The following is a 54,061-nucleotide window of genomic DNA, read 5'->3' on the forward strand; positions in this document are numbered from 1 at the left end:
TGCGGATTCCGACGGGACCGGCCAGCTATTCCAATAATTAACCGGCCACTGTTCCGAGACTTAACCGGTCGGTGTTGCGGATTCCGACGGGACCGGCCAGCTATTCCAATAATTAACCGGCCACTGTTCCGAGACTTAACCGGTCGGTGTTCCGATCATTATCCGGCCAGGGCGGGGCTGGCTCTGGGTCGTTTTTTTCTGAATGTCGTGGTTGGCCGTTGTGGTCAAGTCAGGGCTGCGGCAGGCGGCTCCTGTTTGCGTTTTCGCAGGCTCTCTCCGGTGAGTTCGATGCGATAGGCGTTGTGGACGAGGCGATCGAGGATGGCGTCGGCGATCGTGGGGTTGCCGATGATTTCGTACCAACGGTCGACCGGGATCTGGCTGGTGATGATGGTGGCGCGGCGCTCATAGCGATCCTCGGTGAGTTCAAGGAGGTCGCGACGCTGGGCGTCGTCGAGTTTCTCTGGGCCCCAGTCATCGATGATGAGGAGCTCGACCCTGGCAAGCGCCTTGAGCAGGCGGGCGTAACGACCCTCCTCACGCGCCTGGGCCAGGGCTGCGAAGAGTCGTGGGGCGCGGTGATAGGCGACGGAGACATCGTCGCGACAGGCTTTCTGACCGAGCGCGCAGGCAAGCCAGCTCTTGCCGACGCCGGCCGGGCCGGTGAGCAGCAGCGAGCGGCGCTCGCGGATCCAGTCCCCTGCGGCGAGCTTGAGGAAGAGGCCGCGGTCGAGGCCGCGCGACGCCCTGAAGTCGACGTCCTCGATGCTGGCATTGTGGCGCAGCGCGGCGGCGCGAGCGCGGTTCTCGAAGCGCTTCTGACGGCGCATCGTGCTCTCGCGTTCGAGCAGGAGGGCGAGCCAGTCGGCATGGTCGAGCGCGCGGCTTTCGGGATGGGCCTGGAGCTCCTGGAAGCCTTTGGCCATGCCGTGCAGGCCGAGCTCGGCGAGCAAGGTCTGTGTGGGATGGATCAACATGATGTCTCCTGGTGTCAGTGGAAGTAGCCGGGGCCGCGCAGATTGGCGTGCTCGACAATGGCGGCGGGTTCGGTGACCGGCTTTGCCGGCGCGGCCGCTTGCCTGGCGGCGATCGCGGCGATCGCGCGRTAGGCGAAAGCGCCGATCGCGAGGGCACGGGCGGCGACGGCTTCGGCCTGGGCCGATGTGAGATCGCGGAACAGCCGCAGCACGCCGAGACAGGTCCTGAAGCCGTGCTCGGGATGCGGGCGGTTGGCCAGGATGGCGATGACCAGGCCTTCCGTGCTCGGGCCCACGGTCGCAGCCCAGCGCCGGAGCCGTTCCGGGCTCCAGTCGGCGTAGCGCCGGTGAGAGCTTGGCATGTGATCGGGGTTGGTGCCGTGCCGGCGGCCGCCATAGCGGCGCTGGTGCGCGGCGACGCGCTGGCCGTGATGAAAGACCTCGATCGTGCGGCTGGTGGCCCTGAGATCGACCTGCTCGCGGATCAGACCATGAGRGACTGAGTAGAAATAACCCTCGTACTCGACATGGTAATCGACGCCGGCGCGGGCCAGGCGCCATTCCGCGAACTCGTAATCCTCGGGCAGCGTCGCCAGGGCCGGCCGTTCGACCGTCTCGAGCAGGTGGCGGCGGGTCACGCCAAGACGGCGGATGACGTGATCGTTGATCCGGTCAACGGCATCGCGGATCGCGGCGTTGGCCTCGGCCAGCGAGAAGAAGGTCTGGTTGCGCAAGCGCCCCAGGATGGCGCTCTGCGCGAAACGAACCCCGTTCTCGACCTTCGCCTTATCCTTCGGACGCCGTGGCCGCGCCGGCAGCACGCCGACGCCGTAATGTGAGGCCATCATGCCGTAGCTGCGGTTGATCTGCGGATCGTAGAACGAAGCCTTGTTGACCCCGGCCTTCAGATTATCCGGCACGACCAGCCGCGGGACGCCGCCGAAAAACCCGAACATCCGGACATGCGAGCCGATCCAGTCCGGCAGGCTCTGGCTCCAGCTCGCCTCGGCAAAGGTGAAGGTCGAGGCGCCGAGGACGCCGACGAAAATCTCGGCCTCCCGGATGACGCCGGTCTGCGCATCGACGATGCCGATCTTCTTGCCGGAATAATCGACGAACACCTTGTCGCCGGCGACGTGCTCCTGGCGCATCGTCGGCGACAGCCGTCGCTGGAAACCCCGGAACAGGTCGCAGAACCGGCTATAGCCATAACCCTGCGGGTGGATCGCGCGGTACTCTTCCCACAGGAGCGACATCGTCACGCCCGGCCGCTTCAGCTCGACGACCAGATCGCCCCAGTTCGGCTCAGCCCGCCGGCGCTGACCGCTCTTCGCGCCGGACCGCGCGAACAGCCTGCCGGCGAGGGCCTCGTCCGTCAGTTCGCCGGGGAGCGGCCAGGTCRATCCAGCTTGCGCCGCGCGCCGGAGATTCTCCTGAACGGTGCTGCGGGCAATGCCCAGAGCCCGACTAATCTCGCGGGCGCTCACCCCGCCATGTGCAAGCCGCAGCATCTGCCGCAGTTCCCTCATCGTCAGCTTCCTCTTCATCGGCATCACCGGCTCCGTCTCGGATGAAACGGAAAGCCTGATGCCCGAGTGCTGACCCAGAGCGCGCATACCCCGGCTGGTGGCCGGTCAATTATCGGAACGGTGACCGGATAATGATCGGAATCCCGGCCGATCAATTATCGGAATGGTGGCCGGTCAAAATCGGAATCCGCACAAGCCTGCTCGAGGATCCAGAATGAGGTCGGCATCGCTGAACACAAGCCCGCCACGCGCATGGACAGATCCTGCCCCTCCTTCTCGAATTCCCAGGCAATAGGCCACCGGAGCCCGTCTGGCGGTAGTTGATGCATTTGTGCGGCGTCAGATCGTGCGGGGAGAGACCGGGGCGGAGTGTTCCGGGGGCAGCAGGAGGCGGCGGCGCTCACAGGTGAAGATGACAGCCTAATCGCGATCGGAGCAACCGCATGCGGTCATTTCAATTGGCTGTCCTTGCTGCCCCGGCGGTTGATGCCGGACATCGCTCTGGGACGGTCGAGGCCTGACTGGCAATCCACGCAGGTACGGGCGCCAGGCATCGCGCGACGCCGCGCCTCCGCGATTTCCTCTCCGCACACCTGGCAATAAATCTCGCCAGGTCCGGTCGGAAGCCGTGACCGCGCAAGCCGGACGGCATCGGTTATCGAGTCGTCGATCTGGTCCTGAACGGCTCCGTCGGGAGCCCAACCACTTGCCATGGAACACCTCTCTTTATTCCCAAATGGTGTTCGTCCACCGCGACGCCAATGGCGACCATCTTGGGACGGCCTTGCATCACCAACGCGCCGCTGCCGCGGGGCGAGCCCCACGGCAGCGGCGCGTGGCGTCAGATGCCGGCCTGGCCGCGCACATACGAATCCGCTGTTTCGTCGAAGCGGGTCCAGCCTTCGCGACGGTACTGGGCGGAAACGACCGTGCCGCCGCGACGAACCGTCTCCGCATAATAATGGGCCTCGTCCTCATCGACACCTGCACTGGTGAACGATCCGACGAGGCCACCCGCCGCTGCTCCCGCGACAGCGCCCGCCGCGGTCGACGCCAGCCAGCCAGCGGCGACGACAGGGCCAATGCCCGGGATTGCTAGAAGGCCCACGCCGGCGAGAAGGCCGGCCGCCCCCCCGATGCCTGCGCCGATGCCAGCCCCCTCGGCGGCGTTGCTGTCCTTGGCGCGCTCATCGCGGCCGATGACACTGATCTCCGACGACGTGATGCCGGCCTGTTCGAGCTTCTCGACCGCCGCAGCGGCCTGATCGTAGGTGTCGTATGAACGAGTGATCGTACGGGTCATGGTTGCCTCCAGAAGTCGGGGTGCGAGAGGTATCGATCAGTTGCGAGTGATGTTGCCGCGATAATCGACCGAAACATTCACTTGAGTGCCGGCGTTCGTCGCCGTGCCCTTCCAGACGCCGTTGTCGTCCTTTTTCAGGCCGGTGACGTTTGTGTAGCCGTTGGCTTCGAGACGGCTCTTGGCCTGGCCTTCAGTGAAGCTGTTGGCGCCCGGCAGCGGGGCGTTCGCGTCGGCCGGAGCGGGAGCCGGTGCGGGGGATGTGGCCGAGGTTTGCGCCATGGCCCCAAAGGAGGTCGTGGTGGCGATCAGGGAAACTATGATGAGCTTTTTCATGGTGGCTCTCCCATGGGAAGCGGCGGTGCCGCAGTGCCCAAGAAAACGGCGCCGCACCGCTTTGGTTCCTTTCCCAATCCCGCCGGCGTGCGGAACCGGAGGGCCAAGAAGGAGCGCCCAATAGCGGAACGTCGGCTCGACTACCGGAGTTGGACAGGATCCAGCGCCGGGGAATGATTCATCGCCACCGCGCCTTCCTCCACCGGCTTCATGGAGATGTCACAGCGCGCTGAGGCCCTTTCAGAAGACGATCGGCGTCGATACCGATCGGAGGCAGCGGCTGCATTTGAGCGAGTGGGGGAATTTCAGGAAAGGCTTGAGGACGAGATTTGGGCGCGTCCGCTTCGTGTGATGGCCTGGGCCGCGGCCACCGGATTGGTTTTGGGGGTTACGGCCGCGAGGTGATCGTGGGCCGCGGCCACTCTTGAGATCCACGTGACCGCGGTCCCGCGCAGAAGTCTTAAATGGCCGTCATGATCATCTGGAACGGGATCAGGGTTCTCGGAGTGCATTCGCCGTGGCGAGCGGCTAGCCAGCGCCGCCCCAACGCAACATCGCCAGGGCCGCGGTGGGCGCTTACTCGATGATCTGGATAATCTTGCGCGAGCTGGGCTCGACCAGCACGGCGCGGTCATTGACCATCGTATAACGATACTGCGTCACACCAACATCCGAAGGGAATGTGTACAGTTCGACCGTTGCCGGAAGCGTGGCGCCGACCGCCACAGTTTCCTGAAACTTCACGGATTTGGGCTTCTCTTTCATGAAGTAGGATTTGATCTTGCCTGATTGTTCCGTGGTGATCGTCGTAGTTGTGGTAGTCTGTGCCAGCACGGCCGCTCGCAAGTGCAGCAGCAAACAACGTGGTGAGAATTAGGTCATGGACGTCCTCCATCATGAGTGTCCTCCCCGGCCGCTTTCAAAACCCCAGAGTATCGTCCTTGTTCCGCGCGGGAATCGTTCGAACACGGAGCTCCGCGAATGCGCATGAGGAACAGATCAGAATGCTCGGAATTACCTTTCCATCCTGCCGCAGCGGTTCCTGCCTGCGGCCCTATAAGGGAGGTCATCCGAACATGCGCACCATCATTTTTGCTCTTGCAGCGACCCTGCTTTCCAGTGCGGCGTTAGCACAGACAGCACCCGTCCCAGCCCCCGCCCAGCCGCCCGTCTTCGTGTCGGTTGACGAGGCGTCCGCTCTCGTCAGCAGCCTGAAGGGTCTCGACGTCAAGAATGCCGGCGATGAGACTGTCGGCGAGATCGAGGATGTGGTCATCGCCGGCAATTCGTTGGCGTCCTACATTCTATCCGTCGGCGGTTTTCTCGGTCTGGGCATTCACTATGTTGCCGTCAGCCCGAGTGCGCTCGCCGTCACCTGGAATCAGACCGACAAGAAATGGAATGCGCGGATCAACGCGACCAAGGAACAGCTCAAGGCGGCGCCGCAGTTCAAGTACGAGGGCCGCTTCGCAAAGTGACCGGACCCGGCCGGCGCGGGAACCTAGCGTGCTGGGGKGTTAAACCAGGACATGACCTGGCCCGCTGCTCCGAATGGTGCGCGGGCCTTATTTGTGTCGGGCCCGTGCCTCCGAATTGCTTCACTCTTCAGATTTGCCGGGGACAGGGTTCCGGATCGGGATCGGGGGCGCTGGAGTGAGCCACCGGCTGTTCAAAATGAGCGTCGCCGCAAAGATCGGAGTGCCATCGGCGTAGCGTATTCTCACGTCGATGCTGAGATCGTCGCTGGACTGGACACGCTCTGAGATGATGTCGCCGAGGCTTGAAAGGGCCGAAAGGCGGGCGGCGGCGTGGTCCTCGAGGTCGATGCCTTCGCCGTCGACGACCAGCTCCGTATTGATCTCGATGTCGAAAAAGTATTGGGCCATGCCGGCTTAACGGCCCCGCCCTCGGCAAAGTTCCAGTTCGCAACGGAGCAGCGCGGCTGAAAGATGTCGTCTTTGCTTCTTTGCGTATCGGCAGGTGTGGAGGGGCCCGTGCGAGCCCCTCCGATTTCCTTCATCGCCGCCCGAACAGCGATCCGAGATCCATTTCCTCGTCGCGGTGCTTGCCGCCAAGTTGGGCTGCCATCCAAGCTGCCGCCGCCCCCAACAAAAGCACTGCTGCGGTCATAAATGCGGTAATCACTGCAGCCTTCCGAGCGCGCTCCGCGGCTTGCTTTGCGGTCTCCTTCGCCTGCTCCAGTTTTGCGAAGGCGTCATCGACCTTCTTCTGAGCCTCGGGCTGAGGGATGTTCATCCGTGCAGCGACGCGCGTCGCAATGTAGTCGCGGTCAACTTGATCGAGCTTTCCCGATCTGATTCCGGTCATGAAGATCCGGGACGCCTCCTCGCGTTCACTGGCAGTCGGCGGCGTGGTGCCGTTTGACCTCATGACAGAGTCCAAGGTCGAACCCAGCGGGTCCGCCTGCTGACTGATAAGAGCGGCGGCTCCGCCAGTTGCGGCAGCCACACCGGTCGCAGTTGTTTTGGCAGCACCCAGCAGCGACGAACTGGCGACCATCGCTACGATCAACGCCCCGGCAGCCCAAACGACCAAGCCATGAGCACCRTCGCGAACATGGCGCTCGTGGTCGCTGGCGTCGGTAACCGGCCGACGCATACGCCCGGCAAGATATCCGCCCGCGCTGCAGGCCGAGACTGTGATCCAGATGGCCCACAGGCCTGCGGCGATGGTCAAGGCTGTCAGGCCCGAAGAGCGCGCGGTGTCCGCGGACACCAGGGACAGGCCAATAGCAGAGCCAAAAGCTGCCATGACCGTAGTGATGGCCGCGGAGAGCACCGCACCGCCAAAGATGGCGCTCCATTCAAGATAGGAGCCGGTGGAGGCACCCCTTAGGGCGGGAGGGGGAACGACGACCACGTTGGGTGTGCTCACGGACATGATGCAGCCTCCTACCGAAGACCAAGGAATGAAAGAATGGCCAACACGACCACGATGAGGCCAACGATGTAGATGACGCCGTTCATGAGACTCTCCCGATGCACCGCCACATATGTGACGTGGGATGAACAGACGGCGGAGCCAAATAGTTCCAGGCGGGACCGACGAGCCCGGGAACACTCCTGCTTGTCGTTGGTTCAAGCTGGACAAACAGGAGGACAGGCCATGGGTCGCGGCATACTTCTTTGGATGTTGGGAATTCCCCTGCCGATAATCATTTTGCTCGCCTTTTTTCGATAACGTGCACGGCGACATTGCTGCTGCATGAAACCCGTGCGAGCAGCCTGACGGGTTTGCCCGGAGCGGAACGGAGAGCCCCAATGACAGCAATCGACCGGCATGACCGCCCGTTTGAGGCTGTTGAGACCACAACGGCGAACGGGGGTCAGAAGCGCTTCAATGAATATTCACCTCGCGTTCGAGGGGGCTCATTTGCCTCAGTATTGTTTATAGTCGTCATCGCGTGGCTTATGCTCATCGCTTACGTCGCTTTGTGTCTCTACAATTGGTTCAGCCATTGAAAGCCTAAGCGTCGATGTCGCTAATTGGGAGCCAAGGTGATTGCGCCCGTTGCTCCAGCGGGTGGTCGGCGGGGTGGTGTCCTCCATTTTCCGCATGGATCAGCGGTGGTCGCTCATCGCGCGTCGGGCCACGGTCGAGGACTGGTCGCTCCGCAGGCGGCACTTCTGGGTCGCATTTTTTTCGGCGCCAACCTGCTGTTCTTCCCGCAGCATTTCCTTGGCCTTGACGTGGACTATCTGGATGCCTTCGCCGGCTGGCATTTCTGGTCGTCGATCGGCTCCTACATCTTCGCTGCGGGCTTGCTGATCTTCTTCTACGGCGTCATCGTCGCCTTCTCGAAGAAGCAGTCCGTGGGGCGAAGGTGCACCGACGCTGGAATGGACCCTGGGACCTGTCCATATTTCACGCACTCTGCAGTCCGCCGCGAAGCAGCCCCATCCGCCGCGTGGAGGTGCACCTGCATGAGGCCTGCTGAACCGGTGCGAACGGGACCGATAGCCAACCTATGATCCCGCCCCCACGGTAGCGTCCTCGGTCGGGGCGACGGAGAAATCCATGTCCGGCAAAAGCTCTTTCACGAAGGGAAGCCGGTTGATTCTGTTGACGATCGCTTCGGCGGCACCAGAAGGCATCATCTCCCTCAAGATCGCCGGCCAGGTCGCGAACGCGCTTTCTACGGTTCTTTTGACTTCGTGRATGACCACGCCCGACGGGACTTCAAGAAGGTCCGCCGCGCGTTCGAAACGGCGGAGCGTGAGCGAATCGGGGTTACTCGTTCTCATGAACGGCAAGGCGAGTTCGGCGTCGCCAAAGACGACGGTGGGCACGACGTCGTAGGTGGGGCTGAGCGCGATTTCACCGCCCTCGGGGTAGAGGAACGACCAATTTTTAAGGTGCGCGTCGCCGTTCCCGATCAGCATGTTACATACGGAACGGCCGATGGCTTCCACGAGCTCCCCTCGACTGTCGGTCGCGAACCGACGGACGATGTTGAGGACTGTTTCTTCGTTTGCCCGCGTATATTTCTGATCTCCGAGAGCCCCGGTAATCTGGGCAAAGTCCTCCATCTGAACGCGGAGGCCGTTGAGCCCTCTGTCGAAGCGGGTCACTGCAAGACAGGTCGACCCGTGTTCCAGGTATTCCTCTGGAAGGCCTTCCACCGCGGAGGAGGGGACGAGGCGAGTCAGAGCCACGCGCCGCCCCGTGGCGGCGACCATTGTCATCGCGGCATGCTCCATCTCCGGCAGGTCGCGGTACTTCTTATGTGGTACTTTGAGGATAACGTCCCCAACCTCCTCACCCAACATCGGGAGCGTCAGGCGGTCGTTTCGAGCTTTCATCGAGAATTTCAGTTGAACGCCGGCAAGCGAAAAACGAAGGGACGGGCCCCTAGGCCAAGGGGAGTCTGTTGCAGGAGATTCGTCGTCTACGAAACTGCCTTTGGTGGCGCGGTGCACGGTGAGAGCGCCGGGCAGGTCCATTCCCAGGCGGGCAAGGACGTCGAAGTGATCAGTGCGGCCATGCCCGAGTTCCTTCTCTACTAGCTCACGCAACGCTCCTTCGGGCAGGAGATTGTCGAAGAAGGGTGGCAGGTAGCCATTCGTGCCGAGCTTGTCCGCTCTCCTGGTCAGCCGCTGCATCGTGGCTTCCTCGGATTGCCCCGTCCATGACAACGATACGAGCGGGCGGACCGGCCCCATGGCGAGATATGCATCGTCGGGGAAGAACGATGTTATGCGCTGGCTCCGATCTCGAACGATTATGCCAATTTTTAGCTCTCGCCGTGCGTCGGGGCGCAGATAGACTTCCAGCGTGTCAACGGGGGGCATGGCCAACATCGTCCTCGGGATCGTCATCACCCTCGATCAAAAGCTCGTCTAATAGGCTCGACGGCGTGGGGGGGACAGACGGTAATGCGGACGCCGGGTTCCCTGCCAAGCCGAGCGCCTCAGCTAAGCGTTCACGGGGTACGAGAACGATTTCCAGACCCAGGGCTTCTCCAAGGTCGACGAGGTTGTCGATGGATGGATTAGCCCTGCCGCTCTCGATTTCACTCAGGCGAGCAGGGTCGCGCCCGACGCGTTTCGAAAGTTCGCGCAGGGTCCACCCACGTTGCTCGCGATACCGTTCAATCTGGTCACCTAACCGGCGACGAGCCTCGTGGCTACGTTGCGACATTTCGCAAATTCCTTCGATTTTTGCGATACAGCGCATGATAGCTAGGAGTCAATGGAAAAATTGCGAAATAACGCAATTAGCGCCATTTTTGCGATATATAGCAACGTATCAGAAGGCTGGCGCGATTGGGGACCGAGGCGATTCACAAGCGTGCCGTCGCGCCATCGAGTGATAATTCGATCCGTAATTAAGACGGAAGATCGGTCGATGGCGCCCGCGTGTTCGCTGCTATTATCCGGTCAAGAGCGGAGCCTTGGCTAACTCGTCTGGAGGGGTCCTTGTCCGGTAATGATGCCGGCGAGGTCTTCAATGGCTCTCGCGAAAAGCTCCACATCGCGCGTCTGATAGACCTTGCCCTGATCCTCCATGGCGGCATGGCCGCGTCCTCATCCGTCGATAGATCCCGCCGCTTTCGGAAACGCCGGCTGCCTGAGCAAACTCGGTTCGACGCTTCCCATATTCGTCACTGGTTAGCCCTGTGCGTCGTTTCCCGTGATGCTGTTTCGAAGCTCGATTGGGTTGGCGATGGTGCGGAGCGTCTTGAAGCCTTCGCCGGTGCCATGGATCGTCACGTTGCCATAGTCGAGCATGCGCCCCAAGATTGATTGATCGATCTGGACGCTTTCGACCTTGTCCATGTTCATCTCGGTGGTCTCCCGCTGGATGAGGCCTTTCTTGTAGATGACCCGTCGGTTGGTGACTGCGATCTCGGTGACCCACGAGTGGAACCATTGCTGAATCAAGAGGACCGCCGCAACGAGTGCGAGGGCGTATCCCGTATACCGCCAGAATCCTGGCATGAACTGCGTAGCGCTGAGCCAGAAAGCGACCGCCGCTAGGAGTGCAACCGCAATACCGGGCCAGTACACTATCCAATGAATGGACGAGATGTGCCGGACCTGTTCATTGGGCTGCAAGACGCGCTGAACGTAGCTCATGAAAATGGGTCTCCTTCAGCAGCATAGGCAACGCCACCCGATATTCCAACCACGGTGGGGACCGTTAGGGCAGGTGCAGAAGATTTTTCGATTAAGCCGCTAGGGCATCATTGCCGGATGGACAACCTATTGAGAGCTCACAACTAGTCTGCTCGTCCCATAGCCCGACGCCGCGAAGCGGGGCAAGGCCGGCCAGGACCCCAGAGTGGCGCTCCCCCGCCTCAGGCGCGCCCGACCAGCGGCGCCTTGCTCGCCATCACGGTGACGAACAGCACATTGGCCTCGATCGGCAGGCTCGCCATGTGCAGAACCGTGGAGGCGACATGCGCCACATCCATCACCGCCTCAACCTCGATCGAGCCGTCGGCCTGCGGCACGCCGGTCGTCATCTTCTGSGCCATCTCGGTCAGTGCATTGCCGATATCGACCTGGCCGACCGCGATGTCGTATTTGCGGCCGTCGAGCGATGCGGTCTTGGTCAGGCCGCTGATCGCGTGCTTGGTYGCGGTATAGGCGGCCGAGTTCGGGCGCGGCACCTGCGCCGAGATCGAGCCGTTGTTGATGATGYGACCSCCGCGCGGGCTCTGGTCCTTCATCAGCTTGAAGGCCTCCTGCGTGCAGAGGAACGGCCCGGTCAGGTTGGTGTCGACCACCGCCTGCCACTGCTCCAGAGAGAGATCCTCGAGCAGGATTCCGCCCGGTGCATTGACGCCGGCATTGTTGAACAGCACGTCGAGGCGGCCAAAAGTCTCCTTCGTCCTGGCAAAGAGGTTCTTCACGGAAGCCTGGTCGGTCACATCGGTCGAGACGGCGAGCGCCTGCGCGGCCGGGGCGCCCGAGAGCTCGATCGTCTCCTCCAGCGCGTCCACCCGACGCCCGGCGAGGACCGTGCGATACCCGTCCTTGAGGAAGGCGATCGCGACGGCGCGGCCGACGCCCGAACCCGCACCGGTGATGATGGCGACCTTGTTGTGCCCAGACATGCGTATCCTCGCGTTTCCCGTGATTTCAACCGTTTCAGGCGGCCGGACCATAACAGCGTATGCAGTATGCGGAACAGGGTTTGGCGCAAGCCCGTCCCCGCCCTTTCGCTTGCCAAGGCCCGCGGCTGACATAGTCTTGTAGCGAGGGAGGATGCATGATGACCAGCCTGAGCCGCCGCCGTTTCATCGCCACCGGAGCGGCAACGCTTGCAACTGCCCCCGCACTGGCCCAGCAGCCGGGCCACGAGCACCATGGCGGCGCCTATGAGCGGCTGAACCAGCCCGGCCGCATCGACCGGCCGGAACTTGCAAAGACGCAGAACGTCTTCGATTCCCCTGCCCCGAAGGCCGCCAACCCCGGCCGCTGGCAGGCGAAGGCGCCGCTGCCGATGCCGCGCTCGGAAATGGCCTGGGCGACGGCGCATGAGGGCAAGATGCACATCGTCGGGGGGTATGCCGAGCAGCGCGTCGACCGCCCCTATCACCATATCTACGAGGCAGCCTCCGACCGCTGGAGCGATGCCGCTCCGTTGCCGCTAGGCGCCAACCATGTCGGCGTCGCCTTCCAGGACGGAAAGCTCTACGCGATCGGCGGCTTCCTGGAGCAGAATCGCAAGCCGCATCCGCGCTGCTTCGTCTATGATCCGGCGAGCGACAGATGGGCCGAGATCAGGTCCCTGCCGCGCCCCGTCGGCTCGGCGGCGATTGTTGGCCTGGGCGGTCAGTTGCATGTCATTGGCGGCGCCATCGGCGAGACGACCGACACCAAGAAGTCGATCGACTGGCACCTGACCTACGATCCCAAGGCCGACAACTGGGAGAACCGCGCGCCGTTGCCGACCGCCCGCGACCACACCGGCACGCTCGCCATCGGCCCCCTGATCCATGTCATCGGCGGCCGCGTCGACTCCTTCCACACCAATTCGAACCTGCACCACGCCTATGACCCGGCGACCGACAAATGGACGCCGCGCAATCCGCTGCCAACAGCGCGCTCCGGCCACGGCGCGGTGCTCTACCGCGGAATGGTCTTCGTCATGGGCGGCGAAGGCACCAACCGCGTCTTCGGCCAGATGGAGGCCTATGACCCCGTTGGCGATGCCTGGGAGCAATACGCTCCAATGCTGACGCCCCGCCACGGGCTCGGCGCTGCACTGGTCGGAGACGCCATCCATGTCGCCGGCGGCGGCCCGATCATGGGCGGCGGCGTCCAGAGCGCCGTGCACGAGGCATTTGTGCTGGGCTGAGCCCCTGGCGGCCAGCGCTCCCGCCTCACATCCGGAAGACGCCGAAGCGGGTCTCCGGCACTTCGGCATTGAGACAGGCGGAGAAGGCCAGCGCCAGCACGCGGCGCGTCTCGGAGGGAAGGATGATGCCATCGTCCCAGAGCCGCGCGGTGGCGTGATAGGGCGAGCCCTCATCCTCGTATTTCGCGCGGATCGGGGCCTTGAAGGCCTCTTCCTCCTCGGCCGACCAGGACTTGCCCTCAGCCTCGATATTGTCGCGGCGGACGGTCGCGAGCACACTCGCCGCCTGCTCGCCGCCCATCACCGAGATACGGGAGTTGGGCCAGGTGAACAGGAAACGCGGTGAATAGGCGCGCCCGCACATGCCGTAATTGCCGGCCCCAAAGGAGCCGCCAACCAGCACGGTGATCTTCGGCACGCGGGCCGAGGCGACTGCCGTGACCAGCTTGGCGCCGTCCTTGGCAATGCCGCGCGTCTCGACATCGCGGCCGACCATGAAGCCGGTGATGTTCTGCAGGAAGAGCAGCGGAATGCGACGCTGGCAGCAGAGCTCGATGAAATGCGCGCCCTTCAGCGCGCTCTCCGAGAACAGGATGCCATTATTGGCGATGATGCCGACCGGCATGCCGTGGATGCGGGCAAAACCGGTGACCAGCGTCGTGCCGTAGAGTCGCTTGAATTCGTCAAATTCGGAGCCGTCGACGAGCCGGGCGATAACCTCGCGGATGTCGTATTGCTTCTTCAGGTCGGTCGGTACCACGGCCTCGAGCTCGGCGGGGTCGTAGAGTGGCTCCTCCGGCTCGGCAATGTCGATATCGGGACGCTTGACGCTGTTCAGGTTGGCAGCGATGCGGCGCGCAATCGCGAGCGCATGGGTGTCGTCGCCGGCATAATGGTCGGCGACGCCGGACAGCCTCGCATGGACATCGGCGCCGCCCAGGTCCTCGGCCGAGACGACCTCGCCGGTCGCCGCCTTCACCAGCGGCGGACCGCCCAGGAAGATCGTGCCCTGCCGGCGCACGATCACCGTCTCGTCCGACATCGCCGGCACATAGGCTCCGCCGGCCGTGCAGGAGCCCATGACGACGGCGATCTGCGGAATCCCCTCCGCCGAGAGCGTCGCCTGATTGTAGAAGATCCGGCCGAAATGCTCGCGATCGGGGAAGACATCGGTCTGGTGCGGCAGGTTGGCACCGCCGGAATCGACGAGGTAGACGCAGGGCAGCCGGTTCTCGCGTGCGATCTCCTGCGCGCGCAGATGCTTCTTCACCGTCATCGGGTAATAGGTGCCACCCTTGATGGTGGCGTCGTTGCAGACGACCATCACCTCGCGGCCGGCAACGCGACCGATCCCGGCGATCATGCCTGCGCCGTGGATCTCCTTGTCATACATCTCGAAGGCGGCCAGCGCCCCGATCTCGAGGAAGGGCGAGCCCGGATCGAGCAGGCGCAGCACCCGCTCCCGCGGCAGCAGTTTTCCACGAGCGGTATGGCGCTCCCGCGACTTGGCATTGCCGCCGAGCGCAGCGGCCGCGCGGTGCCGGGCCAGCTCGGCACGCAGGCCGTCCCAGGCCTCGGCGTTGGCGCGCGTCTCGGCCGAGTTGAGATCGACCTTGCTCTCGATGACCGCCACGGCACGCTCCCTTAAGCGAAGAAGTCCTCGCCGGTTTATGGCGCGCCACGCGAAAAACGCCAACCGGCGCGGATGCGCAGGGGCGCGAGCGCAAATCCGCCCGCTCTCAGCGCGCCACCGCAGGGGCAGCCACGGCGCCGATCGCGCCCCCCGCAACCGCTCCGATCGGCCCGCCGATAAGGGCCCCCGTGCCGGCGCCCGCAGCCGCGCCGGCGATGATCTTGTCGTTGGTGGTGCAGGCACCCAGCACGACCGCGCAGGCGGCCGCGAACATCACTGTCCGGATCATCTTCGTCCCCGTTTCCGATTCATCCCACCGCGGGAGGTTGGCCGGCTTTGGTCAACGGATGGTGAACGAAGGATGAAGAGCCTTAGTCGAGGCTCAGGCGAGAACGGTTGCCCCGAAGATCCTCTCGAACTCGGCACGCAGCATCGAATCGACCTCCGGAAGCGTCACCGGCACCCCGAGATCGACCAGCGAGGTCACGCCCTGGTCACTGACGCCGCAGGGCACGATTCCCCCGAAATGCGACAGCTCCGGCTCGACATTCAGCGAGATGCCGTGGAACGAAACCCAGCGCCGGACGCGGATGCCGATGGCGGCGATCTTGTCCTCGCTATCCGCTCCTTTCTCGGGCCGGCGCACCCAGACGCCGACACGGTCCTCGCGCCGCTCGCCGCGGACATTGAAGCGCTCAAGCGTGCCGAWCAGCCAGGCTTCGAGGGCGGCAACGAATCGCCGGAGGTCGGGATCGCGACGCTTCAGGTCGAGCATGACATAGGCCACCCGCTGGCCGGGACCGTGATAAGTGAACTGCCCGCCCCTGCCGCTCTGATGCACCGGAAAGCGTTCGGGCTCGATCAGATCGGCCTCGCGGGCCGAGGTGCCGGCGGTATAGAGCGGCGGATGCTCGATTAGCCAGACGCGCTCGCGGGCCTTGCCGTCCGCGATCAGCGCCGCGCGCGCGTCCATCTCGGCGACAGCTTCGTCATAGCCGACAAGCCCCCCGGCATGGACCCATTCGACGGGCTCGGAGCCCGGCTGCGGCAGGAATGAAACCGCAAGCGTCTCACGTGTCTTCACGGTGCATTAACTCTGTTTGTTCAACGATCGCTAACCGGCTACCGCCTGTCGCCGGCAGGCTCATGCGCCGAAGCCGGCCGGCAGGCAAGTTTCGTTGGTTGAATTCGCAAGTAGGGTTTCGGAGGCAGGACTTGAAGGCCGATCTCGATCTCGTTTCGGTGGAGCTCACCGTGGTTCTGGGCTCGACTCAGATGCCGATCTACAAATTGCTGCGCATGGGCCGCGGTGCGATCATCGAGCTCAACGCCACCGAGAACGACGAAGTCCAGATTCTCGCCAACAATCACCCGTTCGCCCGCGGCAACGTCGTGGTCAGCGGTTCGCGCATCTCTGTCGAGATCACCGAGCTCCTGAAGCGCCCCACGGTCTTCAGCGCGCAGACCATTGCCGAGGCCGCCTGAAAAGGATTTCAAAGTTTTCCACACAACGAGCTTGTCGCGGCGGATTCGATTTGTTAGACCCGCGCCGCTCCGGAGTTCACCGCCTCACCGCGGTTTTCTCTTAGCCGCTGCGGTCATGGCGGAATTGGTAGACGCACTACCTTGAGGTGGTAGCGGGGAGACCCGTGGAGGTTCGAGTCCTCTTGACCGCACCAAATTCAGGCTGATGCCTTGAAACGGCGACCCTCGCGGGTCGCCGTTTTGGTTTTCGGCCCTGCCGGCCATGAAACGTGAGGTYGCCGCGGCGCGTTGCCAGCACAGTCCACGGCTGACACAAGAGGCCCTTCCCTCGAATCCAAGCCCTTTCCTCAAATCGTGGAGTCGGACCGATGGTCGAAGCCGAAAACGCTCCCGACGAATCCGCCACCCGCAGGATTCGCGACGAGGATGGCGCGATTGATCCCGCGCTGGTCGAACAGGTCTCGCAGGCCGTCCTGCTCTCGGACGTCACGACGTTGCGCGGCATCGTTGCCGACATGCACGAGGCCGATCTCGGCGCATTGCTGGAAGCCCTCGACGCCGACGAACGCCCGCGCCTGATCTCGCTGCTCGGCTCCTATTTCGACTTCACGGCGCTGACCGAAGTCGACGACACCGTTCGCGAGGAAATTCTCGAAGAGCTCTCGGCCGAGACCGTCGCGGAAGGCGTACGCGAACTCGACACTGACGACGCGGTCTACATTCTCGAGGACCTTAACGAGGCGGACAAGCAGGAGGTCCTCGACAAGCTCACGCCCTCCGAGCGCATCGCCCTGCAGCAGGGCCTGGATTATCCCGAGGACACGGCCGGCCGGCGCATGCAGAGCGAGGTCATCGCCGTGCCGCCCTTCTGGACCGTCGGCCAGACCATCGACTTCCTGCGCGACACCGCAGACCTGCCCGACCGATTCTTCGAAATATTCGTGGCCGACCCGGCCCATCATTTCGTCGGCACGGTGCGGCTGGACCGGCTGCTGCGAAATCGGCGCCCCGTGGTGATTTCGCAGCTGCTGGAGGAAGACCGACGGGTCGTCGAGGCKACCGACGAACTCGAGGACGTGGCGCGGCTGTTCCAGCGCTATAATCTGGTTGCCGCACCGGTGATCGATGCGACCGGTCGTCTCGTCGGCGTGCTGACCATCGACGATATCGTCGACGTCATCGAGGAAGCCGCGGACGAGGATGTGAAACAGCTCGGCGGCGTCAATCCCGACGAAGAGCTCTCCGACCCGGTCCGAAAGATCATCTGGAGCCGCTTCAGCTGGCTCTTCGTCAACCTGATGACCTCCTTTCTTGCCGCCGCGGTGATGAGCCTGTTTGAGAATCAGCTCGCAAAAGTCGTGGCGCTGGCGATCCTGGCGCCGATCGTAGCGAGCCAGGGCGGCAACGCCGCCACTCAAACCATGACGGTCGCTGTCCGCGCCCTGGCCACGCAGGAGCTTGGCGCCTGGAACCTGCGGCGCTTCTTCACCCGCGAGCTCGTCGTCGGCCTCGTGAATGGCTTCGGCTTTGCCGTGATCACCGGCGCCATCGCCGCCGCCTGGTTCGGGAGCGCGGGCCTCGGCGCCGTCATCGCGATCGCGATGGTCGTCACCCTGATCTCGGCCGCCATTGCCGGCGTCCTCATTCCACTGGCACTCGACAAACTCGACATCGATCCGGCGATTGCGTCCGGAACCTTCGTCACGACGGTCACCGACGTGGTCGGCTTCTTCGCCTTTCTGGGGATCGCCACACTTCTGCTCGGCCTGGGGTGACGAAAGCAAAAACTTCGGTAACGTAAACCGGGCGTCAAGTTTTCTCCGCAATTCTCCGCGAGATGATCGCCCGTCGCATGTCCCGCCTTCGTTCAGCCCCATTTCTCGCCGTCGCCGTCGCCGCGCTCGCGGTCCTTGGCGGCTGCGTGGCGTTCGAGGGCCGATATCCGCAGAAGGGCGATGCCCGGCCGCATCCCGGCGTCGCGAGCGCCCTGAACTATGCCGTCCAGGGCATCGATATCTCGCGCTGGCAAGGCGAGATCGACTGGGCCGCGGTCAAGGGCGCCGGCACCCGCTTCGTCTACATGAAGGCGACGGAGGGCGGCGACCACATCGACCCCTCCTTTCTGCGCAACTGGGAAGGCGCGCGCCGGGCCGGCGTGCCGCGCGGAGCCTACCACTTCGTCTTCTGGTGCCGCCCCGCCCATGAGCAGGCAGTCTGGTTCAAGCAGCATATCCCGAACGACCCCGGCGCCTTGCCGCCGGTGCTCGATGTCGAGTGGAATGGCCATTCCAAGACCTGCCCGCAGAAGATCGACCGCTCGCTGGCACTGGAGAAGATCCAGCTGATGCTGACCGAGCTCGAGCAGCTCACCGGCAAGAAGCCGATCATCTATACCGACATCACCTTCCATAAGGACGTGTTGGAAGGGCAGTTCAACGAATATCCCTACTGGATCCGCTCGACGGCAGCGAAGCCCGAGACACGCTACGAGAACCGCCCCTGGGCCTTCTGGCAATTCACCACGACCGGCCGCGTGCCGGGCATCAGGGGCGATGTCGACCGCAACGCGTTCTTCGGCGACGAAGAGCAGTTCATCGGCTGGATCAACGGCGAGTTCGACATCGGCCGGAGGCAGTGGACCAAGCGGCGCGCCTCTCCGGCGCAACCCAGCCCCAGCATCGTCAATGATCCGGAATTCGAGCCTCCGGTCAGCCAGGCTCCGCCCGCCCCGGTCATACCCGGCGCGCTGCAGCCGGTGCCGTCCTCGCTGCAGATCGGCGGATAGCGGGCGCGCCGGTTAACCAACCCTGAAATCATCCGCTCGCATCCGAGCGAACGCTTACCGCGCCTTAACCACGACTGCCGCACCACTGTTTGCATGCAGGAGGGGCGGATGCCGGCGCGTATGAAGACCGATTACAAGGGACTGCGGTGCTTTCTTGCAGTTCTCGGCCTTACACTCGGCTGCTCCGGCCCTGCCCTCGCGCTCTATCCCAAGAAGGGCGACGCCTCGCCCCATCACGGCGTCCGCGATGCACGCCGCCAGGCTATCCAGGGCATCGACATTTCGCGCTGGCAGGGCGAGATCGACTGGGCCAAGGTCAAGGATGCCGGCACCCGCTTTGCCTTCATCAAGGCGACCGAGGGCGGCGACCACCTCGACCCCAGTTTCCGCAAGAACTGGGAGGGGGCGAAGAAGGCCGGCGTCGCGCGCGGTGCCTACCATTTCGTCTATTGGTGCCGCCCGGCCAAGGATCAGGTGCGCTGGTTCAAGCGGCATATCCCGAAGGACCCGGATGCCCTGCCGCCTGTGCTCGATGTCGAATGGAACGGCGAGTCGGAGAGCTGCGGCAAGAAGATCCCGCGCGAGAAGGCGCTGGCCAAGATCAGCGAGATGCTGAAGGGCCTGCAGGAACACACTGGCAAGAAGCCGATCATCTATACCGACATCACCTTCCACGAGGATGTGCTGGAAGGCGAGTTCAACGATCATCCCTACTGGCTGCGCTCAACCGCGGCCCCACTGCGCCATCGCTATGAGCGTAGCAAATGGGAATTCTGGCAGTTCACCACCACAGGACGCGTGCCCGGCATAACCGGCGATGTCGACCGCAACGCGTTCTTCGGGTCCGAGCGGGAATTCGCAGCCTGGCGCGAGGGCCGTTTCGACATCGGCGCCCGGAAGTGGCGGGGTGGCGAGCCGAAGGTTGCCGGCAACCGCGCACCTGCGACATCGGCCGGCTCCAAGGCGCCGCAGGCTGCCGGAGGCGCGACGCTCAAGATGCTGCCTCCCGCCCGCGTCCCGGGCAAGGCGACCGCCAACCGTGATCCACAAGTGACCGGCTCTCTCGCCCGCGATTGACTTTGCGGCACCCGCTGCGCTGTCACGAAGCTGTCATGAGACGCGCGCCCTGATCCCGGGCAGCGCAACCTCTCATGAGAAATCGCCCGCCAGGGCGTGGCCGGAATGCTCCATGATCTGCAATCCCGGGCCGGGTTCGTCTGGGTCTACCATTTTGATTCCGACGGCCGTGCGCATCTCCTTCCTCGCCGCGAGATGCCCGACCTTGCCCTCCCCGGGGCCGAGTTCGTCTGGATCCAYCTCGATCTCGTGCATGGCCGCGCCAAGCAATGGGTCGCCGATTGCACCGCTCTGCCCGCCGAGGCGCAGACCCTGTTCCTGACCCAGGACGATCACCAGCGCCTCCATCACAATCGTGACTTCGCCTGGGGCATCACCTTCGACCAGATCCGCGAGGTCGACAGCCCCGCCGACGAGATGGGCATGCTGCACTGGATCATCGCCGACCGGTTTCTGCTGACGGGTCGGAGACAGGCCATGCAGGCAACGCGCCTGACGCGCGACGCCTTGGAGGCCGGCTACCGGGCGAGCTCGCCGGTGATGCTGTTCGAGCGCATCATCGAGTTCGTCATCGAGGATGTGGCCGAAGCGGTGATGCAGCTGACAGAGGACACCGACTCGATCGAGGACCATGTCATCGAAGAGCGCGTCAGCGACGAGGCGCGCCGGTTAGGGTTGATCCGCCGGCGGACGGTGAGGCTGCACCGCCAGCTCAACGGGCTGCACCAGCTCTTCCGTCGCTTCTCCGAGAATGCCTCGACACGGGCTGCGCCGGAGACCGTGAAGAGCGCCGCCAGCCGCCTGCTGCAGCGCGTCGACACCATGCTGACCGACGTCCAGATCGTGCAGCAGCGCGCCCGCCTGCTGCAGGACGAGATTGCCTCGCGCCTGACCGCCCAGACCAACAGCCATCTCTATGTGCTCTCGATCCTGACCGCGACGCTGATGCCGGCGACGCTGATCACCGGCCTGTTCGGCGTCAACACCAAGGGCCTGCCCTTCCTCGAGAACGAATGGGGCTTTGTCTATGTCGTGATCCTGTGCGCCCTGGCAGCGCTCAGCGTGTATCTCCTGCTCAAGCGCCGCGACATGATCCACTGAGCCCGGGCGGGCTCCTGATGCATCACAGCGCGGCGATGCGCGGGTTCACCTCGACGGTGACATGGGACAGCATCGGCAACCCGGCGAGCAGCGCCTTGTAGGCTGCGGGCGGCTTCGGATCAGTGGCCACGACCGAGACGATCGCCGAGCAATGCCCCGGCCCAACCTGCCAGAGATGCAGGTCTGCGACCTCTGCGCCCTCGGCGGTGAGTCGCGCCTCGATCCCGGCGGCGAGAGCCGTGTCGGGCACAGTGTCGAGCAGCACCGCCCCCGAGGCGCGCAGCAATCCGAACGACCAATGCGCGATCACCAGCGCGCCGACGATGCCCATCGCCGGGTCGAGCCAGACCCAGCCATAGAGGCTGCCGCCGAGCAGCGCGACGATGGCAAGCACGGAGGTGAAGGCATCCGCCAGCACATGCAGATAGGCCGCCTGCAGATTATGATCCCGCCCACTCCCGGCGTGGTGATCATGATGGTGATTATGGTCCGAGCCGCCATGCGCATGATGGTGGTGGTCATGATGATGCGCATGGCCATGGTCATGTCCGTGCTCGCCCTTCAGCAACCAGGCGCTGGCGAGATTGACCGCAAGGCCCAGAACCGCGACCGCAATCGCCTGCCCGAAGACGATCGGCACCGGCTGGACAAGCCGCATCACCGATTCCCAACCGATGAACAGAGCGACCAGCGCCAGGACGAGCGCGCTCGCGAAAGCCGCGAGATCGCCGAGCTTGCCGGTGCCGAAGCTGAAGCGTGGGTCGCGGGCGTGGCGCCGCGCGAAGCGATAGGCGAGAGCCGCGATCAGCAGCGCCGCCGCATGGGTCGACATGTGCCAGCCATCGGCGACGAGCGCCATCGAGCCGAACAGCGTGCCGGCGGCGATCTCGCCGACCATCATCGTCATGGTCAGCGCAATGACGATCCAGGTGCGCCGCTCGTTCTCCTGGTGGTCTGCGCCGAGGAAGACATGGTCGTGACGCGGCGCCAGGCTGGCCAGTTCGGACATCGCTGGAACTCCCGTTGGATCAAAGATACTTGGTCAGCGCCTTCAGGCTCTCGATCGAGCGCCGCGTCTCGGGCGTCTGCGTGCCTGTCGTCTCGAACAGGTGATGGTCGATATGGTCGAAGATCAGCAGCATCTTGACCTTCTCCAGCGCCTTTTCGACCGCCTGGAGCTGCTGCACCACCTCTGGCACCTCGCGCCCTCCCGCGAGCATCTTCACGACGGTGTCGAGATGGCCCTGCGCCCGGCGCAGCCGCTTGACGATATCGGGATCATGTGCGTGGCTCATGCTCATATCCTATCCAGGGGGATAGGATGTGTAAACCGAGTGTCGGCGCTCCCGCCCCCTCTCGGTCGCCGGCTGCACGTGGCATGGCAGATCACCCGCCGGTGTGGCCACGCCCATCCGGGAGATCGCGCTGGAACAGCCTGACAGGGCCGCAAAGCGCGCTATAACGCTGCAAAGCCGTGCCCGATGCGCGGCGTCTTCCGGGAGGCCACCATGCTCGCCAACGCCCCGCGCCCGTTCAATTTCGATCTCGGCGAGACCGCCGACGCGATCCGCGACACCGTCCACGCCTTCGCGCAGGAGAAGATCGCGCCGCGCGCTGAGGAGATCGACCGCTCGAACCAGTTTCCGCGTGACCTCTGGCCCGAGATGGGGGCGCTCGGCCTGCATGGCATCACGGTCAGGGAAGAGGATGGCGGCGCAGGCCTCGGCTATCTCGAGCACGTCGTGGCGATCGAGGAGGTCAGCCGGGCCTCCGCCTCGGTCGGCCTGAGCTACGGGGCCCACTCGAATCTGTGCGTCAACCAGATCGCCCGCAACGGCAATGCCGCGCAGAAGGCGAAGTACCTGCCGAGACTGATCTCGGGCGAGCATGTCGGATCGCTCGCGATGTCCGAGCCCGGCGCCGGCTCGGACGTGGTCTCGATGAAGACACGGGCCGAGAAGAAGGGCGACCGCTACGTCATCACCGGCAACAAGATGTGGATCACCAACGGCCCGATCGCCGAGACGCTGGTGGTCTACGCCAAGACCGACCCCGCCGCCGGCGCGAAGGGCATCACCGCCTTCCTGATCGAGAAGGGCATGAAGGGCTTTTCGACCGCCCAGAAGCTCGACAAGCTCGGCATGCGCGGTTCGGACACCTGCGAGCTCGTCTTCGAGGAGTGCGAGGTCCCGGAGGAAAACGTGCTCGGCCAGGTCGGGCGCGGCGTTAACGTGCTGATGTCGGGGCTCGACTATGAGCGCGTCGTGCTCTCGGCCGGGCCCCTCGGCATCATGCAGGCGGCCATGGACGTGGTCATGCCCTATATCCACGAGCGCAAGCAGTTCGGCCAGTCGATCGGCGAATTCCAGCTCGTCCAGGGCAAGGTCGCCGACATGTATGTGATGATGAATGCCTGCAAGGCCTATGTGTATGCCGTCGCCAAGGCCTGCGACCGCGGCGAGACCACGCGAGAGGATGCCGCCGGCGCCATCCTGATCGCGGCCGAGAAGGCGACGCAGATCGCGCTCGACGCCATCCAGCTTCTGGGCGGCAACGGCTATATCAACGATTATCCGACCGGCCGCCTGCTCCGCGATGCAAAGCTCTACGAGATCGGGGCCGGCACCAGCGAGATCCGCCGTATGCTGATCGGCCGCGAGCTGTTCCAGAAGACGAAATAGGCCAGTGCCCCTCTATTTCGCCTATGGTCTGAATATGGACATCGCCGGGATGGCCAAGCGCTGTCCCGGTTCGAAGCCACTCGGTCTCGCGCGCCTGCCGCGCCATCGTTTCATCGTGACGAGCGATGGCTATGCCTCGGCTGTTCGCGATCCGCGCGAAACCGTCCATGGCGTGCTCTGGGACTGCTCGCTCGGCGACATCCGCGCACTCGACAAGTTCGAGGACATCGCCAGCGGTCTCTATGTGAAGATCAGCCAGCCGGTCATCGTCGAGGGCGGCGCCAAGCGGGCCCTGGTCTATGTCGGCCGCAGCGGCACGCTCGGAAAGCCGCGCCCCGGCTATATGGAAACCGTCATCGCGAGCGCCAAACACTGGGCGTTGCCAGAGACTTACGTCACAGGCCTGAATCGGTTTCTGACCAAACCGAATCTCGACATGAAGTCGTTGAATCCAGATGTGAGCGCGGAGCTTCCGCCCGGCCCCGTCGCGGGTGTCCGGCCGCGGGCCCTGGCTCCGAAATAGGTCGCCCGGAACCTCCACGTCTTGTCCCCCCGGAGACGAAGACGCGTATGGCCGGGACAAGCCCGACCATACGCAAAGGGCGCTCCGCAGGTAGTCTGGCGGCTCAATGCATCGGCCCGAAAGGTGGATTGCGGTTTTCGGGAAAGCCGATGCAATGACAGATGGTTAGATCATCGGACCGGATACGATATCCGGTCCGATGATCTATGCCGCCAGCCCCTTCGCCAGTTCGCTGACCTGCTTCTCGAACAGCGCGCGATAGGCGCCGTTCTCGCGGGTCAGCAGCGCCTCGTGGCTGCCTTCTTCGACCACCCTGCCGCGATCGAAGACCAGGATGCGGTCCATCGCCCGCACCGTCGAAAGCCGGTGCGCAATGACGATGGTGGTGCGCCCCTGCATCAGGCGCTCCATCGCCTCCTGGATCAGCGCCTCCGATTCCGAATCGAGGCTCGAGGTCGCTTCGTCCAGGATCAGGATCGGCGCATCGGCCAGGAAGGCACGCGCGAGCGCAACACGCTGGCGCTCGCCACCCGAGAGCTTGACGCCACGCTCGCCGACCAGCGTCGCGTAGCCCTTGGGCAGGCGCATGATGAAGTCATGCGCGTTGGCGAGCTTCGCCGCCTGGACAATCCGGGCCATCGAGGCGCCCGGCTTGGCATAGGCGATGTTCTCCGCCAGCGAGCGGTGGAACAGCACCGGCTCCTGTTGCACGATGGCGATCTGCGCCCGCAGGGAGGTCTGCGTCACATCAGCGATGTCGCGCCCGTCGATGGCGATGCGCCCCCCGGAGACGTCGTAGAGACGCTGAACCAGCTTGACGAAGGTCGTCTTGCCGGAGCCGGAGCGCCCGACCAGACCGACCTTCTCGCCGGCCCGGATCGTCAGCGAGAAATCGCGATAGAGCGGCTCGACATGGCCTCCGTAATGGAAGGTCACCTGCTCGAAGGCGATCTCGCCCGCCGGCACCACCATGTCGGTCGCTCCCTTGCGATCGGGCACCCCATAGGGATGGGCATGCATGGCGACTAGTTCCTCCATGTCGTTCACCGAACGCTGGAGGTTGTGCACGTGCTGGCCGACATCGCGCAGATAGCCGTGAACGACCGCGTACGAGGTCAGCACGAAGGCGACGTCGCCCGGCGTGGCCTGGCCGTTGGCCCAGAGCCAGATGACCAGGCCGATGACCGCGGCGCGAAGCGCCAGCAGGACGATCTGCTGGGCCGTGCCCGAGGTCGTGCCGCGCACCCATGTCCGGCGGGTCCTGAGCGCCCATTTTGCCAGGACGCCGGCCAGGCGACCGTCCTCGCGAAGCTCGGCGCCATAGGCCTTGACCACCGGATTGCAGGAGATCGCATCAGCCAATGCACCGCCGACACGCGTGTCCCAGCTATTGGCGAGCCGCGCAGCGGGCGCGACATAGCTGAGCGACAGCGCGATCGTGACACCGACATAGATCACCGAGCCAAGGAAGACGACGAGGCCCATCGCCGGCCAATGCCATGCCAACAGTGCCGTCGTGCCCACCAGCACGACCAGCGATGGCAACAGCGCGATCAGGACCGTGTCGGTCAGCAGGTCGAGGGCCCACATCCCGCGGGTGATCTTGCGCACCGTCGAACCGGCAAAGTTGTTGGCGTGCCAATCGGTCGAGAAGCGTTGCAGGCGTGCGAACGCCTCCTGCGCCGTCTCGCTCATGGTGCGCAACGTCATGCCGGTGATGCCGATGAAACCGAGATGCCGGAACAGCACGCTGACCGCTCCGAGTGCGAGCATCGCGCCCAGCGCCCATAGCGCCGCATCGAGTGCGCTGGCGCCCTCGCCCGCCACCGCATCGACGAGGCGGCCGGCATAAAGCGGCATGAACAGGTCCGCGGCAGTCGCCGCCATCATGGCCCCGGCCACGCCGAGAACCGGCCCTGGTCGGCGCGCCCAGTGCCGGAATGTGAAGCCGAGAACGGCCCGGAACGGCTCCTGCCGCCCGGTTGAGGATTGAAGAGACATAGAAATCATTCGGCGCCGCGCGGGAGCCGACTCCAAATCAGGTGGAGCCGATGCGAATGCGATCGTCTCCGGATGAAACGTAGAGATGAAAAACCCTGGCTGGGGACCGCCTCAGGCGGGCCGCGGCAATGTCCGACCTAGTGGCGGGACATTCGTGGCGGAGTGGCGACGATGATCATGAATTGCATTCAGCCCTCCCCTTTCGCGTGTTGAAGCCAAGACAAACAACATGCCGCATCGGCAGCGAACGCGCAAGCCGCTTCATTTGCAACCGGGGCATGTGTGACCTCGGGGGCACAGGCAATCTTCGGGCAACCCTGGAAAGCGGACCGCAGCGATGACGCCCTGCATGGGCAAGTCCCGTTATCGGACCTGCCGGATTTCCTACCAGAACAGGGCAACCAGCCTGACGGCGATTACCAGCAGGAAGGCGACGATGATCGTGCCGAGCACCTGTTGTCGCTTGGCGCGATCGGGAAACTGGCGAGCCAGCAGGCGTCCGAGCGGCTTGCGGAAGATGACGCCTGCGACGAGCAGAACGATCAGGATATGGGACAAGATGCAGACCTAGCCCTTGTCGCCGGCGTTCCTCGGCTCCGGCGCATCGAGGGGCGCACCAGCCTTCTTCCACGCGCCGAACCCGCCGGCGATATGCGCCACCGGCTTCAACCCCATCTCCTGCGCGGCCTGCGCAGCAAGCGCCGAACGCCAGCCGCCTGCGCAGAAGAAGACGAAGCGCTTGTCCTGCTGGAACACCGGCTTGGCATAGGGGCTTTCGGGATCGATCCAGAATTCGAGCATGCCGCGCGGGCAGTGGAAGGCACCAGGCATGCGCCCCTCCCGCTCCAGTTCACGCGGATCACGCAGATCGACGAAGACGACGTCGTCACGGCCGACCAGCGCGTTCGCCTGCTCGACGGAGAGCGTCTCGACCTTGGCCTCGGCTTCCGCCAGCAACGCCTTGTAGCCTTTGGTGATCACTTGCGGCATTGCCGGCCTCCATCTCGTCGGCGGCACCGTGGCTGCTCGTGCACATCGCGTCAATCGCGGGCTTGCAGCGCGGCCATGCCGACAGCACTCTGGCCCAAGGGAGGCGATTCATGGCCGGCTTCACGACGATCGATATGATCGCCTTCATCTTCTTCGTCGCCTCGTGGCTTGGCTATGGCCTGGCCGTGGAAAAGGGCCCACATGCGGAGCGAAGCCTCAACGCGCGGATGAATCTCCGTAGCGCGCGCTGGATCCAGGAATCGGTCCGGCGCGAAAACCGCATCATCGATACCCAGGTGATGAACGGACTGCAGAACGGCACCGCCTTCTTCGCCTCGACCTCGTTGATCGCGATCGGCGGCTCGCTCGCCCTGCTGCAATCCACCGACCGCGTCGTCGCGATCTTCGCCGATCTGCCCTTCACCGCGCCGACCTCGCGCACGGCCTGGGAGATCAAGGTGATCGGACTTGCGGTGATCTTCGCCCATGCCTTCTTCAAATTCGCCTGGAGCTACCGGCTCTTCAACTACTGCGCGATCCTTCTCGGCGCGATCCCGCCAAGGGAGCGGGTCGACGAGCAGGAGACGAAGGAGGCCGTCCGCGAGACCATCGCAATGAACATCGCCGCCGGGCGGCATTTCAACCGCGGCCAGCGCGCCTTCTTCTTTGCGCTCGCCTATCTCGGCTGGTTCATCGATCCTTGGCTGTTCCTCGCTGCAACGGCCGCCGTGCTGACAGTGATGTGGCGCCGGCAGTTCGCGTCGGAATCCGCACGAATCTTCACAAGCCCCGGTCACTGATTCGGACTGCCCAGCCGCAACGATTGCGCTGGACACCGGCTGAACCTCCATGAGACCGTCCGATCCGGGGGCAAGCCGATCCGCGGATCAGGAGGCCAGCATGAGCAAGCAGCCAGCAATCGTCCTGGTGCATGGTTTCTGGGGCAATGCCTCACACTGGAACAGGGTGATCCTCAAACTCTCCCGGATGGGCTACACATCGCTCCACGCCGTCGAAATGCCGCTGACCTCGCTGGCCGATGACGCCGAGCGCACCCGCAAGATGGTGACGCAGCAGAAGGGCCCGGTGCTGCTGGTTGGGCACTCCTATGGCGGCGCAGTGATCACGGAAGCCGGAGATCTGCCCAATGTGGTGGGTCTCGTCTATATCGCGGCTTTTGCCCCAGATGCTGGCGAGAGCCCGGGCGGAATCACCCAGGAACACCCGCCAGAGGCGGCAGCAAACCTCTCTCCCGACAGCGACGGCTATCTCTGGGTCCTGCCCGACAAATTTCATGAGAGCTTCTGCCCCGACCTGACGCCCGAAGAGGGCTTCGTGATGGGTGTGACGCAGAAGGCCCCGCTTGCCAGCACCTTCGGCAACACCATCACCGCGCCGGCCTGGAAGAAGAAGCCATCCTGGTACCAGATCTCCGGTGAGGACCGGATGATCGCGCCCGCGAACCAGGAGCGCATGTCGGCCCGCCTCAACGCGCGAAAGGTCATCACGCTCGCTGCCAGCCACGCTTCGCTCGCCTCCAAGCCGGCCGAAATCGCCGCTCTGATCGACGAAGCAGCCAAAGCGACCGCACCGGCTTGAGCCCTTCGTCTCCGCGCACCGCCGCGATGGCGACCGCAGTGCCTTTGACCTCACGCGGCAGGGCAAGCCGATCCCTCCGCCCTGGCCTCGCCGCTTGACGAATCCTGCAGCCCTGCCTCTCTGGGAGGCATGACCGATCACGTTGACGCCCTCGAAGCCGCCATACTCGACCTGCTCACGGAGGCAGGACCGGGTCGTACGATCAGCGCGATGGATGCCGCGCGCCGCGTCGGCGGCGACCATCCCGATGGCTGGGGGCCGCTGATGCAGCCGATCCGCCGCATCGCCGTGCGGATGATGAAGGAAGGTCGCCTCGTCATTACCCGAAAGGGCCGCCCGGTCGATCCGGACGATTTCCGCGGCGTCTACCGCCTGTCCTTGCCAAGCAGCGAATAGGCCCTGCTCCCCGCAACGTCAGGGAGCGGGGAACAGCGCATCCGTGTAGCCGGCGGCGTAATAGGCAACGAGACCAGCCCATTCCTTGAAGGCGAGCTCTGCGATGTCGAGGCCGCGGGACGCCTCGCGGTAGGGCCGGAAGAAATCGGCCGGCTCATTGCCCGAGAGATAGTCGACCGGGAATGCCTCGACCGCGAATCCGGCCTTTCGGAAGACGCCCATCGCGCGCGGCATGTGCCAGGCCGAGGTCAGGAGCAACCAGCGCTCGCCCGGCTTCGGCATCACGAGGTCGCGGGTGAAGATCGCGTTCTCGTGCGTATTGCGCGACTTGTCCTCGAGCACCACCCGCTCGGGCGGCAGGCCCAGCGCCTCGAACAGCAGCCTGGCGCCATCGGCCTCGGTCCTGATCACGGGCGAGAGCAGATTGGCGCCGCCACCGGTGAAGGCGATTTTCGCCTCCGGATGCAGCCGGGCGAGCTCGACCGCCTTGGTCATGCGGGCACCGGCGTGGTTCAGCACGATGTCGCCGCGCGCGACGCCGATTGCGCCGCCCAGCACGATAACGCCGGTAACCGGCCCTCTGGCGGCCTCCTGCTGCGGAAAGCGGTTTTCCAGCGGCCGCACGATGATGCGCGGCAGCGGGCTGAAGGACAGCACCAGGATGCCGAGCATGGCAAATCCGCCGAGCCAGCGCGCCGAGCGCGCGAAGCGGGTAAAGGCCAGCAGCGCCGCCAAGGCCGCCAGCAGGATCAGCAGATTCACCGGCGAGAACAGGAACCAGATAATCTTGGACAGGACGAAAAACATCGGCGGACTCCGGAACGCACCGGCTGTCTAAGCATCGGCCCGAAAACCGGATTGCGGTCTTCGGGACAGCCGATGCAAACACAGAAGGCTAGATCATCGCACCGGATGCGCTCGCTATCCGGTCCGATGATCTAGCCGATGACGAGACGACGCTGCATTAACGACGCAACGACGCTCAACGGATAATGCTGGGTGGATTGGAGGGGCGGCGCACCGGATTGCGCTGGCCGACCATTCGCTCGAGTTCAAGCGAACGGCTGGCCACCTCGCGCAACATGCAGCCCGCCTGCATCCCGGCCACGCGGGCAGACGGCTGCATGCTCCCGTAGAACGCACATTTCTGTGCGGCATAGCCTTCCCAGGCAACCTGAAGCGCGGCGAACTGGCCCCGCGCGCCGCTTTCGGCATTGCGCATCACCGCCACGCTGGCAAAAGTCAGGCGCTCGCGCCAGACCGCCTCTTCCCGCCTCGCGCAATCGGCTTCGGCAACGCGCCGATCGCCTGAAGCCGCTCGCACGCAAGTGACCGCCACCGAACCGATGCAGGCACTGGCAGCGGTATCGCTCTGGCTCAGGCAGGACACCATCTGCGTGCGGTCGGCCGATAGCACCGGATTCGAGGGAGGCGACTGCGCCCAAGCGTCTCCTGCAGCCATTGCCGCCATGCCGAATGCAAGAATTCCCAAGCGGGTCATGGTCACCATCATGTCAAGCTCTGCGGGGAGGGCAAGGCGGCGACACGCTCACGTGATCGGCAGGGGCAGCGCTGGCTTCGCAGCAGGCCGGGCCACCACTGTCTCGTACCAGCGCTGGACATTCGGCCAGGACGCACGCGGCACCGGCATGTTGAGCCAGCGATGCGCGCCCGGCGCAACGGCGATATCCGCCATGCCGAAGCGCGAGCCGGCAAGGTAGTCCCGTGAAGCCAGATGCGCCTCGAGGATGTCCAGCTTCGCCTCCGTCTTGGCGATGGAGGCCTCGATGACAGCCATGTCACGCTTCTCCGCCGGTGTCCGGATCAGACCGATGAAGGCCGGAGCCATCGCCGGTTGCAATTCGGCAATCGTCCAGTCCATCCAGCGATCGGCCTCGGCGCGGCGCGAGGGATCCTCCTCCCAGATCCAGCCGGCCCCATAGCGGGCCGCGAGGTAGCGCACGATGCTGCTGGACTCCCAGATGCAGACATCGCCATCCTCCAGAACGGGGATCATGCCGTTGGGGTTCTTGGCCAGATAGGCCGGCTCGCGGTTGCCGCCGAACGCGCCGCCAAGATCGACCCGTTCAAAACTCTGGCCAACCTCACCGGCCGCCCAGACGGCCTTCTGCACATTGATGGAACTGATCCGTCCCCAGATCGTCAGCATGAAGAGCTCCCCGCCACCCTTTGGCCGGACAGACTTTCCTGCCTGACGCCACGGAAAGCAAATCGTTCTATCTGCAGGCGGTCTGCCGCCTCAAGCTCAGGCGAACTCCATGATCACGGCATCGACCGCGAGCGAATCGCCCTCCTTGGCGAGGATCTTCGCGATGGTGACGTCCTTCTCGGCACGCAGCACGTTCTCCATCTTCATCGCTTCGACCATGCAGAGCGCCTCGCCGGCCTTGACTTCCTGGCCGACCTTCACGGACACGGCCTTGACCAGCCCCGGCATCGGGCAGAGCAGGAATTTTCCGGTATCGGCCGCAACCTTCTCCGGCATCAGGGCGGCAAGCTCGGCCTCGCGCGGCGTATAGACATGGGCGCTGGCATAGGCTCCGGCATGGCCAAGCGATACGCCGTTGAGGATCGCCCTCACCTGCGCCGCAATCGAGACACCATCGAGCGTGCCGCGCCAGACCGGTTCACCCGGCCGCCATTCGGAGGCGACCGCCAATGAACGGTCGCCGAAGCTGACGAGGATCGTCTCGCCCTGCTCCGCCACGATGCCCTCGAAGCGCTCACCGCCGAGCGTCACGATGCGGGTGCGTTCGAACTCGACCTTGCGCCATCCCTCCATCTGGGCCGAGACATGTCGCTTGCGCTGGTTGAGACGGTGGTCGCAGGTGATCGCGATAGCGGCCATGCGCAGCGCTATCTCTCCCTTCGGCTGCGGCAGGGAGAAGCCTTCCGGAAACTCCTCGGCGATGAAGCCCGTCGACAAGTGTCCGGCGATCCAGCGCGGATGCTGCATCAGCGCCGAGACGAACGGGATGTTATGGCGGATGCCCTCGATGGCAAAACCATCGAGAGCACGGGCCTGCGCCTTGATCGCCGCCTCGCGCGTCGGCGCGTGGGTCACGAGTTTTGCGATCATCGGGTCGTAATAGATCGAGATCTTGCCGCCTTCGAAGACACCGGTGTCATTGCGGACGGTCGCCTCGCCATCCGGACCTTCGGCCGGTGGGCGATAGGTCACCAGCCGCCCCGTCGAAGGCAGGAAATTGCGGGTCGGGTCCTCCGCATAGACGCGGGATTCGACAGCCCAGCCGTTCAGCTTGACATCGGCCTGCGTCAGCCGGAGCTTTTCGCCATAGGCGACACGGATCATTTCCTCGACGAGGTCGATGCCGGTGATCATCTCGGTGACGGGATGCTCGACCTGGAGCCGGGTGTTCATCTCTAGGAAGAAGAAGGAGCGGTCCTGCCCTGCGAYGAACTCGACCGTTCCGGCCGAATCATAATTCACCGCCTTGGCGAGGGCCACCGCCTGCTCGCCCATCTTGCGCCGGGTCGCCTCGTCGAGCAGCGGCGACGGCGCCTCCTCGACGACTTTCTGGTTGCGGCGCTGAATCGAGCACTCGCGCTCGCCGAGATAGATGACGTTGCCGTGCTTGTCGCCAAGCACCTGGATCTCGATATGACGCGGGTCGACGATGAACTTCTCGATGAAGACGCGGTCGTCGCCAAATGAGGACGCCGCTTCCGATTTCGCCCGGGCAAAGCCCTCGGCGACTTCCCCGGCCGAATGGGCAATGCGCATACCCTTGCCGCCGCCGCCGGCCGAGGCCTTGATCATCACGGGATAGCCGATCTCGTCGGCGATCTTCACGGCTTCGGTGGGGTCTTCGATGACGCCGAGATGGCCGGGCACGGTCGAGACCTTTGCCGCGGCGGCCGCCTTCTTCGACTCGATCTTGTCACCCATCGCGGCAATCGCGCCGGGATTGGGGCCGATGAAGACGATACCTGCATCCTTGAGCGCCTGGGCGAAGGCCTCGCGCTCGGACAGGAAACCATAGCCGGGATGGACAGCCTCTGCCCCCGTCGCCTTGCAGGCGGCGATGATCCTGTCGATCAGCAGATAGGATTCGGCCGCGGGCGCCGCGCCGACATGGACCGCCTCATCCGCCATCTCGACGTGGAGCGCGTCGCGGTCGGCATCCGAATAGACGGCAACCGTCTTGATGCCCATCCGCCGCGCGGTCTTGATGACACGGCAGGCGATCTCGCCACGGTTCGCGATCAGAATCTTCGTGAACATGGGTGGCGTCTCCCGGCTGTCTGAAAACACTGTGACAGTCGGGGTTTATTGGAGGCCGCAGCCCGCGTCCACTGATGCGAAAGTTCGGGAATGGGCGGCGGGCTGTGCGCGACCGCCTGATCAGTTCGTCCGAAGAACGCGTTCGAGGCGCTGGCCCGGCACCATGAACGTGCTCTTGCGCATGGCGAAGGCGATCAGCATCTCGTCGCAGCGATCCGCCTCGCGCACGATCTCGAAGGCAATGCGTCGCGCCGTCTCGGTCGGGCCGTCGCCGGCAGAGAGAGTCGTCACCAGCCAATGTGCCTTCTCGCGATCGATCACGCCTGTCGGGCGGCTTTCCCAGACAGCGAAGTCGACGACCAGAGTGACCAGGTAATTGGCGAAGGAGGCGCTGGTCGCGACGACCGCGCGATCCAGCGCAATCAGAACATCGATGACATCGCGCGTCATCACGCTATCGGCCAAGATTTCGCGCTGAAGCATCTTGGTGTCTTGATCGTCGATCGCGTGCTTTTCCATCACGCGATCGACGAATTCACGGAGCTCATGACCAATCATCGTTCGACTCCTGCCCAGCTTTATTTTGCGCCGGTGCGTTCCTGTTGTGGGAACACCATGACGCGGCACCCGCCAGCAGGTGGTTAACGGACAAATCTGAACTTCTGTTCAGGTTAAACGGTCCTGATCGGACGTGGTTGCGAGGATGTTACTGAAGTGCCGCCATGCATCGGGCCGCGGTCGAAATCCGGCACCGAATCGGTTTCCGCTCGACGGCACGCCGTCCTGCTCGCCGCGATGACGGGACCTCCGCGCGTCTCTCTTACGGACAGGGCGTTTCGGCTGCGCAGTTTGCGGCGATTTCCAGTTCGACCGGGACGTCGGCGCGAAGGAGCGAAGCGGTGACGGGGATCAGTCTTCGCGCCGATCCGTCGGCGCGAAGAGACTGTGGAACCCGATCGGAGCGGAACGTCGCAGTGCCCTCGCCGCCGCCCTCAGGTCGGCTCAGCCACCGCGAGCCCGTCAATGATGCCCGTCAGCTCGGCACAATCGGTGAGGACATGGCGCGCGCCGAGCGCCTGCAGGGATGCCACCGGCTGGAAGCCCCAGGAGACGGCGACCGGCGTGACCCCAGCGGCAACCGCCATCTGGATATCGAAGGAACTGTCGCCGACCATCAGGGTACGTTCCGGTCGCGCGCCGGTTTCCCTCATCGCCTGCAGGATCATGTCGGGATGGGGCTTGGACGGTGCATCATCGGCCGTCTGGATCGTCGCCATGTGCTGACGCCAGCCATAGCGCTCGACGATGTAGTCCGCGCCCCGACGGGACTTGCCGGTCGCGATGCCGAGCACCGTATCGGGCCGCGCAACCAGCGCGTCCAGCATAGCGGCAACGCCCGGGAAGAGCGGCTCGGCGAGGCTTGGATCGGTCTCGGCCTGCCGCCGCATGGCGCCGAAGACCTCCCTATAGGTTTCCGTCAGCTGGTCGTCGGGGCGTTCCAGCCCCGCAAGCTGCATCAGCGCAATATCGAGCGTCAGCCCGACGATGCCGAGCCCCGCCTCGCGGCCTGGATGCGACATTCGGCACGAGCCGCCAGATCGGGCCGCTTCGCCTTGAAACAGGCGGCCAGCGCGTCGCGCCGCGCAGCGCCGGTCAGGCCACCCTCATCGGCCTCCGTCTTGCAGGCGGTACGCGCCGTCACGGCCGTGGGCTTGCCGTCGCGCGTCAGCCCATCGCGGGCATAGAGTTGGACGCCCGGAAACTTTGCCTGCATGCAATCGCGCATGGCCTGGCGCAAATCGTCGCCACTCAGCGCAATATGTTCGGCGACACAATCCTGCCGCGCCTTGGCGCGCTCGACGCGCGGCACAGGCTCATCCGCCGCTACAGCAGCAGCTTGCGGGGCGGTTGGTGACTGCGCAGCGGCAGATGTGGCAAGCGAAAGGGTCAGGCCGGCAAGAACGAAGGCGAAACGCGTCATGGGAGCACCTGCGTAAGAGTGACGAGAACAAAATTAGAACATATCTGTTTTTGTTCCGCAAGCGTTCTCTTACGCAAGGTAACACCAACTCCTACTCGTCGGGCGCGTCCACGATCGGGTCATAGCGCTCGTCCTCGAAACCGAGCAGGTTCCAGGACTGGCGCATATGTGGCGGCAGCGGCGCGCTGACATCGATCGTGCCCTTGCCGCGCGGATGCGGCAGCACGATGCGGCGAGCCAGCAGATGCAGCTTGTTCTGGATGCCGCCCGGCAGCTCCCAGTTCTGAATGTTGAAGTATTTGGGATCACCGACGATCGGGTGGCCGATATGGGCCGCATGCGCACGCAACTGATGGGTGCGGCCGGTCACCGGTTTCAGCGAGAGCCAGCCGAGCTTCTGCGCCGCGGTCTCGACCACGGCGTAATAGGTCACGGCATGCATCGCACCGTCGTCGCCATGTTTGGCGACCGCCATCCGCTGATCGCCATCATAGGCTTCCTCGCGGGCGAGATAGGTCGAGATCCGGCCCTGCCGGACGCGCGGGACGCCCGCAACCAGCGCCCAGTAGACCTTGCGGGCCGAGCGCGAACGAAAGGTCTTTGCCAGCGTCGCCGCCGCAAAGCGCGATTTGGCGATGACGAGGCAGCCGGACGTATCCTTGTCGAGCCGGTGCACGAGGCGCGGCTTCTGGCCGTCCTTGCCGGTCAGGGCATCGAGCATGCCGTCGACATGGCGCGTGGTGCCCGAGCCGCCCTGCACGGCCAGGCCGGCAGGCTTGTTGAGGACCATGACATCGTCATCCTCGTAGAGCGTGATCGAGCGCAGGAACTCGACCGTGTCGGAATCGGCCCTGGCCGACCGCGGACGCTCCGCCTGCTGCTCGAGCTTCAGCGGCGGAATGCGCACAGTCTGGCCGGCCTCGAGCCGGTCCTTGCTGTCGGCGCGCTTGCCGTTGACGCGCAGCTCGCCCTTCCGGACGATCCGCTGGATATGGCTGAAGGACAGCTGCGGAAAGCGTGTCTCAAGGAAGCGATCGATCCGCATCTCGTTCTCGTCCGGCGTCACGACGAGTTGCTGAACGCCGGTGGCAAGCACCTCTGCGGTCACGGCCTTGACCTCGGCCCGCGTCGGTCCGGCTGGGCGCTGTGCCCGTTGCACTGGCGACCTGCCAACCGGTGCGCGGCGCGCGACGTCCTCGCCCTCGCCCGGCCTGGCCTGGCCCGAAGCGCGCGCCGGCCGGCGCGCGTCATGGCTTGGCCGCTTCTTCCCGGCACCGGCCGCGGGAGGCCTGCCGCCGCGACCCGTTTGCCCCTTGCCGCCGGAGCCCTTGCTGCCGGAGCCCTTGCCACCTTGCCTCATGATAGCCCCMGGACGAATGCGAGCCCACCGACCAGCGCTGCCAGAGACAGCGCGACGGAGCCCAGAACATAAATGGTGGCGAAGCCCAGTTGGCCGCGCTCCCAGAGCAGAACGGCCTCAAGCGAGAAGGCCGAGAAAGTCGTGAATCCACCCAGGACGCCCGTGGTCAGGAAGAGGCGCGCCTGTTGCGACCAGCCCTCGCCCGCCCTGAAGGCGAGCCAGCCGACGATCAGCCCCATGATCCCCGAACCGAGAATATTGATGGCCATTGTGCCATAGGGAAAACCCGTCCCCAGCCATTTCAGTGAGGTGTAGTTGACGCCGTGTCGCAGCGCGCCGCCGATGCCGGCGCCCAGGAAGACGAGAAACGTGGATGTCATCGTCCTGCAATAGCCAGCACACCCGACCTGCACAAACGAAATCCGGTCTCAGGCCCCGACAATCACGGGAGTGCGCCCTCTCACGGCGCAATTGACACACCCGGATCCCGTAACGACAGATGACCACTGACGACAATGCCTTGGAGCCGCCCGCCACCGATGACCGCCGTGACAGGCCGCGCTGAGGAGAAGCCCTGCCTGCATCGCACCTGGGCGATCGCAGCCTCGGCCTTGCTTGCCTTGCCGGCCTTCGCAGCACTGACCGGGGAAGCAGTCGCACTCCCGCCGCCCAAGGGCCTGAAACCCGCCCGCCCCCCGAGCCTTGCGCGCAGTTGCACGATCACGCCGACCGAGCTTGAGCCCCTCTTCGGCGGCAAGGCCGATCCCCGCCGGCAAATGGAGGACGAAAGCAGCGATGACGAGGAAGAGGACGATGACGAGGACAGCATCCCTGGCCTGATCCTGCCCGGCTCCGCCACCTGCCTCTCGGTGTCGGGCACCGTCAGCGCTGGCCTGCAGAATGACAGTGTCCGGGCATCGCGCTCCGTTTCCTTGCCGCAGTCGAGCCTGACATCCTYTCCGACAAGCGCGAGTATTCGCATCGCGACGTCGCWTGATCTCGCCTCCGGGCTGCGCGTCGGCAGCGCCTTCTCCTTCACCATGCAGAGCCCGACCGACGATGTCGCAGGACTCACTTTCGACGAGGCGACGGTGTTGGTCGGGCCCTGGATTTTCGGCCTGGACACCTCGCGCTTCAGCTTCTGGACGGGCGACGAGTTCATCTTCAGCACGCGGGTGCCAAGTCGGACCGTCGGACTGTTGGCCCTGGAATTGCCCTTGACGGAGACCTGGATCGCGACACTTGCCATGGAAGATCCCGCGTTGGGCACGACCTCGACCCTGCCGGTTGCGGCCGGCCGCATGCCGGATGGCGTGGCACGGCTCGTCTACCAGTCCGGGCCATGGACGTTGCATGGCGCTTTGGCACTTCGCGACATCTCCGGCCGAAACTCCCGCTTGGGACGCGCCGGAATTCTGGGCGTTACCTATGAGGCCGAGATGCTGGGGCGCCCCGGTAGCATCACGGCCCAGGTCGCAGGCGCGGTCGACGCGGCGCCCTATATCGGCTCGCAACTCGACGCCGCCGTCGTTCGGACGGTGCTCCTCGGCAGCGACCCGACCCGCGGCTTCTCGACCGCCCTTGTGATGCGGCGGGAATGGACCGACGAGATCGCGACCAATTTTTACGTCAGCCGCTACCAGCTATCGGTTCCGCTGATCGACCAGGCCAAAGGCAAGATCAGCATCGACCGCGCCGCCGCCAATCTGGTCTGGACACCGGTCGAGGGTCTCAAGGCCGGGATCGAAGCGTCGGTCGCGCAAGCCCGGATATCCCTGACTGGCCGGCAGGTCGCCGCAGGGCTGGCGGGGCGTCTGATCTCGACTCAAGTCTTCATAGAGCGCGCGTTCTGATGCATCGGCCCGCAAAATGGAGCGCGGTTCTCGGAAAGACCGATGCGGACGCAGAAGGTCGGATGATCGCACCCGATACCTGTCCGATGATCCGATCTTCTACCTGCTGCGCTCCGCCCTGAGCTTTTCCCAGTATTCCAGCCGCTTTCGGATCTCGCGCTCGAAGCCACGCTCGGGTGGATCGTAGAACAGCTGCCGGCCGAGCGCATCCGGCCAGTAGTTCTGGCCGGAGAAAGCATCGGGTGCGTCGTGGTCATAGGCGTAGTCAGCGCCGTAGCCCTCTTCCTTCATCAGCTTCGTCGGCGCGTTCAGAATGGTCTTGGGTGGCATCAGCGAGCCGCCCTCCTTGGCCGCGCGCCGCGCCGCCTTGTAGGCGATATAGGCCGCATTCGATTTCGGCGCCGTCGCCAGATAGATCACCGTGTTGGCGAGCGCGAGCTCGCCCTCGGGGGAGCCCAGTTGTTCATAGGTCTCGGCCGCGGCGCGGGCATGGACGAGCGCCTGCGGGTCGGCGAGCCCGATATCTTCGACCGCCATGCGCACCAGCCGCCGCGCCAGGAAACGCGGATCCTCACCGGCATCGAGCATGCGGGCGAAGTAATAGAGAGCCGCATCCGGATCAGAGCCGCGGATCGTCTTATGCAGTGCCGAGATCAGGTTGTAGTGGCCGTCCTGCGCCTTGTCGTAGATCGGTGCGCGACGCTGGATCACCTCGGCGAGACCGGCCTCGTCGAAGATCTCGTCCGGCTTGGCGGCACGCCAGATTTCCTCGGCCAGCGTCAGTGCCGCCCTCCCGTCGCCATCGGCAAAGCGGGCAACCGCCAGCCGCGCCTCCGGCGTCAACGGCAATTCCTTGTTCTCCAGCACCTCGGCCCGGCCGAGCAGAAAGAGTAGCGCGTTCTCGTCGAGGGATTGGAAGGTGAGCACCCGCGCCCGCGACAGAAGTGCGGCGTTGAGCGCGAAGGACGGATTCTCGGTTGTGGCACCGACCAGCGTGATCGTGCCGTCCTCCATGACTGGCAGGAACGCATCGAGCTGAGTGCGGTTGAAGCGATGGATCTCGTCGACGAAGAGCAGCGTGCCCTTGCCTCCCAGCCGTCGCCCGCGCGCTGCCTCGAACACCTTCTTGAGGTCCGCGATCCCGGAGAAGATCGCGCTGATCTGCTCGAACCCGAGATCGACCGCACCGGCGAGCAGGCGCGCGACCGTCGTCTTCCCGGTGCCCGGCGGCCCCCAGAAGATCAGGCTGCCAATCGAGCCCGAGGCCAGCAGTCGCGTGAGCGCGCCATCCGGCCCCGTCAGGTGCCCCTGCCCGGTGACCTCGGCCAGCGTCGTCGGCCGCAAACGGTCGGCAAGCGGGCGCGGCCCCGCCTTGTCGAGGCCGGAAGCGGAAAAGAGGTCGCTCACCCCGGGAAGACCGATGTCACGGTCTGTCCGGCACGCGAGATCGTCACCTCCCAGGCGCGCTTGCGCTGACGCAGGGCCGCCTCGACATCGCGCGAGCGCTCCATGCGCTCTCCGTTCAGGGCCAGGATGATGTCGCCCTTCTGGAAACCGACGCGAGCCGCAAGGCTGCCTTCCTCGATGGCACTGACCACGACGCCTTCGGTTCCGGCATCGATCGAAAGCTCCTCGGCAACCGCCGGCGACAGGTTGAGCACCGTCAGCCCCGAAAGCGGCGTGCGGCCCGAAAGCGTCACGGTTTCGCGCGGCCGCGTCTCGGGCGCCGGAACGAGCTTCACCGGAACCACCAGGCGCTTGCCGCCGCGCAGGACGGTCAGAGAGGTCGTACCCCCGATCGGGCGGGTCGCGAAACGATAGCCGAAGGCCTCGGGATCATCGACGGCGACTCCGTCAAGCGCGAGGATGACGTCCGAACGCTTGAGCCCGCCCTCGGCGGCCGGCCCCTTCTCGACCACGCTGGCAACGACCGAGCCGGCCGGGCGGTCGAGCCCAAGCCCGTCGGCGACATCGGCCGTCAGTGCCTGCAGCCTGGCGCCGAACCACGGCCGGCGCACCGAAGCAGCACCCGACTTCGCGCTTTCGACGACGACGCGAACCATCGACGAGGGAATCGCAAAACCGATGCCGTGGCTGCCGCCAGAGCGCGAGAAGATCGCGGTGTTGATGCCGATCAGTCGGCCTTCCATGTCGACCAGCGCGCCGCCGGAGTTGCCGGGATTGATCGCCGCATCGGTCTGGATGAACGACTGCGCATCGGCGACACCGACCTGCGTACGAGCCAGCGCCGAAACGATGCCCTGCGTCACGGTCTGCCCGACGCCGAAGGGATTGCCGATCGCCAGCACGATATCGCCGACTTGGAGCTGGTCGGAATCGGCAAGGTCGATCGCGCTCAGATCCTTGGCGCCGTTCAGCTTCAGCACGGCAAGATCGGTGCGTGGATCGCGCAGGACAATCGTGGCTTCCACCTCGCGCTTGTCCGCAAAGGCGACCTTGACCTCGCTCATGCCCTCGATGACGTGGTTATTGGTCACCACGAGCCCGCTCGCATCGACGATCACGCCTGAGCCAAGCGATCGTTGCACGCGTTCGCGCGGGACACCGAACCCGTCATCGCCAAAGAAGCGGCGAAAGAACGGATCGTCCATGAAAGGGTTCTGAGCCCGACGCTCGACACGGGCGCCATAGACATTCACGACCGACCCGGCCGTCTTCTGCACGATCGGCGCAAAGGAAAGCTGAACCTGCTGACGGGTTTCCGGAACCTGCCGCGCCTGCGCAAGCAATGGCAGCGGCGCAAGACTCGCAAAGAGCATCAAGGCGGCCGGCAAGGCAGTTCTTCCGAAACGGACCGGCATGATCCCGCGCTTCATTCCTGTCTCCACGCTGAAACAAAACACCGCTCGCGGCGTTCCAAGTCTTCCAATACGAACCATTCCCGGGAAATCTCTTCGCCCGCGACGCCACTGGCGCCATCCGGATCATCGAACGGGTCAGTCGAGCAAAGATCCGCGAAGGAGCTGGTCCCTTGAGTCTGATACGTCTTGTTTATGCCAGCCGGAGTCGCCTCGTCGAGGCCAATCGCAGTGAGGAGGTTGGCAGGATGATCGCCAGCGCCCAGCGGCTGAACGTACAGAACGAGGTGACGGGATTTCTCCTGGTGACGCCCGGGGCCTTCGCGCAGGTGCTCGAAGGCGAGGCGCATAATGTCGCGGAGACATATGGCCGGATCGTGGTCGATCCACGCCATACCGGGATCCGCCTGCTGGCCGAAGAGCAGATTGCGGCCCGGAGCTTCCAGAACTGGTCGATGGGCCTCGCCGAACATGACGAGACCACGCACTTCATCTTCGGTCTCTACGGTGTCACGCCAGAGGCCGATCTCCAGGTCCAGCCTGCCGACGTGCTGCTGGATCTCGCTGGCGAGCTTGCCCGCCAGCGAGCATAGGGCCAAGCCTCACTTGTCCTGAAGCAGGATCTTGTACTTTTCGATCTCGCCCGGAACCATCGCGCCGACATGGGCAGGCGTGAGTTCGTTCTCGGCTGGCAGCACGGACGAAAGCTCCTTGAATCGAGCTTGCAGGTTCGGGCTCGCAAGCGCGGTCCGCAAAGCCTGATTCAGCTTGGTGACGATCGGTTGAGGCAGGCTTTTTGGGCCGAAGAGCGCATTCCAGCCCTGGGCCTCGAAAGCCGGCAGCCCGGCCTCCCTGGAGGTTGGCACATCCGGAAGGCTGTCGAGCCGGCTCGGTGTCGCGACCACGAGCGCCTTGACCTTGGCTCCCTGCACCGCGCCCGAGAGCGAGGTTGCAGCATCGCAGACGCCGTCGATCTGCCCGCCCATCAGGTCGTTCAAAGCCGGTCCTGCGCCCCGATAACTGACGAGCGCAACCTCGACACCAGCCGCCTTGATGAAGTTCCGGCAGATCAGATAATTCGACGAGCCGACACCAGCATGCCCGAGACTGACCTTGCCGGGGTTCTTCTTGGCATAGTCGACGAACTCCATCAGGTTCTTGGCCGGAAAATCGAGCTTGAGCGCGATCATCGGCGATGTCTTGGCGACGAGGCCGATCGGCGCGAAATCGGCCTGGGTGTATTTCAGATCCGGATAGATCGAATAGGACGCAGCATTGGTTCCGCTATTGCCGATGACGATAGTGTAGCCATCGGGATCGGCCTTGGCGGCGCGCGTCAGCGCCGTCGCGCCCCCCGCCCCTGCCATGTTCTCCATGACGATGCGCTGGCCGAGCACCCGCCCCATCTCGTCGCCGACCAGCCGTGCGATCACGTCGGAGGAGCCCCCGGCTGCGAATGGCACGATCATGGTGATCGGCTTGTTGGGATAGCCGTCCTGCGCCAGGGCGGGAGCCGCCAGCGCCAACATCGCCGTCAGCGCCAGCCGCCGCGTGGTCAATAGTCTTGAAATCATCAGTCTCTCCCTCCGGGGCCGCCTCTTGCGGGCGGTTTTCGCTGGGAAGCTTGACCATTGCGCTTTGTGGCGCACAAGCGGCGTTTCGAGCAATAATCTTCGGCATCAGTTGCCGATCCAGCGCCTACTGACGCGAAACGCGATGCCCCGCCTGTCACCGCGAACGAAGCTCTGGGCCTCCCGCGCTTGATGGCCGTCCGCTCCGGGCCGGTCGATGTCATCCGCGCCCCGCGCGAGCCTTCATTTCCACCACCAATGGCGGTCGAGAGCCCCGTCGGACTGTGTCCATACGTCATCGCAGAGGCCGACATCCGGGTCGCGCGCCTCCCCGGCCCCTTCGCAAAAGAAAAGGCGGCCTTGCGGCCGCCTTTCAAATCTCCGGGGAAGCAGCCTTGCTCAGGCGGCTTCGTCGTCAGCCGTGAAGACCGGGCCGGAATCCTTGCCCTTGGCATCGACATCGCGATCGACGAACTCGATCACGGCGAGCGGGGCGTTGTCGCCGAAGCGGAAGCCGGCCTTCATGATGCGCAGATAGCCGCCATTGCGCTCCTTGTAGCGCGGGCCGAGGACCGCGAAGAGCTTGCCGACGAGTGCGACATCCTTGATCTGGGCGATCGCCTGACGGCGGGCGTGCAGGTCGCCGCGCTTGGCGAGGGTCACCAGCTTCTCGACGACCGGACGCAGGTCCTTGGCCTTCGGCAGCGTGGTGGTGATCTGCTCATGCTTGATCAGGGCCTGGGACATGTTGGCGAACATCGCCTTGCGATGCTCAACCGAGCGGTTGAAACGACGACCGCGGAAACCGTGACGCATTTGGCTCTCCTGTGATTACGGCCGCCGTGCCACGGTACGGCCGTTCATTATGCTCCGGCGCTCACGCACCGTGCGGGAAACAGGCGCGGAGGCAAGCTCCGCGCCGGCGGGATCAGTAATGCTCTTCGAAGCGCTTCGCCAGCTCTTCGATGTTCTCCGGCGGCCAGCCGGTCACGTCCATGCCGAGATGGAGGCCCATGGTCGCGAGCACTTCCTTGATCTCGTTCAGCGACTTGCGGCCGAAGTTCGGGGTACGAAGCATCTCGCCCTCCGACTTCTGGATCAGGTCGCCGATATAGACGATGTTGTCGTTCTTCAGGCAGTTCGCCGAACGCACCGAAAGCTCGAGCTCGTCGACCTTCTTGAGCAGCGCCGGGTTGAAGGGCAGCTGCGGCGCGGTCGAGACGGCCTCTTCCTTGCGCGGCTCCTCGAAGGTGATGAAGACGGCAAGCTGGTCCTGCAGGATGCGGGCGGCGAGCGCCAGCGCGTCCTCGGGAGTGACCGAGCCGTTGGTCTCGATCTGCAGGGTCAGCATGTCACGGTCGAGATTCTGGCCCTCACGGGTGTTCTCGACGCGATAGGAGACCTTCTTGACCGGCGAATAGAGGCTGTCGACCGGGATCAGGCCGATCGGTGCATCCTCGGGACGGTTCTGCTCGGACGGGACATAGCCCTTGCCGGTATTGACCGTGAACTCCATGCGGATCTCGGCACCCTCGTCCAGCGTGCAGAGCACGAGCTCGGGGTTGAGGATCGACACATCGCCGACGGTGTTGATGTCACCGGCGGTGACGGTGCCCGGGCCCGACTTGCGCAGGGTCATACGCTTGGGGCCCTCGCCCTGCATCTTGACGGCGATCGCCTTGATGTTGAGGACGATGTCGGTGACGTCCTCGCGAACGCCGGGAATCGACGAGAACTCATGCAGCACGCCGTCGATCTGGACGGCGGTGACCGCAGCGCCCTGAAGCGAGGAGAGCAGCACGCGCCGCAGCGCGTTGCCGAGCGTCATGCCGAAGCCGCGCTCGAGCGGACGAGCGATCACGGTAGCATGGCGCTTGGGGTCGTCTCCGACCTTGATTTCGAGCTTGTTCGGCTTGGACAAATCCTGCCAGTTCTTGCTGATCACGACCGCACTCCTGGTGCTTCATCTCTCGGCGGCGACGGGCCGCCCCGTACCGGCGCCCGCCAGTGCGAGCGCCGCAATCCAATCCGGGCGTCAGACGCGACGGCGCTTGCGCGGCCGGCAGCCATTGTGCGGGATCGGCGTCACGTCGCGGATCGAGGTCACGGTGAAGCCGGCGGCCTGGAGGGCGCGCAGAGCCGATTCACGCCCCGAACCCGGGCCCGTCACCTCGACTTCGAGGGTGCGCATGCCGTGCTCGGCAGCCTTGCGGGCCGCATCCTCGGCCGCGACCTGGGCGGCATAGGGGGTCGACTTGCGCGAACCCTTGAAGCCCATGGTGCCGGCGGACGACCACGAGATCGTGTTGCCCTGGGCGTCGGTGATGGTGATCATGGTGTTGTTGAACGAGGCGTTCACATGCGCGACGCCAGAAACGATGTTCTTGCGTTCACGACGACGAACGCGCTGGGCTTCCTTGGCCATGGTCTCTTTCTTTCATCCTTCGAGCGCGCCCGTCATGCCAGGCGCTGGGGATGTCGCCTGCCCTTGAACGGGTCAGGCGACGCATAGACAGCGGGCCGGCGCCCTCGACAAGGTAGTCGCGGTCGATCGTCTCACGGATCTGAAGCACCTCCGCGTCGGTCAGCTGGTTGACGCGACGCTCGTCGGCGATGCCGACCTTCTGGCAGATTTCCTTGGCCTTCTGGGYACCGATGCCGTGGATATACTGCAAACCGATGACGACGCGCTTGCCGGTCGGAATGTTAACGCCCGCGATACGAGCCATGGTCTCTTCTCCATTGTCGGCCGAGGCGCCCGATGGCTGCCCGGCAGTGAAAACCTACCCGCGTCCGGTGGAGGCCGGCCCCTGCGAGCGTTGAATCGGCTCCATGCGAGAACGCGACGTCGCCCCTCCTCGCGAAGGTAACGGCATCGCCACATGCAACCGGATGAGGGTCGTTAGTCGGTCGAAGCTCTTGAGTCAACCCGCCGAACTCAGGAATCATGCCAGCTTCCTCGAAGCTGCTCTTACTCGGCCGGCAGGCGGCGTTACGGCTCAGCCCAGCTCAAGCGGACTGCGCCCCGCCCGACCGAAATCGATTCGGCACCTGCCGCAAGCGCGTTCCGGGCTTCGTTGAGCGGGGCGGCATACGCCCTCTTCGAAACAGAAATCCCCGGCGCGACGAGAACCGTCTCCGCCGGGGCTGATATCGCTGACGACAGCAAGGTCAGAAGTACGAGCCCGATGCCGAACCCGTGCCCGCGCATTGCTAAGCGCCGAGTGCCTTGTAGATCGCACCCGTCACCTCGTCGATCGGCTTCATGCCGTCGATCGCAGTGAGCTGGCCACGCTTCGCATAATAGGGCGAAACCACAGCGGTATCGCGGTTATAGGCTTCGAGCCGGGTCTTGAAGACCACCGGATCGTCATCCTTGCGCACCGGTTGCCCGGCCGCCTTCGCCTCTTCGGCACGACGGATGATCCGGTCGACGAGCTTGTCCTGATCGACCGTGAGCTCCAGGACCGCGTCGAGCTTCAGCCCCTTCTGCGCCAGCATGGCGTCGAGCGCCTCGGCCTGGGCCAGCGTGCGCGGAAAGCCGTCGAGGATGAAGCCCCGCTTCGCGTCCGGCTCTTCGATGCGATCGGCAACGATCCCGATGACGATATCGTCCGAGACCAGTCCGCCGGCATCCATCACCGCCTTGGCCTTGAGCCCCACCGGCGTCCCGGCCGCAACCGCGGCCCGGAGCATGTCGCCGGTCGAGAGCTGCGGAATGCCATGCTTCTCGACGATACGGGTTGCCTGAGTACCCTTGCCCGCCCCCGGCGGCCCCAGGAAGATCAATCGCATCAGCGCCTCGCCCCTCGCAACTTCGCCTTCTTGACCAGCCCCTCATACTGGTGGGCCAGCAGATGCCCGTGAACCTGCGCCACGGTATCCATGGTTGTCGTCACCACGATGAGCAGCGAGGTGCCGCCCAGGAGGATGATCGGAATCTGGGCATACGTGATCATGAACTCGGGGATAAGGCAGACAATAGTCAGATAGCCTGCGCCGAGAACGGTGATCCGGGTCAGCACGCGGTCGATATGCTCGGCGGTGCGCTCGCCCGGGCGGATGCCCGGCATGAAGCCGCCATGCTTCTTCAGATTGTCCGCCGTCTCGACCGGATTGAACACGATGGCGGTGTAGAAGAAGCAGAAGAAGATGATCAGCGCGGCGTAGAGGATCATGAACAGCGGCCGGCCATGCGCCAGATAGGTCGCCACCGTCGACAGCATGCCGGTGCCGCCCGAGGCCTGCGAGAAGCTGGCGATCGTCGTCGGCAGCAGCAGCAGCGAGGAGGCGAAGATCGGGGGGATGACGCCCGACGTGTTGAGCTTCAGCGGCAGGAACGAGGTCTGGCCCTCGTACATGCGGTTGCCGACCTGGCGCTTGGGATAGTTGATCAGCAGGCGGCGCTGGGCCCGCTCCATGAACACGCAGAAGGCGATGACGCAGATGGCCATGACCAGGATCAGCAGCAGCAGGCCGGTCGAAATCGCGCCCTGACGGCCAAGCTCGAGGGTCTGGGCGAGCTGCGACGGGAATTCCGCGATGATGCCCGAGAAGATGATCATCGAGGTGCCGTTGCCGATGCCGCGGCTGGTGATCTGTTCACCGAGCCAGAGCAGGAACATCGTACCGCCGACCAGCGTGATCGTCGTCGAGAGCAGGAAGAACGGGCCGGGTTCGAGCACCAGATTGCCGGACCCCTGCAGGCCGACACCGATGCCGTAGGCCTGGAACACGGCCAGCACGAGGGTCAGGTAGCGGGTGTACTGGTTGAGGACCTTGCGGCCCTGCTCGCCTTCCTTCTTCAGCGCCTCGAAGGTCGGCACCACGCTCGACAGGAGCTGGATGATGATCGAGGCCGATATATAGGGCATGATCGCGAGCGCAAAGATCGCCAGTCGCCCGACGGCACCGCCCGAAAACATGTTGAACAGGCCGAGCACGCCGGTCTGCGACTGTTTGAACAGGTCGGCAACGGCGTCRGGGTTCATGCCCGGCAGCGGGATATAGGTACCGAGCCGGTAGACGATGAGCGCCCCCAGCGTGAACCAGATCCGCTTCTTGAGCTCGTCCGCCTTCGCGAGCGCGCCGAAATTCAGGTTTGCCGCAAGCTGTTCAGCCGCCGATGCCATGCGTCCGGTCCTTGATCGGAATAAACGTCAAACAGTCGAACGGCGGCCTAGGCTTCTGGCCTGGCCGCCGTTCGCAATCGCTCATGTAAGCGTCGCTGTCACGCCTGTGAAGCAGCAGCCGCCAGGATCTTGACCGAGCCGCCAGCCTTTTCGATGGCCTCGACCGCCGACTTCGACGCGCCTGCCACTTCGAAGGCAAGCTTCGTCTTCAGTTCGCCGACGCCGAGGATCTTGACGCCGTCGGGGGCCGCCTTCGAGATCACGCCAGCCGCAACCAGCGCCTCGATGGTGACGACGCCCTTGCCGTCGAGCTTGCCGGCCTCGACCGCCTGCTGGATCCGACCGAGATTGACCTCGTTCAGTTCCTTGGCGAAGAGGTTGTGGAAGCCGCGCTTCGGCAGGCGACGATAAAGCGGCATCTGACCGCCTTCGAAGCCCTTGACCGCCACGCCGGCACGGGCCTTCTGACCCTTGACGCCGCGTCCACCAGTCTTGCCCTTGCCGGAGCCGATACCACGGCCGACACGGATGCGGGACTTGTGGGCGCCTTCGTTGTCACGAATGTCTGTGAGTTTCATCGGACAATCCCCCTCACTTCGCGTCGACGACGCGGACGAGGTGCTTGACCTTCTCGATCATGCCACGGACGGAAGCGGTGTCCTGCAGGGTCGATTGGCGGCGGATCTTGTTCAGGCCGAGACCGATCAGGGTCTGGCGCTGCGAGGCCTCACGGCGGATCGGGCTACCGATCTGCTCGACGACCACGGTCTTTTCAGCTTTTGCCATGGTGCAGCCCTCACGCTTCGGCCGCGGCGTCGGTGCCGGCATCGCGACGACGCGACTGCAGGGCCGAAACCTTCAGGCTGCGGCGCGCGGCGACGCCACGCGGGCTGTCCTCGTTCTTGAGCGCCGAGAAGGTGGCGCGCACGAGGTTGTAGGGGTTCGACGAACCGAGCGACTTCGACACGACATCCTGCATGCCAACCGCCTCGAAGACGGCGCGCATCGGACCACCGGCGATGATGCCGGTACCGGCCGGAGCTGCACGCAGCACGACGCGACCGGCGCCGTGGCGGCCCTGGACGTCGTGATGGAGCGTGCGGCCTTCGCGCAGCGGAATGCGGACCAGCCCGCGCTTGGCGGCTTCCGTCGCCTTGCGGATGGCTTCCGGCACTTCGCGAGCCTTGCCATGGCCGAAGCCGACGCGGCCCTTCTGGTCACCGACGACGACGAGGGCAGCAAAGCCGAAACGACGGCCGCCCTTCACCACCTTGGCGACGCGGTTGATGTGGACCAGACGATCCACGAATTCGGAATCGCGCTCTTCGCGATCCTGACGGTCACGAGGTTCTCTCGCCATGTCATCCTCTTACTTGCGCGGACGCTGCCTGATGCAGCGCCGCTCGCTCGAGCATCCCGGATGGGATGTCAGAAATTCAGCCCGGCCTCGCGGGCCGCATCGGCCAGCGCCTTGACGCGGCCATGATACATGTAGGAGCCGCGATCGAAGACCACGTCCTTCACGCCGGCCTTGACCGCACGCTCGGCAACCAACTTGCCGATCGTGGCCGCGGCCGCGACATTCGCACCCGACTTGATGTCGCCGCGGATGTCCTTGTCCAGGCTCGAGGCCGACGCGAGGGTGATGCCCTTCGCGTCGTCGATGACCTGGGCATAGATCTGCTTGCCGGTGCGATGCACCGACAGGCGAGCGCGGCCATTGGCGACCGCCTTGATGGCGCGACGGACACGGGCCCGGCGGCGCGCAGTATTTTCTGTCTGCTTGCTCATGGCTCGCGTCCTTACTTCTTCTTCCCTTCCTTGCGGAAGATGAATTCGCCGGCGTACTTGACGCCCTTGCCCTTGTAGGGCTCGGGACCGCGATAGTCGCGGATCTCAGCGGCGGTCTGGCCGACCACCTGCTTGTCGATGCCGGTGATGACGATTTCAGTCGGCTTCGGCGTGACGATCGCGACCCCGGCCGGGATCGCATAGTCGATGTCGTGGCTGTAGCCGAGCGACAGCTTGAGCACCTTGCCGGTGACGGCGGCCTTGTAGCCGACGCCGTTGATCTCACGCTTCTTCTCGAAGCCGTTGGTGACGCCCGTCACCAGATTGGCGACGCGAGCCCGGGACGTGCCCCAGAGCGAGCGCGCACGCTTGCTCTGCGAGCGCGGCTGAACGGCGATGGCGCCGTTCTCGAGCGCAACCGAGACATCATCGGGCACGGAGAAGGAGAGTTCCCCCTTCGAGCCCTTGATGCTCACGAGCTGGCCGGACACGTTGGCGGTGACGCCAGCGGGAACCGGAACAGGCTTTTTACCGATACGAGACATTGGATTTCTCCTGATGAGCGGCGCAGAAGGTCAGAAGACCTTGCAAAGCACTTCGCCGCCCACGTTCTGCTCGCGGGCAAGATGATCGGGCATCACGCCCTTCGGCGTGGAGACGATGGTCACGCCGAGGCCGTCGGCCACGCGCGGCATCGTGTCCACCGAAGAGTAGACGCGGCGGCCGGGCTTCGAGACCCGAGAGATGGCACGGATGACCGGCTGTCCCTCATGGTACTTCAGCTCGATGTCGAACTCGGTCCGGCCATTGCCGAACTCGGTCGTGGAATAGCCGCGGATGTAACCCTCGGCCTGAAGCACGTCGAGCACGCGGGCACGCAGCTTCGAGCCCGGGGTGGTCACGCGCGACTTGCGCCGCATCTGCGCATTGCGGATGCGGGTCAGCATATCGCCAAGCGGATCAATGATCGCCATGATGCGTCCTCCTCACCAGCTCGACTTGACGAGGCCGGGAACCAGCCCCTTGTTGCCGAGCTCGCGCAGAGCAACGCGCGACATCTTCAGCTTGCGATACACGGCGCGCGGACGGCCGGTCACTTCGCAGCGGTTGCGCACCCGGTTTGCAGCCGAATTGCGCGGCAGTTCAGCCAGCTTGAGGCGAGCAAGGAAGCGCTCGTCCATGGACTGGCTCTCGTCATTCGCGATCGCGAGAAGACGCGCCCGCTTGCCCGCGTACTTCTTCACGAGCTGCCTGCGGTGTTCGTTCTTCTCGACGGAGCTTTTCTTAGCCATCGATCTCTCCTGGTTTCCGCGTATGAGCGGTAAGGCTCACTGCCGGAACGGGAAGTTGAAGTGCTTGAGCAGAGCGCGCGCTTCGTCGTCCGACTTCGCAGTCGTGCAGACGATCACGTCCATGCCCCAGACCTGGTCGACCTTGTCGTAGTTGATCTCAGGGAACACGATGTGCTCCTTGATGCCGAGCGCGAAATTGCCGCGCCCGTCGAACGACTTCGGGTTGAGACCACGGAAGTCGCGCACGCGCGGCAAGGCGATGGTGACGAGCCGGTCGACGAACTCGAACATCTTGGTCTTGCGCAGCGTGACCTTGCAGCCAACCGCCATGTTCTCGCGCAGCTTGAAGCCGGCGATGGCGAGGCGGGACTTGGTGATGACCGGCCTCTGACCGGCGATCATGGCGAGGTCGCCAGCTGCACTGTCGACCTTTTTACGGTCGGCCGTCGCTTCGCCCACGCCCATGTTGATGACGACCTTCTCGATCGTCGGGACTTCCATCACGTTCTTGTAGCCGAACTCGGCGATCATCGCCGGACGAACGACGTCCTCGTAATGCTTCTTCATGCGCGGCGTGAGAGCCGCCTGCTGATTCTCAGCCATCGATCAGATCTCCCGAACGCTTGGCGAAACGCACCTTGCGGCCGTCATCGAGCACCTTGAAACCGACGCGGGTCGGCTTGCCGTCCTTGGGATCGGCGACGGCCAGGTTCGACAGATCGATCGTGGCCTCCTTGCTGATGATGCCACCCTCGGACTGTGCCGAGGCCTTGGTGTGCTTCTTCACGAGGTTGACGCCACGCACCACGGCGCGGGCATCCTTCGGCAGCACCTGGAGCACTTCGCCGGCCTTGCCCTTGTCACGGCCGGCCAACACGACGACCTTGTCGCCCTTCTTGATCTTCGCAGCCATTACAGCACCTCAGGCGCAAGCGAGATGATCTTCATGTGGTTCTTGGCGCGAAGTTCGCGCGGAACCGGTCCGAAGATACGGGTGCCCACCGGCTCCTTCTGGTTGTTGATCAGCACGGCCGCATTGCGGTCGAAACGGATCACCGAACCATCGGCGCGCTTCACGTCCTTAGCGGTCCGAACGACGACCGCCTTCATGACGTCGCCCTTCTTCACGCGGCCGCGGGGAATGGCTTCCTTGATCGAAACGACGATAATATCACCGACACCGGCGTATTTCCGCTTCGACCCGCCGAGAACCTTGATGCACATCACACGACGGGCGCCGGAGTTATCCGCGACCTCGAGATTCGTCTGCACCTGGATCATGGCCTTGATCCTTCCAAACTGTATCAGCGCGGTTTCCGGGCGCGGCGTCAGCGCCGACCCGGACTACGACTGACGGGGGTCGATCGCCCCCTGGCCTCAATAAAGTGACTTACGCCTTAGGAGCGTTGTCGAGCACAACCCAGCTTTTCAGCTTGGAAATGGGCTTGGATTCCTCAATCCAGACCGAATCCCCAACCTTGAACGTCTGCGCCTCATCGTGGGCGTGATAGTTCTTGGTCCGGCGAACAGTCTTCTTGAGGAGCGGGTGCGTATAACGCCGCTCGACCTTCACCACAACAGTTTTGTTCTGCTTGTCGCTAACGACGACGCCCTGCAGCACGCGCTTCGGCATTGTCCTACTCCTCAGGCGCTCGCCGCAACGGTCTTCGACCGCTGCAGCGTCTTGATGCGAGCGATATCCTTGCGCACCTCAGTCACCCGAGCGGTATTCTCGAGCTGGCCGGTAGCGCGTTGGAAACGCAGGTTAAACTGCTCCTTCTTCAGCTTCAGGAGTTCGTCCTGGAGCTGGTCGACACTCATCACCTTGAGATCGGACAGGCGTTGCGTAGCTTTCATGTCGCCCTCCTTACTCGGCGATGCGCTGGATGAAGCGGGTCTTGATCGGCAGCTTGGCGGCGCCGAGACGAAGCGCCTCGCGCGCCGTCTCCTCTTCCACCCCGTCGATCTCGAACATGATTCGCCCAGGCTTGACCTTGGCTGCCCAGAATTCAGGCGCGCCCTTGCCCTTGCCCATGCGGACTTCGGTCGGCTTCTTCGAAACTGGCACGTCCGGGAAGATCCGGATCCAGACGCGGCCAGCACGCTTCATGGCGCGAGTGATCGCACGACGGGCAGCTTCGATCTGACGGGCCGTGACGCGCTCAGGCATCAGGGCCTTCAGGCCGAACTGGCCGAAATTGAGGTCCGTGCCGCCCTTGGCAACGCCTGAGATGCGTCCCTTGAACTGCTTGCGGAACTTGGTTCGCTTTGGTTGCAACATGGCTCTTCTCGATCAGCCTTACGCAGCCTGCTCGCGACGATCGCGACCGCCGGAGCGACCACCTTCGTCAGAGAGACGCTTGTCCTGGGCCATCGGGTCGTGTTCGAGGATCTCGCCCTTGAAGATCCAGACCTTGATGCCGCACGTGCCGTAGGTGGTGAAGGCGGTGCCGACACCGTAATCCACATCGGCGCGCAGCGTGTGCAGCGGCACGCGGCCTTCGCGGTACCATTCCAGGCGCGCGATTTCCGCGCCGCCGAGACGGCCCGAGCAGTTGATGCGGATGCCCTCGGCGCCCAGACGCATGGCCGACTGAACGGCCCGCTTCATGGCGCGACGGAACGCGACGCGACGCTCGAGCTGCTGAGCGATGGAGTCGGCCACCAGGGTGGCGTCGATCTCGGGCTTGCGGACCTCGACGATGTTGATCGTCACATCGGCCTTGGTCAGCTTCGAGACTTCCTTGCGCAGC

General features: G+C 64.5%; 66 protein-coding genes, 1 tRNA gene and 1 pseudogene (1 of these 68 cut by a window edge). 16 read left to right on the plus strand and 52 right to left on the minus strand.

Features of this window, described 5'->3' with window-relative positions; all coding sequences use genetic code 11:
- Positions 1-224 precede the first annotated feature (224 nt).
- From istB to AC1D34_RS08525, 6 genes are all read right to left on the minus strand, one after another.
- On the minus strand, positions 225-977 hold the full coding sequence (istB, locus tag AC1D34_RS08500) for an IS21-like element helper ATPase IstB (RefSeq protein WP_476824005.1): 753 nt from the start codon (positions 975-977) through the stop codon (positions 225-227).
- A 14-nt stretch (positions 978-991) separates the two neighbouring features.
- On the minus strand, positions 992-2,530 hold the full coding sequence (istA, locus tag AC1D34_RS08505; RefSeq protein WP_476824006.1) for an IS21 family transposase: 1,539 nt from the start codon (positions 2,528-2,530) through the stop codon (positions 992-994).
- A 425-nt stretch (positions 2,531-2,955) separates the two neighbouring features.
- The gene (locus AC1D34_RS08510) at positions 2,956-3,219 is read right to left on the minus strand and encodes a DksA/TraR family C4-type zinc finger protein (RefSeq protein WP_476824007.1); all 264 of its coding nucleotides are present in this window, start codon (positions 3,217-3,219) and stop codon (positions 2,956-2,958) included.
- Positions 3,220-3,347: 128 nt separating this feature from the next.
- The gene (locus tag AC1D34_RS08515; RefSeq protein WP_476824008.1) at positions 3,348-3,809 is read right to left on the minus strand and encodes a general stress protein; all 462 of its coding nucleotides are present in this window, start codon (positions 3,807-3,809) and stop codon (positions 3,348-3,350) included.
- A gap of 36 nt (positions 3,810-3,845) precedes the next feature.
- Positions 3,846-4,142: a PepSY domain-containing protein gene (locus AC1D34_RS08520; protein WP_476824009.1), complete on the minus strand. Its 297-nt coding sequence runs from the start codon at positions 4,140-4,142 to the stop codon at positions 3,846-3,848.
- A 576-nt stretch (positions 4,143-4,718) separates the two neighbouring features.
- Entirely contained in the window at positions 4,719-4,976 is a 258-nt protein-coding gene (locus tag AC1D34_RS08525; RefSeq protein WP_441508911.1) for a DUF1236 domain-containing protein, read from the minus strand.
- Positions 4,977-5,038: 62 nt separating this feature from the next.
- Between AC1D34_RS08525 and AC1D34_RS08530 the strand changes: the two genes are divergently transcribed.
- Positions 5,039-5,620 carry a PRC-barrel domain-containing protein gene (locus AC1D34_RS08530; protein ID WP_441508910.1) on the plus strand — a complete coding sequence of 194 codons (582 nt, stop codon included), beginning with the start codon at positions 5,039-5,041 and terminating at the stop codon, positions 5,618-5,620.
- A 120-nt stretch (positions 5,621-5,740) separates the two neighbouring features.
- Here AC1D34_RS08530 and AC1D34_RS08535 read toward each other — a convergent pair whose 3' ends face one another.
- Together AC1D34_RS08535 and AC1D34_RS08540 are read right to left on the minus strand one after the other, a co-directional pair.
- Positions 5,741-6,028, minus strand: a complete 288-nt coding sequence (locus AC1D34_RS08535; protein WP_441508909.1) for a DUF6894 family protein — start codon at positions 6,026-6,028, stop codon at positions 5,741-5,743.
- A gap of 130 nt (positions 6,029-6,158) precedes the next feature.
- Complete coding sequence (locus tag AC1D34_RS08540) at positions 6,159-7,043, minus strand: ATP synthase subunit B family protein (protein ID WP_441508908.1); 885 nt, start codon at positions 7,041-7,043, stop codon at positions 6,159-6,161.
- A gap of 741 nt (positions 7,044-7,784) precedes the next feature.
- Here AC1D34_RS08540 and AC1D34_RS08545 point away from each other — a divergent pair.
- Positions 7,785-8,090: pseudogene (locus tag AC1D34_RS08545) on the plus strand (cytochrome c oxidase subunit I); the annotation flags it as partial.
- A gap of 38 nt (positions 8,091-8,128) precedes the next feature.
- Here the strand turns inward: AC1D34_RS08545 and AC1D34_RS08550 are convergent.
- From AC1D34_RS08550 to AC1D34_RS08565, 4 genes are all read right to left on the minus strand, one after another.
- Positions 8,129-9,454 (minus strand): type II toxin-antitoxin system HipA family toxin, encoded by a 1,326-nt coding sequence (locus AC1D34_RS08550; protein WP_476824010.1) that lies wholly within the window; start codon positions 9,452-9,454, stop codon positions 8,129-8,131.
- Positions 9,441-9,803, minus strand: coding sequence for a helix-turn-helix domain-containing protein (locus AC1D34_RS08555; protein ID WP_441508906.1), 363 nt, complete (start codon positions 9,801-9,803; stop codon positions 9,441-9,443). Before AC1D34_RS08555 ends, AC1D34_RS08550 begins: the two co-directional genes overlap by 14 nt.
- Before the next feature lie 470 nt (positions 9,804-10,273).
- Positions 10,274-10,741, minus strand: coding sequence for a PH domain-containing protein (locus tag AC1D34_RS08560; protein WP_441508905.1), 468 nt, complete (start codon positions 10,739-10,741; stop codon positions 10,274-10,276).
- 221 nt (positions 10,742-10,962) lie between these two features.
- Positions 10,963-11,724 carry an SDR family oxidoreductase gene (locus tag AC1D34_RS08565; RefSeq protein ID WP_476824011.1) on the minus strand — a complete coding sequence of 254 codons (762 nt, stop codon included), beginning with the start codon at positions 11,722-11,724 and terminating at the stop codon, positions 10,963-10,965.
- 158 nt (positions 11,725-11,882) lie between these two features.
- Here AC1D34_RS08565 and AC1D34_RS08570 point away from each other — a divergent pair, with 158 nt between their 5' ends.
- The gene (locus AC1D34_RS08570; protein ID WP_476824012.1) at positions 11,883-12,971 is read left to right on the plus strand and encodes a Kelch repeat-containing protein; all 1,089 of its coding nucleotides are present in this window, start codon (positions 11,883-11,885) and stop codon (positions 12,969-12,971) included.
- Positions 12,972-12,996: 25 nt separating this feature from the next.
- Here the strand turns inward: AC1D34_RS08570 and AC1D34_RS08575 are convergent, their stop codons facing one another.
- From AC1D34_RS08575 to lipB, 3 genes are all read right to left on the minus strand, one after another.
- Entirely contained in the window at positions 12,997-14,604 is a 1,608-nt protein-coding gene (locus AC1D34_RS08575; RefSeq protein ID WP_476824013.1) for a carboxyl transferase domain-containing protein, read from the minus strand.
- A gap of 106 nt (positions 14,605-14,710) precedes the next feature.
- Positions 14,711-14,893 carry a hypothetical protein gene (locus AC1D34_RS08580; protein WP_113517734.1) on the minus strand — a complete coding sequence of 61 codons (183 nt, stop codon included), beginning with the start codon at positions 14,891-14,893 and terminating at the stop codon, positions 14,711-14,713.
- 93 nt (positions 14,894-14,986) lie between these two features.
- Positions 14,987-15,688 carry a lipoyl(octanoyl) transferase LipB gene (gene lipB / locus AC1D34_RS08585; RefSeq protein WP_476824014.1) on the minus strand — a complete coding sequence of 234 codons (702 nt, stop codon included), beginning with the start codon at positions 15,686-15,688 and terminating at the stop codon, positions 14,987-14,989.
- Positions 15,689-15,819: 131 nt separating this feature from the next.
- Here lipB and AC1D34_RS08590 point away from each other — a divergent pair, with 131 nt between their 5' ends.
- The 6 genes from AC1D34_RS08590 (at position 15,820) to AC1D34_RS08615 (ending at position 21,052) form a co-directional block, all read left to right on the plus strand.
- A complete protein-coding gene (locus tag AC1D34_RS08590; RefSeq protein WP_074471588.1) occupies positions 15,820-16,089 on the plus strand; it encodes a FliM/FliN family flagellar motor switch protein in 270 nt (89 codons plus the stop codon).
- Between the two features lie 109 nt (positions 16,090-16,198).
- A tRNA-Leu gene (locus AC1D34_RS08595) sits at positions 16,199-16,283 on the plus strand.
- 174 nt (positions 16,284-16,457) lie between these two features.
- On the plus strand, positions 16,458-17,864 hold the full coding sequence (gene mgtE, locus AC1D34_RS08600) for a magnesium transporter (RefSeq protein ID WP_441493256.1): 1,407 nt from the start codon (positions 16,458-16,460) through the stop codon (positions 17,862-17,864).
- Positions 17,865-17,941: 77 nt separating this feature from the next.
- Positions 17,942-18,874, plus strand: a complete 933-nt coding sequence (locus AC1D34_RS08605) for a glycoside hydrolase family 25 protein (protein ID WP_441493257.1) — start codon at positions 17,942-17,944, stop codon at positions 18,872-18,874.
- Positions 18,875-18,982: 108 nt separating this feature from the next.
- Entirely contained in the window at positions 18,983-19,951 is a 969-nt protein-coding gene (locus tag AC1D34_RS08610) for a glycoside hydrolase family 25 protein (RefSeq protein WP_441493258.1), read from the plus strand.
- Positions 19,952-20,056: 105 nt separating this feature from the next.
- Positions 20,057-21,052: a CorA family divalent cation transporter gene (locus AC1D34_RS08615; RefSeq protein ID WP_476824015.1), complete on the plus strand. Its 996-nt coding sequence runs from the start codon at positions 20,057-20,059 to the stop codon at positions 21,050-21,052.
- 22 nt (positions 21,053-21,074) lie between these two features.
- Here the strand turns inward: AC1D34_RS08615 and dmeF are convergent, their stop codons facing one another.
- Both dmeF and AC1D34_RS08625 read right to left on the minus strand, forming a co-directional pair.
- Positions 21,075-22,061, minus strand: a complete 987-nt coding sequence (gene dmeF / locus AC1D34_RS08620; RefSeq protein ID WP_476824016.1) for a CDF family Co(II)/Ni(II) efflux transporter DmeF — start codon at positions 22,059-22,061, stop codon at positions 21,075-21,077.
- A gap of 19 nt (positions 22,062-22,080) precedes the next feature.
- Positions 22,081-22,347: a metal-sensing transcriptional repressor gene (locus AC1D34_RS08625; protein WP_441493261.1), complete on the minus strand. Its 267-nt coding sequence runs from the start codon at positions 22,345-22,347 to the stop codon at positions 22,081-22,083.
- A gap of 213 nt (positions 22,348-22,560) precedes the next feature.
- On the opposite strand from AC1D34_RS08625, the gene AC1D34_RS08630 reads away from it, so the two are divergent.
- Positions 22,561-23,733 carry an isovaleryl-CoA dehydrogenase gene (locus AC1D34_RS08630; protein WP_476824017.1) on the plus strand — a complete coding sequence of 391 codons (1,173 nt, stop codon included), beginning with the start codon at positions 22,561-22,563 and terminating at the stop codon, positions 23,731-23,733.
- 4 nt (positions 23,734-23,737) lie between these two features.
- Positions 23,738-24,256, plus strand: a complete 519-nt coding sequence (locus tag AC1D34_RS08635; RefSeq protein ID WP_441493263.1) for a gamma-glutamylcyclotransferase family protein — start codon at positions 23,738-23,740, stop codon at positions 24,254-24,256.
- A gap of 204 nt (positions 24,257-24,460) precedes the next feature.
- Here the strand turns inward: AC1D34_RS08635 and AC1D34_RS08640 are convergent, their stop codons facing one another.
- The 3 genes from AC1D34_RS08640 to AC1D34_RS08650 all read right to left on the minus strand — a co-directional run bounded on the left by AC1D34_RS08640 (position 24,461) and on the right by AC1D34_RS08650 (position 27,247).
- A complete protein-coding gene (locus tag AC1D34_RS08640; protein WP_441493264.1) occupies positions 24,461-26,257 on the minus strand; it encodes an ABC transporter ATP-binding protein in 1,797 nt (598 codons plus the stop codon).
- A gap of 384 nt (positions 26,258-26,641) precedes the next feature.
- Positions 26,642-26,815, minus strand: coding sequence for a hypothetical protein (locus AC1D34_RS08645; protein WP_441493265.1), 174 nt, complete (start codon positions 26,813-26,815; stop codon positions 26,642-26,644).
- Between the two features lie 9 nt (positions 26,816-26,824).
- Positions 26,825-27,247 (minus strand): rhodanese-like domain-containing protein, encoded by a 423-nt coding sequence (locus AC1D34_RS08650; RefSeq protein WP_441493266.1) that lies wholly within the window; start codon positions 27,245-27,247, stop codon positions 26,825-26,827.
- Positions 27,248-27,357: 110 nt separating this feature from the next.
- Here AC1D34_RS08650 and AC1D34_RS08655 point away from each other — a divergent pair, with 110 nt between their 5' ends.
- The 3 genes from AC1D34_RS08655 (at position 27,358) to AC1D34_RS08665 (ending at position 29,242) form a co-directional block, all read left to right on the plus strand.
- Entirely contained in the window at positions 27,358-28,047 is a 690-nt protein-coding gene (locus AC1D34_RS08655; protein WP_476824018.1) for a DUF599 domain-containing protein, read from the plus strand.
- A gap of 100 nt (positions 28,048-28,147) precedes the next feature.
- Positions 28,148-28,846, plus strand: coding sequence for an alpha/beta hydrolase (locus tag AC1D34_RS08660; RefSeq protein ID WP_476824019.1), 699 nt, complete (start codon positions 28,148-28,150; stop codon positions 28,844-28,846).
- A 129-nt stretch (positions 28,847-28,975) separates the two neighbouring features.
- Positions 28,976-29,242 (plus strand): DUF3253 domain-containing protein, encoded by a 267-nt coding sequence (locus tag AC1D34_RS08665; RefSeq protein WP_441493269.1) that lies wholly within the window; start codon positions 28,976-28,978, stop codon positions 29,240-29,242.
- An 18-nt stretch (positions 29,243-29,260) separates the two neighbouring features.
- Here the strand turns inward: AC1D34_RS08665 and AC1D34_RS08670 are convergent, their stop codons facing one another.
- The 9 genes from AC1D34_RS08670 to crcB all read right to left on the minus strand — a co-directional run bounded on the left by AC1D34_RS08670 (position 29,261) and on the right by crcB (position 37,230).
- Positions 29,261-30,049, minus strand: a complete 789-nt coding sequence (locus AC1D34_RS08670) for a YdcF family protein (protein WP_441493270.1) — start codon at positions 30,047-30,049, stop codon at positions 29,261-29,263.
- Positions 30,050-30,224: 175 nt separating this feature from the next.
- Positions 30,225-30,755 (minus strand): hypothetical protein, encoded by a 531-nt coding sequence (locus AC1D34_RS08675; RefSeq protein WP_441493271.1) that lies wholly within the window; start codon positions 30,753-30,755, stop codon positions 30,225-30,227.
- A 36-nt stretch (positions 30,756-30,791) separates the two neighbouring features.
- Positions 30,792-31,412, minus strand: a complete 621-nt coding sequence (locus AC1D34_RS08680) for a glutathione S-transferase family protein (RefSeq protein ID WP_441493272.1) — start codon at positions 31,410-31,412, stop codon at positions 30,792-30,794.
- A 96-nt stretch (positions 31,413-31,508) separates the two neighbouring features.
- Positions 31,509-33,509: an acetyl-CoA carboxylase biotin carboxylase subunit gene (locus AC1D34_RS08685; RefSeq protein WP_476824020.1), complete on the minus strand. Its 2,001-nt coding sequence runs from the start codon at positions 33,507-33,509 to the stop codon at positions 31,509-31,511.
- A 120-nt stretch (positions 33,510-33,629) separates the two neighbouring features.
- Positions 33,630-34,067: a hypothetical protein gene (locus tag AC1D34_RS08690; protein WP_476824021.1), complete on the minus strand. Its 438-nt coding sequence runs from the start codon at positions 34,065-34,067 to the stop codon at positions 33,630-33,632.
- 434 nt (positions 34,068-34,501) lie between these two features.
- On the minus strand, positions 34,502-35,089 hold the full coding sequence (locus AC1D34_RS08695; protein ID WP_476824022.1) for an HAD-IA family hydrolase: 588 nt from the start codon (positions 35,087-35,089) through the stop codon (positions 34,502-34,504).
- Positions 35,044-35,490 (minus strand): hypothetical protein, encoded by a 447-nt coding sequence (locus AC1D34_RS08700; RefSeq protein WP_476824023.1) that lies wholly within the window; start codon positions 35,488-35,490, stop codon positions 35,044-35,046. Before AC1D34_RS08700 ends, AC1D34_RS08695 begins: the two co-directional genes overlap by 46 nt.
- Positions 35,491-35,581: 91 nt before the next feature.
- Complete coding sequence (locus AC1D34_RS08705; RefSeq protein ID WP_441493277.1) at positions 35,582-36,850, minus strand: RluA family pseudouridine synthase; 1,269 nt, start codon at positions 36,848-36,850, stop codon at positions 35,582-35,584.
- A complete protein-coding gene (gene crcB / locus AC1D34_RS08710; RefSeq protein WP_476824024.1) occupies positions 36,847-37,230 on the minus strand; it encodes a fluoride efflux transporter CrcB in 384 nt (127 codons plus the stop codon). Before crcB ends, AC1D34_RS08705 begins: the two co-directional genes overlap by 4 nt.
- Positions 37,231-37,389: 159 nt before the next feature.
- On the opposite strand from crcB, the gene AC1D34_RS08715 reads away from it, so the two are divergent.
- The gene (locus tag AC1D34_RS08715) at positions 37,390-38,703 is read left to right on the plus strand and encodes a hypothetical protein (protein ID WP_476824025.1); all 1,314 of its coding nucleotides are present in this window, start codon (positions 37,390-37,392) and stop codon (positions 38,701-38,703) included.
- 99 nt (positions 38,704-38,802) lie between these two features.
- On the opposite strand, the gene AC1D34_RS08720 is transcribed toward AC1D34_RS08715, so the two are convergent.
- Together AC1D34_RS08720 and AC1D34_RS08725 are read right to left on the minus strand one after the other, a co-directional pair.
- On the minus strand, positions 38,803-40,110 hold the full coding sequence (locus AC1D34_RS08720; protein WP_441493280.1) for a replication-associated recombination protein A: 1,308 nt from the start codon (positions 40,108-40,110) through the stop codon (positions 38,803-38,805).
- Complete coding sequence (locus AC1D34_RS08725) at positions 40,107-41,540, minus strand: DegQ family serine endoprotease (RefSeq protein ID WP_441493281.1); 1,434 nt, start codon at positions 41,538-41,540, stop codon at positions 40,107-40,109. Before AC1D34_RS08725 ends, AC1D34_RS08720 begins: the two co-directional genes overlap by 4 nt.
- Before the next feature lie 155 nt (positions 41,541-41,695).
- Here AC1D34_RS08725 and AC1D34_RS08730 point away from each other — a divergent pair, with 155 nt between their 5' ends.
- Positions 41,696-42,115: a BLUF domain-containing protein gene (locus tag AC1D34_RS08730; RefSeq protein ID WP_441493282.1), complete on the plus strand. Its 420-nt coding sequence runs from the start codon at positions 41,696-41,698 to the stop codon at positions 42,113-42,115.
- A gap of 9 nt (positions 42,116-42,124) precedes the next feature.
- Here the strand turns inward: AC1D34_RS08730 and AC1D34_RS08735 are convergent, their stop codons facing one another.
- The 21 genes from AC1D34_RS08735 to rpsC form a co-directional block, all read right to left on the minus strand.
- Positions 42,125-43,096: a tripartite tricarboxylate transporter substrate-binding protein gene (locus AC1D34_RS08735; RefSeq protein ID WP_476824026.1), complete on the minus strand. Its 972-nt coding sequence runs from the start codon at positions 43,094-43,096 to the stop codon at positions 42,125-42,127.
- 396 nt (positions 43,097-43,492) lie between these two features.
- On the minus strand, positions 43,493-43,909 hold the full coding sequence (gene rplQ, locus AC1D34_RS08740) for a 50S ribosomal protein L17 (protein ID WP_113517762.1): 417 nt from the start codon (positions 43,907-43,909) through the stop codon (positions 43,493-43,495).
- Between the two features lie 112 nt (positions 43,910-44,021).
- Positions 44,022-45,038, minus strand: a complete 1,017-nt coding sequence (locus AC1D34_RS08745; protein ID WP_043237077.1) for a DNA-directed RNA polymerase subunit alpha — start codon at positions 45,036-45,038, stop codon at positions 44,022-44,024.
- A gap of 90 nt (positions 45,039-45,128) precedes the next feature.
- A complete protein-coding gene (gene rpsK, locus AC1D34_RS08750; protein ID WP_043237079.1) occupies positions 45,129-45,518 on the minus strand; it encodes a 30S ribosomal protein S11 in 390 nt (129 codons plus the stop codon).
- The gene (gene rpsM / locus AC1D34_RS08755; RefSeq protein WP_476824027.1) at positions 45,484-45,822 is read right to left on the minus strand and encodes a 30S ribosomal protein S13; all 339 of its coding nucleotides are present in this window, start codon (positions 45,820-45,822) and stop codon (positions 45,484-45,486) included. Before rpsM ends, rpsK begins: the two co-directional genes overlap by 35 nt.
- Before the next feature lie 484 nt (positions 45,823-46,306).
- Positions 46,307-46,888, minus strand: coding sequence for an adenylate kinase (locus AC1D34_RS08760; RefSeq protein WP_476824028.1), 582 nt, complete (start codon positions 46,886-46,888; stop codon positions 46,307-46,309).
- Positions 46,888-48,225, minus strand: a complete 1,338-nt coding sequence (secY, locus tag AC1D34_RS08765) for a preprotein translocase subunit SecY (protein ID WP_069880173.1) — start codon at positions 48,223-48,225, stop codon at positions 46,888-46,890. Before secY ends, AC1D34_RS08760 begins: the two co-directional genes overlap by 1 nt.
- Before the next feature lie 98 nt (positions 48,226-48,323).
- Positions 48,324-48,803 (minus strand): 50S ribosomal protein L15, encoded by a 480-nt coding sequence (gene rplO / locus AC1D34_RS08770; RefSeq protein ID WP_069880172.1) that lies wholly within the window; start codon positions 48,801-48,803, stop codon positions 48,324-48,326.
- 13 nt (positions 48,804-48,816) lie between these two features.
- Positions 48,817-49,011, minus strand: coding sequence for a 50S ribosomal protein L30 (rpmD, locus tag AC1D34_RS08775; RefSeq protein WP_069882649.1), 195 nt, complete (start codon positions 49,009-49,011; stop codon positions 48,817-48,819).
- Positions 49,012-49,021: 10 nt separating this feature from the next.
- On the minus strand, positions 49,022-49,585 hold the full coding sequence (rpsE, locus tag AC1D34_RS08780) for a 30S ribosomal protein S5 (protein WP_113517766.1): 564 nt from the start codon (positions 49,583-49,585) through the stop codon (positions 49,022-49,024).
- Between the two features lie 68 nt (positions 49,586-49,653).
- Positions 49,654-50,016, minus strand: a complete 363-nt coding sequence (rplR, locus tag AC1D34_RS08785; protein ID WP_476824029.1) for a 50S ribosomal protein L18 — start codon at positions 50,014-50,016, stop codon at positions 49,654-49,656.
- 11 nt (positions 50,017-50,027) lie between these two features.
- Positions 50,028-50,561 carry a 50S ribosomal protein L6 gene (rplF, locus tag AC1D34_RS08790; RefSeq protein WP_476824030.1) on the minus strand — a complete coding sequence of 178 codons (534 nt, stop codon included), beginning with the start codon at positions 50,559-50,561 and terminating at the stop codon, positions 50,028-50,030.
- A 30-nt stretch (positions 50,562-50,591) separates the two neighbouring features.
- A complete protein-coding gene (gene rpsH / locus AC1D34_RS08795) occupies positions 50,592-50,990 on the minus strand; it encodes a 30S ribosomal protein S8 (RefSeq protein ID WP_043237093.1) in 399 nt (132 codons plus the stop codon).
- A 12-nt stretch (positions 50,991-51,002) separates the two neighbouring features.
- Positions 51,003-51,308, minus strand: a complete 306-nt coding sequence (gene rpsN / locus AC1D34_RS08800; protein WP_043237095.1) for a 30S ribosomal protein S14 — start codon at positions 51,306-51,308, stop codon at positions 51,003-51,005.
- A gap of 36 nt (positions 51,309-51,344) precedes the next feature.
- A complete protein-coding gene (gene rplE / locus AC1D34_RS08805; RefSeq protein WP_043237096.1) occupies positions 51,345-51,911 on the minus strand; it encodes a 50S ribosomal protein L5 in 567 nt (188 codons plus the stop codon).
- Positions 51,904-52,221, minus strand: a complete 318-nt coding sequence (gene rplX / locus AC1D34_RS08810) for a 50S ribosomal protein L24 (RefSeq protein WP_043237098.1) — start codon at positions 52,219-52,221, stop codon at positions 51,904-51,906. Before rplX ends, rplE begins: the two co-directional genes overlap by 8 nt.
- Positions 52,221-52,589, minus strand: coding sequence for a 50S ribosomal protein L14 (gene rplN, locus AC1D34_RS08815; protein ID WP_043237099.1), 369 nt, complete (start codon positions 52,587-52,589; stop codon positions 52,221-52,223). Before rplN ends, rplX begins: the two co-directional genes overlap by 1 nt.
- A gap of 109 nt (positions 52,590-52,698) precedes the next feature.
- Positions 52,699-52,941 carry a 30S ribosomal protein S17 gene (rpsQ, locus tag AC1D34_RS08820; protein ID WP_043237101.1) on the minus strand — a complete coding sequence of 81 codons (243 nt, stop codon included), beginning with the start codon at positions 52,939-52,941 and terminating at the stop codon, positions 52,699-52,701.
- Positions 52,942-52,952: 11 nt separating this feature from the next.
- On the minus strand, positions 52,953-53,165 hold the full coding sequence (rpmC, locus tag AC1D34_RS08825; RefSeq protein WP_043237102.1) for a 50S ribosomal protein L29: 213 nt from the start codon (positions 53,163-53,165) through the stop codon (positions 52,953-52,955).
- 10 nt (positions 53,166-53,175) lie between these two features.
- Positions 53,176-53,589, minus strand: coding sequence for a 50S ribosomal protein L16 (gene rplP / locus AC1D34_RS08830; RefSeq protein WP_043237103.1), 414 nt, complete (start codon positions 53,587-53,589; stop codon positions 53,176-53,178).
- 18 nt (positions 53,590-53,607) lie between these two features.
- Positions 53,608-54,061, minus strand: partial view of a 30S ribosomal protein S3 gene (gene rpsC / locus AC1D34_RS08835; RefSeq protein WP_043237104.1) — the 3' portion only. The gene runs 257 nt beyond the window's last position; only the last 454 of its 711 coding nucleotides appear in the window; its start codon lies off the right edge, out of view; the stop codon is at positions 53,608-53,610.

The organism is Allobosea sp. P1_A7 (assembly GCF_056406775.1).

Coding starts and splice junctions, on each gene's coding strand:
- istB (WP_476824005.1), bottom strand. CDS start 977: ATGTTGATCCATCCCACACAGACCTTGCTCGCCGAGCTCGGCCTGCAC.
- AC1D34_RS08510 (WP_476824007.1), bottom strand. CDS start 3,219: ATGGCAAGTGGTTGGGCTCCCGACGGAGCCGTTCAGGACCAGATCGAC.
- AC1D34_RS08515 (WP_476824008.1), bottom strand. CDS start 3,809: ATGACCCGTACGATCACTCGTTCATACGACACCTACGATCAGGCCGCT.
- AC1D34_RS08520 (WP_476824009.1), bottom strand. CDS start 4,142: ATGAAAAAGCTCATCATAGTTTCCCTGATCGCCACCACGACCTCCTTT.
- AC1D34_RS08530 (WP_441508910.1), top strand. CDS start 5,039: ATGAGTGTCCTCCCCGGCCGCTTTCAAAACCCCAGAGTATCGTCCTTG.
- AC1D34_RS08535 (WP_441508909.1), bottom strand. CDS start 6,028: ATGGCCCAATACTTTTTCGACATCGAGATCAATACGGAGCTGGTCGTC.
- AC1D34_RS08555 (WP_441508906.1), bottom strand. CDS start 9,803: ATGTCGCAACGTAGCCACGAGGCTCGTCGCCGGTTAGGTGACCAGATT.
- AC1D34_RS08560 (WP_441508905.1), bottom strand. CDS start 10,741: ATGAGCTACGTTCAGCGCGTCTTGCAGCCCAATGAACAGGTCCGGCAC.
- AC1D34_RS08570 (WP_476824012.1), top strand. CDS start 11,883: ATGACCAGCCTGAGCCGCCGCCGTTTCATCGCCACCGGAGCGGCAACG.
- AC1D34_RS08580 (WP_113517734.1), bottom strand. CDS start 14,893: ATGATCCGGACAGTGATGTTCGCGGCCGCCTGCGCGGTCGTGCTGGGT.
- AC1D34_RS08605 (WP_441493257.1), top strand. CDS start 17,942: ATGTCCCGCCTTCGTTCAGCCCCATTTCTCGCCGTCGCCGTCGCCGCG.
- AC1D34_RS08610 (WP_441493258.1), top strand. CDS start 18,983: ATGCCGGCGCGTATGAAGACCGATTACAAGGGACTGCGGTGCTTTCTT.
- dmeF (WP_476824016.1), bottom strand. CDS start 22,061: ATGTCCGAACTGGCCAGCCTGGCGCCGCGTCACGACCATGTCTTCCTC.
- AC1D34_RS08625 (WP_441493261.1), bottom strand. CDS start 22,347: ATGAGCCACGCACATGATCCCGATATCGTCAAGCGGCTGCGCCGGGCG.
- AC1D34_RS08630 (WP_476824017.1), top strand. CDS start 22,561: ATGCTCGCCAACGCCCCGCGCCCGTTCAATTTCGATCTCGGCGAGACC.
- AC1D34_RS08640 (WP_441493264.1), bottom strand. CDS start 26,257: ATGTCTCTTCAATCCTCAACCGGGCGGCAGGAGCCGTTCCGGGCCGTT.
- AC1D34_RS08650 (WP_441493266.1), bottom strand. CDS start 27,247: ATGCCGCAAGTGATCACCAAAGGCTACAAGGCGTTGCTGGCGGAAGCC.
- AC1D34_RS08655 (WP_476824018.1), top strand. CDS start 27,358: ATGGCCGGCTTCACGACGATCGATATGATCGCCTTCATCTTCTTCGTC.
- AC1D34_RS08660 (WP_476824019.1), top strand. CDS start 28,148: ATGAGCAAGCAGCCAGCAATCGTCCTGGTGCATGGTTTCTGGGGCAAT.
- AC1D34_RS08665 (WP_441493269.1), top strand. CDS start 28,976: ATGACCGATCACGTTGACGCCCTCGAAGCCGCCATACTCGACCTGCTC.
- AC1D34_RS08670 (WP_441493270.1), bottom strand. CDS start 30,049: ATGTTTTTCGTCCTGTCCAAGATTATCTGGTTCCTGTTCTCGCCGGTG.
- AC1D34_RS08675 (WP_441493271.1), bottom strand. CDS start 30,755: ATGATGGTGACCATGACCCGCTTGGGAATTCTTGCATTCGGCATGGCG.
- AC1D34_RS08680 (WP_441493272.1), bottom strand. CDS start 31,412: ATGCTGACGATCTGGGGACGGATCAGTTCCATCAATGTGCAGAAGGCC.
- AC1D34_RS08690 (WP_476824021.1), bottom strand. CDS start 34,067: ATGATTGGTCATGAGCTCCGTGAATTCGTCGATCGCGTGATGGAAAAG.
- AC1D34_RS08695 (WP_476824022.1), bottom strand. CDS start 35,089: ATGTCGCATCCAGGCCGCGAGGCGGGGCTCGGCATCGTCGGGCTGACG.
- AC1D34_RS08700 (WP_476824023.1), bottom strand. CDS start 35,490: ATGACGCGTTTCGCCTTCGTTCTTGCCGGCCTGACCCTTTCGCTTGCC.
- AC1D34_RS08705 (WP_441493277.1), bottom strand. CDS start 36,850: ATGAGGCAAGGTGGCAAGGGCTCCGGCAGCAAGGGCTCCGGCGGCAAG.
- AC1D34_RS08725 (WP_441493281.1), bottom strand. CDS start 41,540: ATGAAGCGCGGGATCATGCCGGTCCGTTTCGGAAGAACTGCCTTGCCG.
- AC1D34_RS08735 (WP_476824026.1), bottom strand. CDS start 43,096: ATGATTTCAAGACTATTGACCACGCGGCGGCTGGCGCTGACGGCGATG.
- rplQ (WP_113517762.1), bottom strand. CDS start 43,909: ATGCGTCACGGTTTCCGCGGTCGTCGTTTCAACCGCTCGGTTGAGCAT.
- rpsK (WP_043237079.1), bottom strand. CDS start 45,518: ATGGCCAAGGAAGCCCAGCGCGTTCGTCGTCGTGAACGCAAGAACATC.
- AC1D34_RS08760 (WP_476824028.1), bottom strand. CDS start 46,888: ATGCGATTGATCTTCCTGGGGCCGCCGGGGGCGGGCAAGGGTACTCAG.
- rplO (WP_069880172.1), bottom strand. CDS start 48,803: ATGAAACTCACAGACATTCGTGACAACGAAGGCGCCCACAAGTCCCGC.
- rpmD (WP_069882649.1), bottom strand. CDS start 49,011: ATGGCAAAAGCTGAAAAGACCGTGGTCGTCGAGCAGATCGGTAGCCCG.
- rpsE (WP_113517766.1), bottom strand. CDS start 49,585: ATGGCGAGAGAACCTCGTGACCGTCAGGATCGCGAAGAGCGCGATTCC.
- rplR (WP_476824029.1), bottom strand. CDS start 50,016: ATGAGCAAGCAGACAGAAAATACTGCGCGCCGCCGGGCCCGTGTCCGT.
- rplF (WP_476824030.1), bottom strand. CDS start 50,561: ATGTCTCGTATCGGTAAAAAGCCTGTTCCGGTTCCCGCTGGCGTCACC.
- rpsH (WP_043237093.1), bottom strand. CDS start 50,990: ATGGCGATCATTGATCCGCTTGGCGATATGCTGACCCGCATCCGCAAT.
- rpsN (WP_043237095.1), bottom strand. CDS start 51,308: ATGGCTAAGAAAAGCTCCGTCGAGAAGAACGAACACCGCAGGCAGCTC.
- rplE (WP_043237096.1), bottom strand. CDS start 51,911: ATGGCTGAGAATCAGCAGGCGGCTCTCACGCCGCGCATGAAGAAGCAT.
- rplX (WP_043237098.1), bottom strand. CDS start 52,221: ATGGCTGCGAAGATCAAGAAGGGCGACAAGGTCGTCGTGTTGGCCGGC.
- rplN (WP_043237099.1), bottom strand. CDS start 52,589: ATGATCCAGGTGCAGACGAATCTCGAGGTCGCGGATAACTCCGGCGCC.
- rpsQ (WP_043237101.1), bottom strand. CDS start 52,941: ATGCCGAAGCGCGTGCTGCAGGGCGTCGTCGTTAGCGACAAGCAGAAC.
- rpmC (WP_043237102.1), bottom strand. CDS start 53,165: ATGAAAGCTACGCAACGCCTGTCCGATCTCAAGGTGATGAGTGTCGAC.
- rplP (WP_043237103.1), bottom strand. CDS start 53,589: ATGTTGCAACCAAAGCGAACCAAGTTCCGCAAGCAGTTCAAGGGACGC.